This window comes from Nostoc sp. CALU 1950, from assembly GCF_051172895.1.
Taxonomy (GTDB): Bacteria; Cyanobacteriota; Cyanobacteriia; order Cyanobacteriales; family Nostocaceae; genus Nostoc; species Nostoc edaphicum_A.
Genome location: NZ_JBDNJQ010000055.1, coordinates 1 through 46,098 on the forward strand (window position 1 = coordinate 1; position 46,098 = coordinate 46,098).

Annotated in this window: 39 protein-coding genes and 3 pseudogenes; 18 read left to right on the top strand and 24 right to left on the bottom strand. The window is 40.9% G+C overall.

What is annotated here, in order from left to right; genetic code table 11:
- Positions 1 to 47: 47 nt before the first annotated feature.
- From ABF638_RS16435 to ABF638_RS16445, 3 genes are all read right to left on the bottom strand, one after another.
- Positions 48 to 341 (bottom strand): type II toxin-antitoxin system VapC family toxin, encoded by a 294-nt coding sequence (locus tag ABF638_RS16435; protein ID WP_435023896.1) that lies wholly within the window; start codon positions 339 to 341, stop codon positions 48 to 50.
- On the bottom strand, positions 338 to 712 hold the full coding sequence (locus ABF638_RS16440; RefSeq protein ID WP_435023898.1) for a hypothetical protein: 375 nt from the start codon (positions 710 to 712) through the stop codon (positions 338 to 340). The genes ABF638_RS16435 and ABF638_RS16440 overlap by 4 nt, the downstream gene beginning before the upstream one ends.
- Positions 713 to 1,104: 392 nt before the next feature.
- The gene (locus tag ABF638_RS16445; RefSeq protein ID WP_435023900.1) at positions 1,105 to 1,635 is read right to left on the bottom strand and encodes a hypothetical protein; all 531 of its coding nucleotides are present in this window, start codon (positions 1,633 to 1,635) and stop codon (positions 1,105 to 1,107) included.
- A gap of 533 nt (positions 1,636 to 2,168) precedes the next feature.
- On the opposite strand from ABF638_RS16445, the pseudogene ABF638_RS16450 reads away from it, so the two are divergent.
- The 4 genes and pseudogenes from ABF638_RS16450 to ABF638_RS16465 all read left to right on the top strand — a co-directional run.
- Positions 2,169 to 5,462, top strand: a pseudogene (locus ABF638_RS16450) (phycobilisome rod-core linker polypeptide); the annotation flags it as partial.
- A 382-nt stretch (positions 5,463 to 5,844) separates the two neighbouring features.
- Entirely contained in the window at positions 5,845 to 6,333 is a 489-nt protein-coding gene (gene apcA, locus ABF638_RS16455) for an allophycocyanin subunit alpha (protein WP_181927499.1), read from the top strand.
- A 65-nt stretch (positions 6,334 to 6,398) separates the two neighbouring features.
- On the top strand, positions 6,399 to 6,887 hold the full coding sequence (gene apcB / locus ABF638_RS16460) for an allophycocyanin subunit beta (RefSeq protein ID WP_069068902.1): 489 nt from the start codon (positions 6,399 to 6,401) through the stop codon (positions 6,885 to 6,887).
- Positions 6,888 to 7,110: 223 nt separating this feature from the next.
- On the top strand, positions 7,111 to 7,317 hold the full coding sequence (locus ABF638_RS16465) for a phycobilisome linker polypeptide (protein WP_094349821.1): 207 nt from the start codon (positions 7,111 to 7,113) through the stop codon (positions 7,315 to 7,317).
- Positions 7,318 to 7,397: 80 nt separating this feature from the next.
- Here ABF638_RS16465 and ABF638_RS16470 read toward each other — a convergent pair whose 3' ends face one another.
- Complete coding sequence (locus tag ABF638_RS16470) at positions 7,398 to 8,402, bottom strand: hypothetical protein (protein ID WP_435023903.1); 1,005 nt, start codon at positions 8,400 to 8,402, stop codon at positions 7,398 to 7,400.
- 635 nt (positions 8,403 to 9,037) lie between these two features.
- On the opposite strand from ABF638_RS16470, the gene ABF638_RS16475 reads away from it, so the two are divergent.
- The 5 genes from ABF638_RS16475 (at position 9,038) to ABF638_RS16495 (ending at position 14,403) form a co-directional block, all read left to right on the top strand.
- On the top strand, positions 9,038 to 9,808 hold the full coding sequence (locus ABF638_RS16475) for a methyltransferase domain-containing protein (RefSeq protein WP_435023905.1): 771 nt from the start codon (positions 9,038 to 9,040) through the stop codon (positions 9,806 to 9,808).
- The gene (locus ABF638_RS16480; RefSeq protein WP_069068899.1) at positions 9,805 to 10,539 is read left to right on the top strand and encodes a TenA family transcriptional regulator; all 735 of its coding nucleotides are present in this window, start codon (positions 9,805 to 9,807) and stop codon (positions 10,537 to 10,539) included. Before ABF638_RS16475 ends, ABF638_RS16480 begins: the two co-directional genes overlap by 4 nt.
- Before the next feature lie 322 nt (positions 10,540 to 10,861).
- On the top strand, positions 10,862 to 11,413 hold the full coding sequence (locus ABF638_RS16485) for a heme NO-binding domain-containing protein (RefSeq protein ID WP_435023907.1): 552 nt from the start codon (positions 10,862 to 10,864) through the stop codon (positions 11,411 to 11,413).
- Between the two features lie 10 nt (positions 11,414 to 11,423).
- Complete coding sequence (locus ABF638_RS16490; RefSeq protein ID WP_435023908.1) at positions 11,424 to 12,944, top strand: sensor histidine kinase; 1,521 nt, start codon at positions 11,424 to 11,426, stop codon at positions 12,942 to 12,944.
- Positions 12,945 to 13,200: 256 nt separating this feature from the next.
- Positions 13,201 to 14,403: an FtsW/RodA/SpoVE family cell cycle protein gene (locus ABF638_RS16495; protein ID WP_435023910.1), complete on the top strand. Its 1,203-nt coding sequence runs from the start codon at positions 13,201 to 13,203 to the stop codon at positions 14,401 to 14,403.
- A gap of 201 nt (positions 14,404 to 14,604) precedes the next feature.
- Here ABF638_RS16495 and ABF638_RS16500 read toward each other — a convergent pair whose 3' ends face one another.
- From ABF638_RS16500 to ABF638_RS16510, 3 genes are all read right to left on the bottom strand, one after another.
- Complete coding sequence (locus ABF638_RS16500; RefSeq protein WP_435023911.1) at positions 14,605 to 16,914, bottom strand: COG1470 family protein; 2,310 nt, start codon at positions 16,912 to 16,914, stop codon at positions 14,605 to 14,607.
- 13 nt (positions 16,915 to 16,927) lie between these two features.
- Entirely contained in the window at positions 16,928 to 19,162 is a 2,235-nt protein-coding gene (locus ABF638_RS16505; protein WP_435023913.1) for a hypothetical protein, read from the bottom strand.
- A 389-nt stretch (positions 19,163 to 19,551) separates the two neighbouring features.
- On the bottom strand, positions 19,552 to 21,627 hold the full coding sequence (locus tag ABF638_RS16510; protein ID WP_435023914.1) for a BamA/TamA family outer membrane protein: 2,076 nt from the start codon (positions 21,625 to 21,627) through the stop codon (positions 19,552 to 19,554).
- Positions 21,628 to 21,766: 139 nt separating this feature from the next.
- Here ABF638_RS16510 and ABF638_RS16515 point away from each other — a divergent pair, with 139 nt between their 5' ends.
- Positions 21,767 to 23,125 (top strand): lipid-A-disaccharide synthase-related protein, encoded by a 1,359-nt coding sequence (locus tag ABF638_RS16515; RefSeq protein WP_435023915.1) that lies wholly within the window; start codon positions 21,767 to 21,769, stop codon positions 23,123 to 23,125.
- Between the two features lie 118 nt (positions 23,126 to 23,243).
- Here ABF638_RS16515 and ABF638_RS16520 read toward each other — a convergent pair whose 3' ends face one another.
- The gene (locus ABF638_RS16520) at positions 23,244 to 23,966 is read right to left on the bottom strand and encodes a response regulator transcription factor (RefSeq protein WP_069068737.1); all 723 of its coding nucleotides are present in this window, start codon (positions 23,964 to 23,966) and stop codon (positions 23,244 to 23,246) included.
- A gap of 1,370 nt (positions 23,967 to 25,336) precedes the next feature.
- Between ABF638_RS16520 and ABF638_RS16525 the strand changes: the two genes are divergently transcribed.
- Together ABF638_RS16525 and ABF638_RS16530 are read left to right on the top strand one after the other, a co-directional pair.
- On the top strand, positions 25,337 to 26,671 hold the full coding sequence (locus ABF638_RS16525; protein ID WP_435023916.1) for an ATP-binding response regulator: 1,335 nt from the start codon (positions 25,337 to 25,339) through the stop codon (positions 26,669 to 26,671).
- Positions 26,672 to 26,708: 37 nt separating this feature from the next.
- Positions 26,709 to 27,833 (top strand): hybrid sensor histidine kinase/response regulator, encoded by a 1,125-nt coding sequence (locus tag ABF638_RS16530; RefSeq protein ID WP_435023917.1) that lies wholly within the window; start codon positions 26,709 to 26,711, stop codon positions 27,831 to 27,833.
- A gap of 38 nt (positions 27,834 to 27,871) precedes the next feature.
- On the opposite strand, the gene ABF638_RS16535 is transcribed toward ABF638_RS16530, so the two are convergent.
- Positions 27,872 to 28,327, bottom strand: a complete 456-nt coding sequence (locus ABF638_RS16535) for a response regulator (protein WP_181927481.1) — start codon at positions 28,325 to 28,327, stop codon at positions 27,872 to 27,874.
- Between the two features lie 682 nt (positions 28,328 to 29,009).
- Between ABF638_RS16535 and ABF638_RS16540 the strand changes: the two genes are divergently transcribed.
- Positions 29,010 to 29,732, top strand: a complete 723-nt coding sequence (locus tag ABF638_RS16540) for a class I SAM-dependent methyltransferase (RefSeq protein ID WP_435023919.1) — start codon at positions 29,010 to 29,012, stop codon at positions 29,730 to 29,732.
- 109 nt (positions 29,733 to 29,841) lie between these two features.
- Here ABF638_RS16540 and ABF638_RS16545 read toward each other — a convergent pair whose 3' ends face one another.
- The 3 genes from ABF638_RS16545 to ABF638_RS16555 all read right to left on the bottom strand — a co-directional run bounded on the left by ABF638_RS16545 (position 29,842) and on the right by ABF638_RS16555 (position 32,073).
- The gene (locus ABF638_RS16545; protein ID WP_435023921.1) at positions 29,842 to 30,399 is read right to left on the bottom strand and encodes a YidH family protein; all 558 of its coding nucleotides are present in this window, start codon (positions 30,397 to 30,399) and stop codon (positions 29,842 to 29,844) included.
- A gap of 227 nt (positions 30,400 to 30,626) precedes the next feature.
- The gene (locus tag ABF638_RS16550; RefSeq protein ID WP_435023923.1) at positions 30,627 to 31,283 is read right to left on the bottom strand and encodes a hypothetical protein; all 657 of its coding nucleotides are present in this window, start codon (positions 31,281 to 31,283) and stop codon (positions 30,627 to 30,629) included.
- 79 nt (positions 31,284 to 31,362) lie between these two features.
- A complete protein-coding gene (locus tag ABF638_RS16555; protein WP_435023924.1) occupies positions 31,363 to 32,073 on the bottom strand; it encodes a cadmium resistance transporter in 711 nt (236 codons plus the stop codon).
- Between the two features lie 422 nt (positions 32,074 to 32,495).
- Here ABF638_RS16555 and ABF638_RS16560 point away from each other — a divergent pair, with 422 nt between their 5' ends.
- Positions 32,496 to 33,482, top strand: a complete 987-nt coding sequence (locus tag ABF638_RS16560) for a LysR substrate-binding domain-containing protein (RefSeq protein ID WP_435023925.1) — start codon at positions 32,496 to 32,498, stop codon at positions 33,480 to 33,482.
- A 94-nt stretch (positions 33,483 to 33,576) separates the two neighbouring features.
- On the opposite strand, the gene ABF638_RS16565 is transcribed toward ABF638_RS16560, so the two are convergent.
- The 4 genes from ABF638_RS16565 to ABF638_RS16580 all read right to left on the bottom strand — a co-directional run bounded on the left by ABF638_RS16565 (position 33,577) and on the right by ABF638_RS16580 (position 35,321).
- A complete protein-coding gene (locus ABF638_RS16565) occupies positions 33,577 to 33,945 on the bottom strand; it encodes a pentapeptide repeat-containing protein (RefSeq protein WP_435023944.1) in 369 nt (122 codons plus the stop codon).
- Positions 33,935 to 34,249 (bottom strand): hypothetical protein, encoded by a 315-nt coding sequence (locus ABF638_RS16570; protein WP_435023927.1) that lies wholly within the window; start codon positions 34,247 to 34,249, stop codon positions 33,935 to 33,937. Before ABF638_RS16570 ends, ABF638_RS16565 begins: the two co-directional genes overlap by 11 nt.
- 133 nt (positions 34,250 to 34,382) lie before the next feature.
- The gene (locus ABF638_RS16575) at positions 34,383 to 34,913 is read right to left on the bottom strand and encodes a hypothetical protein (protein ID WP_435023928.1); all 531 of its coding nucleotides are present in this window, start codon (positions 34,911 to 34,913) and stop codon (positions 34,383 to 34,385) included.
- 234 nt (positions 34,914 to 35,147) lie between these two features.
- Positions 35,148 to 35,321, bottom strand: a complete 174-nt coding sequence (locus tag ABF638_RS16580) for a hypothetical protein (protein ID WP_435023930.1) — start codon at positions 35,319 to 35,321, stop codon at positions 35,148 to 35,150.
- 216 nt (positions 35,322 to 35,537) lie between these two features.
- Here ABF638_RS16580 and ABF638_RS16585 point away from each other — a divergent pair, with 216 nt between their 5' ends.
- Positions 35,538 to 39,116, top strand: coding sequence for an AAA-like domain-containing protein (locus ABF638_RS16585; protein WP_435023932.1), 3,579 nt, complete (start codon positions 35,538 to 35,540; stop codon positions 39,114 to 39,116).
- Between the two features lie 127 nt (positions 39,117 to 39,243).
- On the opposite strand, the gene ABF638_RS16590 is transcribed toward ABF638_RS16585, so the two are convergent.
- From ABF638_RS16590 to ABF638_RS16615, 6 genes and pseudogenes are all read right to left on the bottom strand, one after another.
- A complete protein-coding gene (locus ABF638_RS16590; RefSeq protein ID WP_435023933.1) occupies positions 39,244 to 39,567 on the bottom strand; it encodes a response regulator in 324 nt (107 codons plus the stop codon).
- Between the two features lie 58 nt (positions 39,568 to 39,625).
- On the bottom strand, positions 39,626 to 40,729 hold the full coding sequence (locus ABF638_RS16595) for a response regulator (protein WP_435023934.1): 1,104 nt from the start codon (positions 40,727 to 40,729) through the stop codon (positions 39,626 to 39,628).
- Positions 40,730 to 42,316: 1,587 nt separating this feature from the next.
- Positions 42,317 to 42,808, bottom strand: coding sequence for a hypothetical protein (locus tag ABF638_RS16600; RefSeq protein ID WP_435023935.1), 492 nt, complete (start codon positions 42,806 to 42,808; stop codon positions 42,317 to 42,319).
- Between the two features lie 562 nt (positions 42,809 to 43,370).
- Complete coding sequence (locus ABF638_RS16605; protein ID WP_199346326.1) at positions 43,371 to 43,706, bottom strand: type II toxin-antitoxin system HicB family antitoxin; 336 nt, start codon at positions 43,704 to 43,706, stop codon at positions 43,371 to 43,373.
- Positions 43,706 to 43,966, bottom strand: a pseudogene (locus ABF638_RS16610) (type II toxin-antitoxin system HicA family toxin). The gene ABF638_RS16605 and the pseudogene ABF638_RS16610 overlap by 1 nt, the downstream one beginning before the upstream one ends.
- Before the next feature lie 177 nt (positions 43,967 to 44,143).
- On the bottom strand, positions 44,144 to 44,347 hold the full coding sequence (locus tag ABF638_RS16615; protein WP_435023936.1) for a hypothetical protein: 204 nt from the start codon (positions 44,345 to 44,347) through the stop codon (positions 44,144 to 44,146).
- A gap of 216 nt (positions 44,348 to 44,563) precedes the next feature.
- Between ABF638_RS16615 and ABF638_RS16620 the strand changes: the two genes are divergently transcribed.
- Genes ABF638_RS16620 through ABF638_RS16630 form a run of 3 tightly spaced genes read left to right on the top strand, consistent with a single transcriptional unit; the run spans position 44,564 to position 45,366 of the window.
- Positions 44,564 to 44,779 (top strand): hypothetical protein, encoded by a 216-nt coding sequence (locus ABF638_RS16620; protein WP_435023938.1) that lies wholly within the window; start codon positions 44,564 to 44,566, stop codon positions 44,777 to 44,779.
- Positions 44,772 to 45,200 (top strand): aspartyl protease family protein, encoded by a 429-nt coding sequence (locus ABF638_RS16625; protein WP_435023939.1) that lies wholly within the window; start codon positions 44,772 to 44,774, stop codon positions 45,198 to 45,200. Before ABF638_RS16620 ends, ABF638_RS16625 begins: the two co-directional genes overlap by 8 nt.
- 25 nt (positions 45,201 to 45,225) lie before the next feature.
- A complete protein-coding gene (locus ABF638_RS16630) occupies positions 45,226 to 45,366 on the top strand; it encodes a hypothetical protein (protein WP_435023941.1) in 141 nt (46 codons plus the stop codon).
- Between the two features lie 111 nt (positions 45,367 to 45,477).
- Here the strand turns inward: ABF638_RS16630 and ABF638_RS16635 are convergent, their stop codons facing one another.
- Together ABF638_RS16635 and ABF638_RS16640 are read right to left on the bottom strand one after the other, a co-directional pair.
- Positions 45,478 to 45,891, bottom strand: coding sequence for a hypothetical protein (locus ABF638_RS16635; RefSeq protein WP_435023942.1), 414 nt, complete (start codon positions 45,889 to 45,891; stop codon positions 45,478 to 45,480).
- Positions 45,892 to 45,921: 30 nt separating this feature from the next.
- Positions 45,922 to 46,098: pseudogene (locus tag ABF638_RS16640) on the bottom strand (ISKra4 family transposase); the annotation flags it as partial.

The following is a 46,098-nucleotide window of genomic DNA, read 5'->3' on the forward strand; positions in this document are numbered from 1 at the left end:
TTCGTCTCATGGTCAGGCGATTAGCTATTTAACATTTACTTTACGAATCAGCTCTGACGAATCAAGTCTTCATAACAATTAATAGCATACTCGTCAAATCCTAGCGATCGCACATTTTTGAAAAACTCTAAAGTATCCTGTAGCTTTGCATAAGCTAATAGCAATGCATCAGATGATGAAGCCTTTCTGATTACATTAAACCTACCACGCAGTTGTTCTTCAACTGTAATTATCGTTATGGCAATGTCTTCAGAATTTACTGCATTAATACGCTGTGTAACAACTGGATGTCGCTGTTGAAAAAGTGAGACATGATCCGTATCAAGTATCCATAAAGTCACTTAGTTTCATTCTCCGCATCAAGTTGCTGATAATATTCCTCCATTTGTGCGTCAAGTTCACGACGATCAGCTTCTATATATGCCAGCATCTCGTCAAATTGCGGATCATCCTTGAACATACCCGCAAATTTCATCCAAGGATGTTCGGCTTGGGGAGGTTCAATTTCCAAAGTCACTATTTCTGGTTTTCGCTCTTGCAAAAGTTGAATTACTTTTTCTAGCGCTTCTTCTTTAGTCACACCAGAGCCTTTAAAATCTGGCAAGCCTAGCACTGTCGCACTAACTCCACCATCTGGTTGATTTTCAATCAGCACATCATAATTTAACTTGGGTACAGTATTGTTAGGATAAGTTTTTACAGTTAAATTCATAATATTTTGAACCTTGAAGTTTATATTGTTGATTATAACTGCTGACCTACTTACTGCTAACCTTTAGTTTGTACGTGTTAGCGTAGCATTTCGTAGATGACTACAAACCTTTAAGAATTTACACTGCCTTACTTATCTATGGTTTGATTTTTATCATATTGTCTTTTGCGATCGCTCCAATGATTTACAACCAATCAGAGTTTGATTTGCGCTGTGAGTTGGGGCTACAAGATTAATTAAAATAATTCATAATTCGTAATTAAAGATTGTTAAATCAGTAAATTTAGACCCCGACTAAAAAAACGCCAGGTATAGACGTACCCCTTTGGAGAAGCAAGCTACACGTAGCGTCTCGTAGAGAAGAAAAATTAAACTCAAAAATTACGAATTAATTAAAGGTCACACTGATTGGTTTGGCAATACTTGGCATTATCTATAAACTCTTGCAACTTATTCAAGGAAATTATCTGCAATGCAGACCCACCTTGTACCTCAGCAGCAATGTAAGCAAACTTTTGCCCGCGATAATACTGATCACGTCCAACTTTGCTAACATACCGAGACTTCTGGAAGTCATTGGCAATATTAGAATTATAAATATTTTGTAACAGTTTCACAGCATTGGCATTTTTTGTGGTGAATTTGAGGCGTTTATCACCACTAACAGTTATACCTTCTTTATTCACTGTCCCATTTTGAGAAGTGACATCAGCATAAAAGTATAAATTTCCCTTTGTACCATCGTAGCCTTGGGCTTCGCTATTATATCTCAGAGGTGGTAGTTGAGGTCTGGTCTTTGCCCACTTGACAACGGTGCTGATATTTTGCCCTGGAAGCGCATTTGCTGGAGTGACAGCCAAAATAACTGCGATCGCAGTTAGGCTAACATGGAATAGATAGTTAAATTTAAAACCTTCGTACATAGTATTTACCCTGGATTTAAAGACTGAGTATTTGCAGATGTAACTACCATAAATTAAGAATTACTTCCAGTTCGGTGTCAGTTGTGAACATGATTGATTGGTAGCTAAAACAACTTAGCATCGCATAATAACTACTGTCCACTGACTAAGTACAATATTTCATTAATTCGTGGTGAATCCTCTGTGTTCCTACCCTGTGGGAAGGCGAGGCACATCTGCGTTTCAATAAAAAAGAAATCGGTAAACAGTTCCTAACCTACTACTTAGTTACAAAACTTAGACTTAATCTCAGGCAAATTGGGGTATGCACTTTTAAGACTAGAGGCATTTAAGATACAGGTTGTACACACTTCTTAATAAACCCGCCTTGAGAACGCAAAACGTTCTAATCTAAAAGCTAATTGGGTTAATTTACTGGCAGTTTTGTAGGCAATACTCTCAAGCTCATAAAGCATAGACACACCGATGTGTCAAGCCTCAAAACAATCCAGACTTAACACATAAACGCTTATGATGGGAGTTTTACAAATCCGATGAGTGTTAAGGCGAGTGGTGGAAGCTCAGTTGCGCGTCCGCAACTATATCAAACCCTAGCAGTAGCTACAATTACCCAAGCGGAGCAGCAAGACCGTTTCTTGGGAAATGGTGAATTAAATGAATTGGCAAGCTATTTTGCATCTGGTGCAAAGCGTCTAGAAATTTCCCAGACGCTGACGGAAAATGCTGAGATTATCGTATCTCGGGCTGCCAACCGGATTTTTGTCGGTGGTTCGCCAATGGCTTTTTTAGAAAAGCCCAGAGAAGCAGAACTAGTAACTGCTGGTGGTGGTGCTAATGTTCAACAAGGGATGCAACTAGGAACTGTAACCTACGTTGAAAGTCGTGGTGGGTTCTTAGAAAATTTACGCTCAATCTTTAACTCATCCCCTAGCGGCCCAACACCGGCAGGTTTCAGACCAATTAATATTGCTCGTTATGGCCCAAGCAACATGGCCAAGAGCTTGCGGGATTTATCCTGGTTCTTGCGCTACGCTACTTATGCGATCGTTGCTGGCGACCCCAACATCATAGCGGTGAATACACGGGGTTTACGGGAAATAATTGAAAATGCCTGCTCTGGTGAAGCAACGCTAGTAGCTTTGCAGGAAATCAAAGCCGGATCACTTTCGTTTTTCCGCAACGATGCTGAGGCTACAGCAATTGTGTCTCAGTACATGGATGTTTTGTTAACAGAATTCAAAGCAGCCACACCTTCAAATAAAGTCCGTCAACGCCCCTCTAGCGACCAGCAAGGGTTGCAACTGCCGCAAATTTACTTTAATGCAGCAGAACGGCGTCCCAAGTTTGTGATGAAAACTGGGTTATCAAGTAGCGAAAAAAATGAGGTAATCAAGGCCGCATATCGGCAAATCTTTGAGCGCGACATTACCCGTGCTTATAGCTTGTCCATATCTGACCTAGAATCCAAGGTGAAGAATGGCGACATCTCCGTGAAAGAGTTTGTCCGTCGTTTAGCTAAATCTCCTCTTTACCAAAAACAGTTTTACCAACCTTTTATTAACAGCCGAGTCATCGAACTAGCTTTCCGTCACATTCTAGGACGGGGGCCAAGTAGCCGTGAAGAAGTACAAAAATACTTCTCGATTATTTCTAACGGTGGTCTACCAGCCATAGTAGATGCCTTAGTAGATTCTGCTGAATACAGCGACTATTTTGGTGAAGAAACAGTACCCTACCTCCGGGGTCTGGGTCAAGAAGCACAAGAATGTCGCAACTGGGGGCCGCAGCAAGACCTGTTTAACTACAGTGCGCCTTTCCGCAAGATACCTCAGTTCATCACTACATTTGCAGCTTACGAGCAACCGCTACCAGATCAACATCCCTACGGTTCTGGTAATGATCCCTTGGAAATTCAGTTTGGGGCGATTTTCCCGAAAGAAACTCGCAACCCCAGTACCAGTCCGGCTCCTTTTAGCAAGGATACCAAACGCATCCTGATTCACCAAGGAGCAGGGATTAATAACCAAAATAGTAATCCCAGAGCGCGGGGTGAAGCTCCTGGTACTCTTGGACCTAAGGTGTTCAAGTTAGATCAGCTGCCTGGTACTAGAGGTAAAAAGGCTGCCAAAAATTCTAGCGTCAGATTCTCCGAAAGCTCCACGCAAGCAGTGATAAAAGCTGCTTACCTGCAAGTTTTCGGTCGTGATCTCTACGAAGGTCAGCGCCCGAAGGTATTGGAAATCAAGCTAGAAAACGGCGACATCTCTGTGCGGGAGTTTATCCGTGGTTTAGCTAAGTCGGATGTATTCCGCAATCTGTACTGGTCATCGCTCTATGTTTGTAAAGCGATCGAGTATATTCACCGCCGCTTGTTGGGTCGTCCGACCTATGGTCGTCAAGAAATCAACAAGTACTTTGACATCGCTGCCAAACAGGGCTTTTACGCGGTGGTTGACGCCATCATTAACAGCGTAGAATACAGCGAAGCATTTGGTGAAGATACAATTCCTTACGAACGGTATCTGACTCCTGGTGGTGTATCAGGACGACAATTACGCGTTGGTAGCATTCGTGATGATATTGCCGCCAAAGTTCAGAAGGAAGTAACACCAAGCTTTGTGACATTGGGTACAGTCACAGAACAACGGTCAGAACCAGATATTCAGTTCCGCATTAACCAAGGTGTCAGCAAGCAACGCGAACAAACCAAAATCTTCAAGCTGGTAGCGAATACCAGTGACAAAGTTGCAGTAAAAACTTTGATTAGTGCTGCCTATCGTCAGATTTTTGAGCGGGATATTGCGCCCTACATCGCCAAAAATGAATTTACAAAATGGGAAAGCAAGCTGGGGAACGGCGAAATTAGTGTGAAGGAATTTATTGAAGGTTTGGGTTACTCTAACCTCTACCTGAAAGAATTCTATACACCCTACCCCAACACCAAAGTGATTGAGTTGGGAACCAAACACTTCTTGGGGCGTGCGCCACTAGATCAAGCAGAAATCCGCAAGTATAACCAGATTTTGGCTACTCAAGGTATTCGTGCCTTTATTGGTGCTTTGGTAGATAGTGTGGAATATAACCAGGTGTTTGGTGAAGATACGGTGCCTTACCGTCGCTTCCCGACCCTCCCAGCGGCAAACTTCCCGAATACGGAGAAGCTTTACAACCAGCTTACCAAGCAAAACGATGACGTGGTTGTACCTAGCTTTAAGCCAGTGCAAGCCCGCGTCGGAGTTAGTAACAATACACCGCTGTTGACACAGGCGATCGCAGATATAGCAGCGCAAACAAATGGTAAGCCCTCGTTTGCTGAACTAGGTCGTTCTTACAACGATGGTAGTGGACAATCCGTGGAACAGGGAGTGCGTAAACATGCACGCATTTACCGTCTAACGGAAAGCACTAACCAAGCCGAAAAACAACAGGCAATCAACGCTATTTACTGTCAGGTGTTGGATATATTTAGCGGTGAAGTGCTTGATAATTTCCGCTGTACTGACCTAGACAGAAAACTCCAGAATGGTGAAATTTCCGTCCGCGAGTTTGTGCGTGAACTAGCCAGTTCCCAAATCTATCGCCAGCGGTTCTTGTCACCTTATCCTCATGCCAAGGTGGTTGAGTTCCTCTTCCGTCATCTGTTGGGGCGCACACCCGCAACTCAGGAAGAAATTCGCCAGTACAACAACCTGCTAGCCGATAGCGGTTTGTCAGCTGTTGTAGAAGCAATAGTCGAAAGTCCAGAATATAGCCGCTACTTTGGTGAAGATGTTGTGCCTTACAACCGCTTCCCGTCTCTGCCAGCAGGTAACTACCTTGGTAGTGTAGCGGTTGATTAGGAAGTAGGGAATAGGGAATAGGGTACAGATTATTTCCTGTTCCCTGTAACCTGTCCCCTGTAACCTTCGTAATCTTCCGTAATAATGCTCTCAGATTGCGCCTAAAACAGTAAATTCTGAAAAGCAATATTACAAAGTATTAAGAGCAGTCATAAATGCTCAACAGAATGCCGGAAAATGTTTTGCGGAAGGTAACTGAGTTTAAAAGCTTGTGTACTTATGTTGACTCAAGCAAATTCGTAATTTATTAGCCGTAGCAGTTGTAAAACTGTTGTGTCTGAAAGAACGAAAAAATAAACTCAGTAAACCAACTCAAAGTCGCACCAGTTTAATCAAATCCTGGTTTCATTCGTATTGGAGGAATCCATTAATGAGTATCGTCACGAAAGCTATCGTGAATGCTGATGCAGAAGCTCGCTACCTCAGCCCTGGTGAGTTAGATCGGATCAAGTCTTTTGTTGCAAGTGGTGAGCGCCGTGTGCGGATTGCTCAAGTTTTGACAGAAAATCGCGAACGTCTTGTTAAGCAAGCTGGCGATCAACTGTTCCAAAAGCGTCCTGATGTTGTGTCTCCTGGTGGTAACGCTTACGGTCAAGAATTGACTGCTACTTGTCTGCGTGACCTAGATTATTACCTCCGCCTCATTACCTACGGTATTGTTGCTGGTGATGTTACCCCCATCGAAGAAATTGGTGTTATCGGTGCCCGTGAACTGTACAAGTCCTTGGGAACTCCTATCGATGGTGTTGCTGAAGGTATCCGTGGGCTGAAAAGTGGAGCTTCTACATTGCTCTCTGGTGATGACGCTAGTGAAGCTGGTGGCTACTTCGACTACCTAGTTGGCGCCCTTCTCGGATAGGGTAAAACTGTTTACCTACTTAAACAGAAGTATTGCAATACGGTTGGAAATAAGGAATTAACAACATGGCTCAAGACGCAATTACCGCTGTCATTAACTCCGCAGACGTTCAAGGTAAATACCTAGACTCTTCTGCTTTAGAGAAGCTAAAAGGCTACTTCGCCACTGGCGAACTGCGTGTACGTGCTGCTAGCACCATCAGTGCTAACGCTGCTGCGATCGTCAAAGAAGCTGTAGCAAAATCTTTGCTATACTCTGACATCACCCGTCCAGGCGGCAATATGTACACCACCCGCCGCTATGCTGCTTGCATCCGTGATTTGGACTATTACCTCCGCTATGCCACCTACGCTATGTTGGCTGGCGATCCTTCCATCCTAGATGAGCGTGTGCTCAATGGCTTGAAGGAAACCTACAACTCCTTGGGCGTTCCCGTCGGTGCTACCGTGCAAGCTATCCAAGCAATCAAGGAAGTAACCGCCAGTTTGGTAGGTTCTGACGCTGGTAAGGAAATGGGCGTTTACTTAGACTATATCTCCTCTGGCTTAAGCTAAGAGCTAGTTTGCGCTTAAGAATTTAGGTGCGGCTTTATTAAGGTCTGGAAATCAACCGTGAGTGCTAGAACGTTATATTGCTTATCTTGGTAAATTATCAGTGATGAGTGTTGGTGGTCTAGTATTGATGTTTGATTTCCAGCCTTTGAATGATTAAAAGATTTGCACTCAAGATTTTGAGATAAAAAAAGTTTTCACAAGGTATACAGGAGATTTTCAAAATATGTCCCGTTTGTTTAAAATTACTGCTCTAGTTCCCAGCCAAACCCGAATTCGTACCCAACGCGAACTGCAAAATACTTACTTCACTAAGCTAGTTCCTTATGAAAACTGGTTCCGCGAACAGCAACGCATTCAAAAAGCAGGTGGCACAATCATCAAAGTGGAACTGGCAACTGGTAAGCAAGGCGCTAATACTGGCTTGTCGTAATTCTGTAAATAGAACATTATTTTAGGGAATTGGTAAGAGGTCGAGAAAGACCTCTTTTTTATGGCTCGGATTTTTGCAAATCAAAAGTTAAACATATTTAAAAGGCGATACCCACGAGTATAAAGTGGAACTGGAGCGTCCGCATTCTGTCTGTTCTTAGCCTGTTCAACAGTTTCATCAAACACAATTAGTGTTTCTTTACCAACCTTTAGCCAGTCTTGATATGGCACGCTCATATCTTCTTCAATACCACCAATATTAGGTGTGACCATTGCCCGGTAAGCTTCATTGAATTTCCTGCGGAACCGGAAATCTACTGAAATTCTTAGACCTTCAGTTTTCCTTCTTACTGTTTGGTGCAATCCACGAGCATCATTAAAGTACATTGTGCCATGTTGTAGTTGTGCTTCTGTGTAGGAGACAACCATCGGAATATCCCGACCTTCATCGAAGTCTGACATCACCTGCATAGACTGTAGTTCCATTTCGCGGGGCATTTCACCTGCTTCGATGGTGATATTATCGATGTCGCCAAATAATGGCAAAACCACTACAGTTGCATCAGCTGCAACACCTGCCCAGACATCGCTATGGCACTTCGAGCTAGCAAAAGGCAAACCCAACTTCTTGGCGTCAGTCTTGCCATACACCATGCGGAGATTGACTGGTAAATCCACTGCATCAATCAGGTCATTCGCTCCTAGTTGGTAAAAAGCGTCTGCGACGCTCTTTTGAAAGAGGTTAAATGCCAGAGTATGTTCTCGCTTGGGCATCAAAAGACCAGTGCCGGTATAGTTCGGCAAAGTACTTCTTGCTTCCAGCAGTCGTTCAAGCATTTCAGCTTCCGAAAGAATGATGGGACTATTCAGACACGCTGAAATATAACCAGCAGCAGCAATGCGGATCTGCTGGAATAACTCAGGCTTTAATGTGTGTTCAAACAGTAGTCGGTACTGTCGCTTTGTAGCAATTTTATCAGCAAGCTCATCAAAGAGGCGATCGCCAAGCTCAGAAAATGCGATTGCACGCTCATATTGTAGGCGATCGCGCAGTGGTGATTCTGCTAACAGTTCTTCTAACATCATTTCTTCCAACGTTATTCTAAATTGGTTAAATCACTCATCTATCCAAAGCAATTTCGTTTTTAAAACGAATCTGGCTATTACAAAATTAGCAAGATTATTCTCTTTATACTTCGTAAAATATACTGTTTTATTTGTCTTACTTGTCTTGATTAAAAGAGTTATTTGTAACTTTATTAGTAAAGTATAGATAAAGTTGGGGCTTAAAAATCTAACTATCTATATAGCAATCCGATTTGATTTCTGAATCACTCGTAGAGGTAAGGGACTGGGGATTGGGAATTGGGGACTAGGGACTGGGAAGAAGGAATAAAGGTGTACTGAGTTTTGTTCAAAAATCAAATATGATTCCTATATATGAAGTTGCTGTCAACTAAGTAACAATGCAAGTTCATGAAGTTAAATATAAGTTAGCTATTTATATTTGAAGTAACTAACAAGATGAGAATTTTCTAGGTAGCAATTTAGTTGGAAAATATAGTTTTTAATCGCAAAACTAACAAGCAAAATAAAATCGGTAAAATCAACATTATCAACACAATATATTAATTGTTAAAACATATACATCCATTATTTCAGTCTTGTCAGACTAAATTGATTAAGACAAGTATAAAACAAGTATAAACAAACACTTAAAAATGTCAAATGTGAATCACAAAAACTCAACTAAAAACTTATATAATCGCACAGCATCAGAGTGGATTAGAGGAGAACCTACTTCCTTATCAGACTTTACAGCACGCCCTTTTGTACTAGAGCTTTGTGAGCCTGTTTTTGGGTTGCGAGTACTTGATATAGGTTGTGGAGAAGGTTATTGCAGTCGAGAACTACGCCGACGCGGTGCTGAACGAGTGCATGGAATAGACCTTTCCCAGGGCATGATTGCAGCAGCAAACTTACAAGAAAGAGAAGATGCCTTGAGTATTAGCTATGAAGTAGGATGTGCTACTAATCTCAAGCAGTTTGATGATGGCGAAATTGACTTAGTTGTTGCAGTGTTTCTATTTAACTATCTCACAATTGCTCAAACCCAGGAATGTATGGCAGAAGTTGCACGCATTCTTCGTCCTGGTGGTCGATTCGTATTCAGCGTTCCCCATCCATCTTTTCCATATATGCGGGAGGCAGCATATCCGTTTTATTTTCAAGTTGAGGGTGCAGGCTACTTCAGTAAGCGAGATCAGCAGTTTCCTGGTCGTATTTGGAAACGAGATGGCTCCTGGCTAAATGTCCAATTGATTCACAAAACTCTTGAGGATTACTTTAATGCTCTTAAAATTGCTGGCTTCAATACGATGCCAATTTTACAAGAATTGCGTGTGACTCCAGAACATATCGCAATAGATGAATCATTTTTTAGCCCCTTACTTGATCAACCCCTCCATCTAGCCTTACAAATATCACGATGACACAGACATCTTCTTTAGTAAGAAATTCCTTCCGTGAAATAGCGGCTAATCATCCTCTATGGAATCATGAGTTCTTAACTCGCTGTCGGACTGGAAATTTATTTTTACCAGACATACAGGTACTAGCTGTTCAGATGTACAAATTCTCCAAAGAATTTAATCGTATCTTGGCTAGCATTTTGTCTTGCTGCGAAGATGAAAGTAGTCAGTTAGTCATCTTGGAAAACCTATTTGACGAAATGGGACAGGGAGATATAACTCAGTCTCACCCAGAATTATTTCGTCAATTTACCCGCGCTCTTGGTATCCACGATGAAAGTCTGACAGCACTACCCACTGCACCTGAAACTCGCGCCCTTATTGAAACCTACTTGCAGATGCCACATAAGTACGGCTATTTAGCTGCATTGGGTGCTGTCTGTTATGCTTCCGAAGGAATTGTTAGCTCGCTGTACACGCAACTATACAAAGGAATTGTTGGCGCTGCTCCTTTACCGAAAGAATCCTTGATCTTTTTTGAAGTCCATATTGATGTGGATGATAGTCATGCAGCGAAGCTAGCAGCAGTGATTGAACCTCGAATCACTATGAATGAAGAGGATATCAAGGTAAAGCTGGCTATTGCCGAAGCGATGGATGCCCGTGTCCAATTTTTTAACGGAATTCAGCGTCAAATCTCTAAATATAGCTTGTATCCTGATTCATGGTTGCCTTTGGATGAATCGCTGTAGTTAGTCAACCTTAAATTGATGGGTGAGCAAGTTTGTAGTGAGAACTTTAGTAATTATTTTTTAAGCACTAAAGTGCTTACTACAAATCCTCAAAACTCACTGAATAAAAGGAGTAAGTGAAAATACGGTTGTTGCAACGAGGATTTGTAGCACTATAATACAAATAGTTTTCCCTATTTTTTCGGTTTTTAAAGCCGTCATAAGACATTTCAAGGTTTGAATACAGAAAATTTTGTTATTTAAATAACCCTTTTAAGGAGTTAGTTGTCGAGTCTTGGGCAAATTCATAAAGCAAAATTAGGTGCAGCAAGAGGAGGCTTCCATGTACGGATTAGTGAACAAGGCGATTCAAGACATGGTGTGCAGTCGCTTTGGCGAAGAGACTTGGAAAGAAATTAAGCACAAGGCAGAAGTGGATGTAGATGTTTTCCTCAGTATGGAAGGCTATCCCGATGACATCACCCACAAACTGGTAAAAGCTGCTAGTGTCGTTCTGAGTTTATCTCCCAAACAAATTATGCAAGCTTTTGGAGAGTTCTGGGTTCAGTACACAGCTCAAGAAGGCTATGGCGAAATGATGGATATGAGTGGAGATACACTGCCTGAGTTTTTAGAAAACCTTGACAATCTTCATGCTCGTGTAGGAGTTAGCTTTCCTAAACTCCAGCCTCCATCATTTGAATGTACTGACATGGAAGAAAATTCTCTGAGCTTACATTACCGCTCTGATAGAGAAGGGCTAACGCCCATGATTCTTGGACTAGTCAAGGGATTAGGAACCAGGTTTGATACAGAAGTTCATATTACCCAAACCCAGAGTCGGGATGAAGGTGCTGAACATGATGAATTTTTAGTGATTTATAAACCAAATTGAGTGCAGTAGCATGGCTCCTCCTCACCTTACGCTTTCACCAGAGTTACTGGCGAAAGCTTTTCCTTTCCATTTTGCCTTTAGCCGCAATCGGGAAATTGTACAGGCTGGTGATGTTTTTGGGCGCATTTGTCCGGAACCATTGGTTGGTAAATTGATTGAGCAGCATTTCCAGATTAATCGTCCAAAAATTTTGGTTGATTTTGATGCTATTAGTAAACAGTCTCGTGCCCTGTTCATATTAGAGTTTCTCCATAATGGAATGCAGCTCAAGGGTCAGATGATGTATCAACCAGAGCAGGAGGTGATATTTTTTTTAGGTTCTCCTTGGATTACAGATACAACTAGCCTGGCCCCTCTGGGTATCAAACTCAAAGACTTTGCGATTCACGACCCAATAGTTGATTTCCTGTTTCTACTGCAAGCTCAGAATACTGCTTTGGTTGATGCCAAAAAGTTAACAGTTGAACTGAAACAGCAAAGAGCACAACTACGGAGTGCGCTACAAATCAAGGAGAATCTAGCAGAAATTGCTGAGGCTCAGTCTAAAAAATTGGAAAAATCCCTCCGGGAGCTACAACAAACTCAAGCCCAATTAGTCCAAGCTGAGAAAATGTCCAGTCTGGGACAGTTAGTTGCAGGAGTCGCTCACGAAATTAACAATCCTGTTAACTTTATTTATGGTAATTTGAAATATGCAAAAGATTATACACAGTGTTTGCTGAAGCTTGTGCATCTTTACCAGCAATTTTATGACAATCCTGTGTCAGATATTCAAAAATACATCAAGGAAATTGAGTTAGATTTTTTAGTAGATGATTTTCCCAAAATCCTAAATTCTATGGAGGTAGGATCTGAACGAATTTCAGAAATTGTGTTGTCTCTCCGAAACTTCTCTCGTCTTGATGAAGCTGAGATGAAAAAGGTTGATATTCATCAAGGACTGGATAGTACTTTGCTGATTTTACAGAATCGGTTTAAAAATAGCCTTGATCATCCTGGTATCAAAGTAGTTAAAATTTATGGAAATTTGCCTTTAATATATTGTTACGCCGGACAACTCAATCAAGTATTTATGAATATTATCAGTAATGCAATCGATGCGCTTGAAAGCTATAATACTCAACGATCGATCGCAGATATTCATGCTAATCCCAATACAATTACAATTACTACAGAAGTCATCGAAACTAACTGTGTGATCCGAATTGCTGATAATGGTTCAGGAATGACAGAAGCAGTCAAAGAACAACTGTTTAATCCATTTTTCACAACTAAGCCTGTAGGTAAGGGTACAGGATTAGGTTTATCAATTAGTTATCAGATTGTAGTTGAAAAACATGGGGGAACATTAAAATGTTTATCAGAACCTGGACAAGGAACTGAGTTCTGGATTGAAATTCCCTTGTCTGTGGATAAACATGCAGTTAATTGTATTAAATCGTTGAACTTTATGAATTGTCAGAATTCAGAAATGGTTGCAGTGGGGGATTGGGACTCAACACTTTCTTATTCTGACTCTCCTAATTTCTGATTTCAGTAGGACTTAGATCAGATTCCTCTCTGAATTATTCTTCAATCTACTAATCTGTTGTATAAAAAACTACTAAAACATATATTAATACTAACCGTGGGCATAGCCAAGCAAGTTGTAAGAAATATTAACTAACGGTGTATTGAAGTTGACATCTCTAAGATTTATGGTTGTAAGGCCTACTTATGAGTTATAAGTTATGATTTATGAGTTTTATTTCTAACTCCTAATTTCTAACTTTTTACCTGTACTGATCGTGAATCTACGCCACCTGATTCCAATTTTTGATAGTTCAGTCTCCAACTGGGCATTAGAAGCGCGGTTGTTGCGCTGGTTAACGTTGATTTGGCTGTTTGTCGGTTTGGTCATGCTATTTTCAGCATCCTATCCCGTTGCTGACGGTCGTCATGATGATGGGTTGTACTACTTTAAGCGTCAAGTGCTTTGGGTATTTGTTTCCTTAATTGGATTCAATATTATTGTTAATTTACCATTGCAGAAAATTTTGGGGCTAGCCCATTGGTTTTTGTTGCTGTTTTTGGCGTTAATTTTCGTCACACTGATCCCAGGATTAGGAAAAAAGGCTTTTGATGCAGCGCGTTGGATTGCGATCGGGCCAATTCCGATTCAACCTTCAGAATTAATTAAACCCTTTTTGGTGCTGCAAAGTGCGCGGCTTTTTGGTCAGTGGGAACGAATCAGTTGGCGGGTTCGCTTGGCTTGGCTGGGTATTTTTGGTCTGGTACTTTTAGGAATTATTGCCCAGCCTAACTTGAGTACAACAGCACTTTGCGGTATGACTATCTGGCTAATTGCTCTAGCGGCTGGCTTACCTTACAAGTATCTGGGAGGGACAGCAATTGGTGGAGTGATGTTGGCATTACTCAGTATTAGTATTAAAGAGTATCAGCGTAGACGGGTAATGTCATTCCTTAATCCGTGGGCGGATGCTACAGGAGATGGCTACCAGTTGGTGCAAAGTCTACTAGCTGTGGGTTCTGGTAGAACTTGGGGTTCTGGATTTGGGCTTTCTCAACAAAAGTTATTTTATTTACCAATTCAGGATACCGATTTTATTTTTGCGGTGTTCGCCGAAGAGTTTGGCTTTGTTGGCAGTATGGTGCTGTTAGCACTTTTAGCTACATTTGCCACTCTCGGATTAATTGTGGCGCTGAAGGCTAAAAATACAGTACATCGATTGGTAGCGATCGGTGTGACGGTTTTGATGGTGGGACAATCATTGCTCCACATCGGTGTTGCTACAGGTTCTCTACCAACTACTGGCTTGCCCTTACCCATGTTTAGTTATGGTGGGAATTCCATGATTGCTAGCTTAATAGCTGCTGGGTTGCTGATTCGGGTAGCACGCGAGAGTAGTGAAGCTGAGGTAGTACCATTGCGAAAACCCCTCTTTGAAAATGGGCGCAGACGCCGAGCTTTTCATAAAAATAGGAATTGAGCATCAAGAGGCAGAACCACAACATTTTACAACTTCTTCATACTATTCCTCGAAAGCACTTACAGAACTTACGGATTGACAAATTACACAACAAGTTTTTGAGACGCGATAAATCGCCGTCTCTACAAGTCTTTTGGTCTTATCTGAACTGTATTGGAGTGCCGCACCTCTCTGTATTTTCAAAATAGCTTTCGATAAGCCCTACCTCAGAGGTAAGGGAGTCTTAAATGGACTACTGTTGGGTGGAAGACCAGGCGCAAGTGGGTTAATGCTAGGTATAGGAGTAGGCTCTACTTTTTTGAGAACTGTGATTGCAAATCCTCTTTGCTGGGGTTGCTGCTTACCAGATATATCATTCACTAGCAGTCCGATTTGAGGCGGGAAGGCTTGATTGACTGGAAGCTTTATTGAATCAACTGGTTTAACGTCATTGCCGTATGGCAGAAGTTTAACCTGAATATTTTCTCCCTCTACTCTCCAACTCAGAGTAGCAGATTCCCCTTCGTTGAGAACAACATTTGGTTGCTCACTACCGTTGATTCTAAAAGAGACAATCTTAAATGGTTTAGGTAATATTCCAATTTTTGATTCAGTCTTTTTAGAACTAATTTTATCACTCCCATTGTTGGGAAAAGCTTTGATTTCAAAGGCAAAGTTTCCGGCTTTATTTGCTGAAAGAGGAATATTTATACATCGCAGTTGTTGATTTTGTTGTGTACATAGTTTTTGAAGTTTAGGGTCTGCAAGATTACCTTGATTAAATTTATAAGTAGTTGGTTCACTATATAATGTACCGTCATCTGCACTGCCGACAATTTGAACTTGTGCCAACAATAATGGCCGGGCAATTGTCCAGTTTAAAAGAATATTTTGACCTTTTGTATACTGTGGCTTATCTGCTTGGAAACTAAGTACTTCAGCAATTTGTTTTTCAGCTATTTCTACTTGAGTTGTTTGACTGGCTACTTTGTTATTGGGAGAAAATAACTGTATACCACTACGATAAAAGGCTTGTAACTCAAATGTGTAGTTTCCTTTTGTTTTCACTCCAGTTTTAACATTGCTACAAATTAGCTCTTGTTTCTCTTGCACCTGACAAGGAGGTATTTGATTAGCGCTTCCCTTACCCAGTGTTTCAGGAATGCCATTGCTAAAGTCATAAGTAATAGGCTGAATAGGTTGCGAACCTTTGGCTGTCAGAACCAACTTTTGCAACTGTTGGTAATTGTGAATGTCCCATTTCAAAGCTACTTCATCCTCTTCCTCAGTAATTCGAGGATTATTAGCACTAAAGTTTTCTAATCTTAAAGGATCGGGATTTAAAATTCGCCAAATGATAAATCCTATTCCTCCTAATAACCCCAATACTGCTAAAATTAACAGAACAAATTGCCACCAGGGACGGGGCTTCCATACCAAAGTTCCTTGAGGCAATGTGTTAGGTAAGGGTAAATTTTGTGGGTCTTTGATGTCGAGTTGAAAGTTGACCACTAGCCCTGCACCAAACCACGGTCGTCGCCACCAAGGTCTGGGTTTAACCGTCAAATTGGCCACTGCGCTTCTATTGGGTAATAATCTTACTTCAGTAGGATCAAATTTATAAGTATATAGTTCTTCTTCATCCCGACTTTTTAAGCTTAATATCAGTTCGCGGACAATATTACCCCGGTTAGCTAGTGATAATTCGTACTTGCCAAGACTACGGCTAACTTGTCCCAAGATGGTATGAAGTTCTATATCTAGACGATAATTTGTCGGAATTTGGATGTATACCAAATCCAACAGCACTAAGTCTGGAGAGTTTTCTGAATACAAGCGGATTGTTGGAGAATAGCTTCCCGCAAGAGTATCCCCAGGTGGGTGAAATTTCAACAATATTTGACCTTGAGTACCAGGGTTGAGTTCTAGTGCAGTGACATCAGATACTAATCCTGTCCCCTCGTATCCAGTTGTCGGATAATTGATTGTGTACCAGTCCTCATCTAAATCTGGGCAACTCAAGCGGAACCTATCTACGAGATGAGAGCGATTGTCTACTATTACCTCCACTTGCAGAGGCTCACCAGGATTAAAAATTAGCGGTTTGTTGGGGTTGGTGTTCGGTCTAATGGAAAATGTCGGGTCATTCACCCGAATTGCAGTCTGTTCTGCTAGCAGAACTTTAATTTGATTTGGGAAGGTTATGGGAGTATCTTGGGGATAATGTAGAGGAGAATCTACGACTAGTGTATAGTCATAGGTTCCGGGGAAAGCATTTGCGGTAATTTGAAACTCAAATTTGACTTCGTCGCTATTCTGTTGAGGAGCTAATGCTAAACTTTCTCTAGGAGAACTAGACCAACCGGTTAAATTTTGAAATACTTCGTCAAAAACAAAATATAAGTCAATAACCGCACTCTGATCTCCCTGATTGATCACAACAACATAGAGTTCAATGGTATCTCCTGGCATTCCAAATTGAATTCCAGGTGGGTTGATAATAACTTGTAGTGGATTGAATTTAGCTTGCATCTTATCAACTCCCTTATTTGATGCGGTGTAGTTTGACTTGAAAATCTTCACTTCCACTCACAATCATGGTTCCTTGATTAGTTTTCAAGTCGATACTATTGATTTTTTTAGAGCTTTGGTAAATTGTTTTACCTTCTGCTGCCTTTGTTTTGTCGAGTTTATGTTCGGGGGTTAAGTACCAAACCATGACTCGTCCATCATCGCCACCACTGACCAGCAGACTACCATCATCACTAAATGCCAGACTACGCACAGATGTTTTTGATGCTGACCAACGGTCTAGTGGTGAGCAATTGAGTTCTTTTATTTGTTCGAGTGGATTTGGATTTTTGACAGTTTGGCACTGATTTAAATTCCAAATCGTAATGAATCCCGCAGAATCGGAGGTTGCGAGGATTTTTTCTGCCGAGTTAGGAACAAAAGCCAATGCCCAAATATAGTCTTCACGTCCAACTAATGGGTCTAGTTTTTCTAGATTTTGCACTGATAAACCTGGAAATTGTTTATCAGACTGAGTTGGATTCCATTGCCATAAAATGAAACGCTTGAAGTTTCCGGCAATTACTAGAGTTTTTGCATCTGGACTGAGATTTAATGCCCGGACTTGGAAACCTGATAGTTTCAAGGTACTTTGGACATCGATAACTTGCGGTTCTGGCAGAAAATCGCTGTTAGGCGCTGGTCTTGACCACAATCTAACTTTACCACTGCCATAACCACTGAATAAGTTAAGTGAGTTTGAGGTGAAAGCTAGGTCAAAAACGCGATCGCCTTTTGCTTTAGAATCTTTAAGGTCTTGAAGTTGGCTAATCTTTGCACCTGATGGGATATCTCTGAGTTCAATTACACCATTATCTAGACCAACAGCAGCACGATCGTTTTGTAACGGCATGAAGCGTAAGACTTGTACTGCATCATCGGTAATCGCCATCAAACCCTTTGGCTGTTGTGGTTTATCACAGGCAACAGGCTGCCCAGGATATCTTACTGTATCGTCGGGGTCTAAGCTATCAGTGCCAATTCTCCAAAGTCTTAAGGTGCAATCATCTGAGCCACTGACCACAGATAAACCAATGCCACTAAAACGGACTGAGTTGACAGAACGTGTATGCATTACATTTCTTGGTTGCAATATTAATGCTAGGAGTGCGGCTAAAAGTGCGATCGCAGCCAGTTGTAGCCATAAAGGTATAATTGGCAGAGTCTCTACTTCTAATGTCTGCGTGGCGGGGTCTGTACTCCCTAAACGTTGGTCGGATAATTCCGATTTAGCCTCCAGCAACAAAGTTTTACCTATTCCTACCCAAGGACGTTTTGTTTTAACATCAAGGATAACTTTACTTGTCTCTCCTAAATGGAGATTGGCAATTTCGGGAAGTTTTTTGAAACTACATTTTCGCCAGTCTCTACCTTGAACCTGGACATTAATTTGCTGAGTTAGATTGCTAGCATTCTTAAATAGTAATTGAAAGGAAGCTGTATCAGATTTCCAGTCAGGTAACCATGCCGATTTACTAGGAATTTTGAGGTGTTTTTCTGTGGTAGTAAAGTCTATAAAACCCACAGGTAAAACTTCAATCTTACCTTCAGCATTAGTTGGATAACCATTATTGCTGACAGCCTCAATAGTAAAAGGGTAATTTTGACTGGGTGCTTGCACTACAGAAGGAGGCTGACATTGAAATGTCGCTTCTACTAAACCACCTGGATCTAAGGATAATCGGCGTTCTGCACTGCCAGCTATCCAAGATGGGTCAACACCTGTAAAACGTAGGACTACATCAGTCGGTTGTTGCCCCAAATTCCGCACTCGTATTGGTATATCTACAGAATTGCGGGGATAAACTTGGAACTCTCGCACAGGCAATTCTACACTTAAATGCGTTGGTCTGTTGTCTCGCTCAATTTTCAGACGCAGCACCAGTCTGGATTGTTGTGCTAACTGTGGTGAGAAAATATTCACCATCAGGTTGACAGTACCGACAAATCCCGGAATAGGTGTATTGAATACGAAGACTTGGAAGATGGTACTACTGCCCGGTGGCTTGGCTGCTGCTACCTCTGGTTCGAGTCGATACCAGCGATATCCTGTGTTCCGGGTTTCTCCGGCGGCGGTAATTTCTATCTGAAAATTGACAAAGCGATCGCTATCATTATTGACAGTTACCTCAAATGAGACTGGGGTATCACCTGGACGAAAGGTTAGATTCTGAGTAGAAAGGCTGGCATTAATAACACTTTTTTCCATACTATTACTTATAATATTTTTTTATATTTTGGATGATTATCACTCAATACGGTTCAGTTAAGGGTTATTGGTGTAGGTAATTGGTCTTTGAAGACGCGATAAATCGCCGTCTCTACAAGTGTTTTGATTTTATCTGAACTGTATTGGATTATCACTATGAAAAAATTAATGTCTGTCAAAACTTGACAATAGTTTTTTTCCTTTGATTATTGAAATGTATATATTATTAAATATTGTGTAATACATTTGTCAATTTATAAAAGTTATTTTTAGAAGCGATCGCTAATGAGAGATATAAGTGAAAAAGAATGTAGAGACATAGCACTGCTACATCTCTACAAGGTTTTTGGATAATGTATATTTAACTTTCCGCAACGCCTGAACTCAGATTAAAATCGCTGACCAATACCTAGATGGACTTTGCTTTCACCTTGGTCATTAATGCCATAGTCAGCCCGAATTAAGCCTAGTGGTGAATTTAATCGCACTCCAGCCCCATAACCAAAACCATAACCTTGTTTATCCCGCACACCCGCAGGATCTCCCAATACAGTATCACCAGAACCTAAGTCTGAGGCGAAGTCGGCAAATAATACGCCACCAACGATTGGTAAGACAGGGAAGCGATATTCTGCGGAGGCTAACACATAACTGCGACCACTTCCAACTTCTCCAGAATCGTAACCGCGCACTGAGTTGGAACCACCCAAGTTAAAGCTTTCGTAAGGTGGTAAATTACCAATGACAGTACCAGCTTGGACGTTCACCGCAAACACTTGTGGCTGTTGGCTGTTAAATAATTGGACTGGTAAATACTGGCTGTAATTAGCTTTGAGGCGATTTAGGGAAATATTACCTTCACCGATGGGTACAGATTGTTCTGTACTCAAACTCAGAATGGAACCTTGAGTTGGATTGAGAGGATTATTCCGTTGGTCTTTGGTGGCGGTGAAGGATACGGTAGTTAGGTCATCAACACCAGTTCCACTGGCAGAAAGGGGATTGCCTTGAGCGTCATTTGGGGTAATATTACCTTGGCGATCGCGAATACTAGTTCGGGTATAGTTTAATCCTAATGAGGTGTTCCAGTCGTCAAGTGGTCGCTGTAAGCTGATACCACCACCAATTTGACCTTCTCGCACTTTGTCGCCGTTAGCTAGGGTAATCTTGTCATCAAAGGTTTCCGAAAGTTCCTGATTCCGAAAACCATTCACAGTGTAACCTAAGCGATCGGGGTTAGTTGTCCGATAGGGACTGATAAATTTGCTATTAAACTGCAAGTCTCGGCTACTGACAGCCAGATTCACACCTAAAGTGTCATTAATTCCGCCGACATTCTGATCTTGATAGCTAATTGTGCCTACTAATCCCTGATCGGCATTGTAACTACCACCCAAGTTAACACCACGCGCCCCAGTTTCTTTGAGTTGGTAAACTAAATCAAGTTTGGTCGCATCTCCTTCTAAGGCAACATTCACGCTCTCAAATAAACCAGTACGATATAGCTGCTGGATGTCTTGTTTAACGACATTTTCTTGGAAGATTTGACCAGATTTTAACTTGAGTTGCTGTTGCAGGAAATCTGGTTTAGTACGTCCGGCGACGGGATTACCCTTGCTATCAACGGTTTTACCCTCCTCGTTGATAAAGCGAAACTTGATATCACTCACTAAGCCTTCAGCAACATTCACAGTGAGAATACCTTGGGAATTGGGTTTAATTGATAGCACCCGCGCTAAGTTATAACCATTGTCGGCGTACCACTTGTTAATTTGTGCGACTGCTTGCTGGAGTCCAGCCGGACTGATGGTGGTTCCAATCTGAGATTGCAACTGTTGTTGGGCTACTTGGTAGGTGAGGACTTTCGCACCAGATAATTGCAGCGATCGCACAATCACCGGCTGCACTTGATAAACTACATTCAATCCAGCCTGTGTGCTAAAGCTATTTACACTGACATTGCTAAATAAACCTGTATCTAAAATTGCTGTTACATCTTTTTGTAGCTGGCTTTGACTAGTTTCTCCACCAGCCTGGGTTTTAATTACTTTCCGAATAATATCTTGCAATTCTTGATTGGCTCCCACTACCTGTACTTCTGTAGCTGTGACTACTAAGTTACTTTCAGTAGTAGTGGTTTTGGGGGATGAAGGGAGAGGAGGAGATGAGGGAGAGGAGGAGATGAGGGGGAGTGTTACTGATGAATTACCCTTTTCTGCTGAGTTTAAGACTACTGCACCTGTTTTTACAGCGATGGGATTTTGGGAAAATTGTTGTGCAACTATAGTTTCTGGGGAAGCAATTGTCTCTACCCGTGCGGGAGTATCTTCAATTATTGGCACTACTAAGTTACCCGCTTTTTCAGTTGGAGTAACGGTTTTAGCAGGTGCAGCCGTTGCTTGCTGAGTCACATTGGCAGCAGCTAAAGTAGCTAAAGTAAAAATAGCAGTAGCAGAAACTCGCATAATATTTAACCTAATTAACTGGGAGTTAGTTGTAGTGAGGCTGACGAATAGGGATAATACTAACTTCCAGCTTCTTCGCCGATTTCCCTATTTATACCTCTTACCCAAACAGACAGTTAATTTTGATATTTTGTTTCTTATGAGTAATACTCGGTCATCCTTAGCTTCTAACTCTCAATCTGCAACTTCTCCTTTGCGGTTACTTGTATTAAGTAATGGTCATGGGGAAGATGTCATTGCAGTTCGGATTTTGCAAGAACTCCAACGACAACCAAACCCACCAGAGATATTTGCTTTACCTCTGGTGGGTGAAGGACGGGCTTACCAACAGTTGGATATCCCCCTCATTGGTTCAGTCCGTACTATGCCTTCTGGGGGCTTTATTTATATGGATGGACGCCAATTAGCGCGGGATGTACGCGGTGGTTTATTGCAACTTACCCTCAGCCAGATTAAAGCTGTGCGCCGTTGGGTGAGTTCTCAAAAAAAATTAGGCAATAAAAGGGCGATTTTAGCAGTGGGAGATATTCTCCCCCTGTTGTTTGCAACTTTCAGTGGTGCTAATTATGCTTTTGTGGGTACGGCGAAATCTGAATATCACGTGCGCGATGAAGCTGGATTATTACCACAGAAATCCAAGCAGGGGCGTTGGGAAAACTTTTCTGGTTCAATTTACCATCCTTGGGAACGTTGGTTAATGAGTCGTCGCCGTTGTAAGGCGGTGTTCCCCAGAGATGCGCTGACGACGGAAACATTAAAACAATGGCCAATTCCAGCTTTTAATTTGGGCAATCCGATGATGGATAGTCTGGAACCGACGTTTTCACGCCAACAATTTTATAGTCAGGATAGCCAACAGCGAGAGACTATTCGACCTTTAATGGTAACTCTGCTTCCTGGTTCCCGTCCGCCAGAGGCATACAACAACTGGGAAGTAATTATGATTGCCGTATCTGCGTTGATGGCAAGTTTCCAGGAGCGAGATTCAGTATTTTACACTTCTGGCACAGTGGTGTTTTTAGGTGCGATCGCTCCGGGCTTAGACTCTAATATTTTATCCCAAAGTGTCCAATCCCAAGGCTGGCGACCTGAATCAGCATCTCCTATCCAAATTGCTGATCCAAATATCTTGACATTTAAACAAAGAAATGCATATCTACTTCTGACCCAACAAGCCTATAATGATTGCTTGCATTTGGGAGATATAGCGATCGCAATGGCAGGTACAGCTACAGAACAGTTTATCGGTTTAGGCAAACCTGCGATCGCGATTCCCGGTAATGGGCCTCAATATAACCCTGCTTTTGCTGAATCTCAAAGTCGTCTTTTAGGCTCATCTTTGATTTTAGTGGAGCAGCCAGCAGAAGTTGCCCAAATCGTACAGTCTCTCTTCAAAAATCCTGATATTTTGCAAATTATTGCCGAAAATGGTTTGCGGCGCATGGGTAAACCGGGAGCCGCACTACGTATTGCAGAATGTTTACAGGAACGATTTTGAATGGGAATTGGGAATTGGGAATTGGGCATTGGGAATTGGGCATGGGAGGCAGAGTGGAAATAAAATTCCTAACTCCTAACTCTTAACTCCTAACTCTTAACTCTTAACTCAGCACTCCTCAGGCCACCAAACCAGAGCGTAAGGCCCTCACAGCTGCTTGGGTACGGTCATCAGCACACAGTTTATTTAGAATATTGCGAACATGGGTCTTCACAGTACCAACTGTAATGTAGAGTTTCTCGGCAATTTGTCCATTGCTACACCCAGCTACAATCAACTCTAAGATTTCCAGTTCCCGTTGAGTCAGGGGGTATGTTTCTAAAACTTGCTCATATTCTGACGCCAGCGCCTCAATTTTTACAGTCTTTGGCTTATCAGAGCTTTGGCTTTCTCCAGGAATACCTTGGCGCATCTTCCGCAATACCACATTGGCTATTGCCGGATCAATCCAAGAGTTTCCAGCGTAAGTTGCTTGGATCGCCTCCGTTAATTTACTGATGCTTGTTTCTTTCATGTAATAAGAATCAGCACCCGCCGCAAAAGCTGCAAGTACAGCATCTTCTGTATGATCCATTGTCAGGATCAGAATCTTCGTTGTTGTTTGCCCAGTTTCAGCCTGGTGACGTTTGAATTTTCGGGTGAGTTCAATGCCATCCATATCAGGCAAGCCGATATCTACCACAGCTACATCTGGCTTTGCCGTTTCTAAAAGTTTTAATCCTTGGGTAGCATTTGCTGCTTCGCCAATTACTTTCAATGCACTGTGAGACTGTAATGCCGCTCGTAGCCCCATTCGCGTTAAGTCATGATCTTCAATTAAAATAATACTAATTTCATTCATCGCTACATTCACTCTTACGCTGTTTGCATCTTTCAAAGTATTACCTTTTGTGAGCACTATCTCTTAATTTTCCCAAACTAAAGATAGATGATATTTCAACCAGTCTGCATCCACCGATAGAAATAATAAATACCCGATTTTTTTATATTTCGATAGAGGACAAATCTAGCTGGAGATATATGGATAGTTGCACAAAAAGTATGAAATATTGAGACGAATGCCAAATTGCTCTCTCTTGCTTACAATTCAGCTTTGAGTTGCCATGTTCCATTCGTTAATTACTATTATTTTGTATGAAGCTTTGAAAAAAGCTTACGAAAATGGACAAATTACAAAGGTCGAAGTTGCTTTACGAGAAAGTGAAGGATGGTTTAGAGCTATTTTTAATCAAAAGAGGCAGAGGGCAGGAGGCAGAAGCCAGGAGGAAATACTGACTCAAGCGCTGAAGCCCTTGATCGTAAAGAACTTGGGTCTAAAAACCCGCCGTCTACACGGCGCTTACAATTGGGTGGGGTTCTCGCCCAATTTTTGTAGGGAAGCTTGCTCAGGGATTAGGTCTTTTGTTGATTTTTCCACATAACTTAAAAAGTCAGGCTCGATGGTGGACAATCCCAAAAGGAATTCAAGCACAACTAGGAAGAGTAATCAGGCGTGCGTCAACCTCGTAGAGGTTTGGACGCAGGTGGTATTTTTACTAGAATTCACAGTAAGTCTTAGTATTTTTCCAAACACTGAAAGTTTGCGATCGCTAAAAAAATACTGGCACATATCTGGCGATGTTAAGAAAATTGTCAAAGTTCTTAGGAGGTAGGATTACTTAAGATTCACAAATAGATATAGGTAGTACTTTCTTATTTACCTAATCTAATCAATCTAATGGGTAAAACTGTTCAAGCTTATGGTACACGATAATTGTATGCAACTCTCACCAATGGCTGACGACGGTCGCTTGTTCACTCATTTACAATTGTTTTAAGCTTAGTAAAGTATTTTATTTTACTTTATATCAGCTCTGTCTGCTGTTTTCAGATCAATCGTTTTCAGTTTGTTAATTGCTAATTTTTTGAGAACCATTGGTCATTTGCTAGGAGTTTAATTCCCAGACTCTGGTAAATTAATCAGATTGAGGATACAACAGACTGAATTTGACCCAAGTAAATGCCCAAAGTGCATCTATCTGAAGCCTTTTACCTTTCAATACCTTTGTTGAGATAATGGCAAGGCTTAACAGATACTGGATATTATGCAAAATGTCTTAGTCAATTAAGTTACAGATTTTAGATGTCCGAAATCTTATATTCTTTAGTTGGATAATCTGAAAAGAGAAATGTTATACATCAACCTATGTTTGGCGGCAAAAATAAAAACCGATGGAAGAGACGCTGAAAATTTTGGTTGTAGACGATGACGAAGTAGACCGGATGACAGTTCGTTGTGCCCTGACTAAAGCAGGTGTTCAGATGGAACTGTCTGAAGTAGGCGATGGTAATGATGCGTTCTCCGCTTTAAGCACTACTGCCTATGATTGTGTTTTTCTCGACTATCGCTTACCAGACCAGGATGGACTAACCTTGATCCAACAGCTACGGTCTTCGGAAATTCAAGTTCCTTTAGTAGTCTTAACTGGTCAAGGAGATGAACAAATTGCTGTTCAATTAATCGAAGCTGGTGCTACAGACTATCTCTCTAAGTCTAGGATATCTCCAGAAGCCTTGGCACAGGTTTTGCGGAGTGCGATTCGGATTTATCGGGCTGAAATGCAGGCAGCTTTAGCAAACCAGCAACTCAGAGAAAGTCATGAACAACTCACTCGTAAGAATCAAGAGTTGGAGAGACAAAAGCAACAGATTCAAATGCAAAACTTCAAGCTATCGGAGGCATCACTGCTAAAATCACATTTTTTGGCAACTATGTCCCACGAACTCAGAACGCCAATGAATGCGATTATTGGTTTTTCGCAAATACTATTGCGTCCTAAGTTTGGTCAACTAACGCACCAGCAAGCAGATATGGTTGAGCGCATTTTGAATAATGGCAAGAATTTGCTGATGTTACTCAATGAAGTTCTCGACTTTTCTAAGCTGGAGGTAGGACGATTAGATTTAAAGGCGGAAATATTTGACATATCAAAGGTAATAAATCTCGCTGTCAGTGAAATGCGCTCTCTATCTGATGCCAAAAATATATCATTGTTAGTTCAAATAGATTCGCAAAATCCTTTAGTATTTAATGATCCAGTTCGTGTCAAACAGATTTTAATTAACCTGCTCTCCAACGCCATTAAATTCACAGATTCTGGTGAGATTTGGGTTGAGGTTAAAGAACTGCCTGCAAATCGAGTATCAATTATTGTTCGAGATACAGGTATTGGCATAGCACCCAGGGATTTTAAACGTATTTTTGAAGCATTTCGGCAAGTCGATCAAACTATCACTCGCAAATATCCAGGCACAGGTCTGGGTTTAGCAATTGTAGATTCGCTGGTGCGAATGATGGGTGGGAAAATATTTCTTGAGAGCAAGTTGGGGATCGGCTCAACGTTTAAAATTGAATTGCCGCGTCAAATCACATTACCGACTGTAGGAGCCGATACTCCAACTTCACAATTAGATGGCGATGGGGTTTTTTGCTCTGCTAACAATCCGCATCAATCATCTTCTCAAACCAGGAAAGCACCAATAGGATATCCTAAATTTAAACTATAAATTACTTACCAAAAAAACTGATAAAAGTTGATAAATCATGTCTGTAGTTGAAAATAATAAAATTTATCGTATCCTCGCAGTTGACGACACTCGAGATAATCTTATTTTAGTTCAAACAATTTTAGAAAGTGAGGGATATGAAATTGATTTGGCTTCAGATGGAATAAAGGCTTTGCGGCAAATTGACCAATCTCCACCCGATCTGATTCTGTTAGATGTGATGATGCCGGGAATGGATGGTTATGAAGTCACCCGTAGAATTCGGAAGAACCCTGCAATCTCTTATATTCCAATTCTGTTAATTACTGCTTTTCACGAATCCAGCGTTGTCGAAGGTTTGGATGCTGGTGCTGACGATTTTATTCGGAAACCATTTGATACTGATGAACTACTGGCACGGGTGCGATCGCTATTGCGTCTCAAGCAAAGTCTAGACGAACAACAAAAAATGGCCCGCCAACGGGAAGACTTTGTTTCCCGTCTGACTCATGATTTGCGAACTCCTTTAGTAGCCGCCGATCGGATGTTGAGTTTGTTTGAAATGGAAACATTCTGCAAAATTTCGCCAGAAATGAAACAGGCGATCGCAGTTATGATTCGCAGCAACCAAAATTTAATGGAAATGGTGAACACCCTGTTAGAAGTCTATCGCTTTGAGGCAGGTAAAAAAACGTTGAATTGGGAGGTCTGCGATTTACGTGAGATATCTCAAGAAGTAGTGAGCGAACTAATTCCTTTAACTAGTGAAAAAGGTTTGACTCTGAAAATAGATACCAGTAAATTAGATCCACAGAGTAAAAACGCTGGTCTTATTATGGGCGATCGCTTGGAACTACGGCGAGTGCTAAACAACTTGATCGCAAATGCTATCAAATTTACAGATACAGGAGGCATAACAATCCGCATTTTTGAAAAATTACCTCATCCAGGAAATCCAGATTCAGTGACAATTGAGATACAAGATACAGGATATGGGATTGCGCCTGAAGATCAGGCAACAATTTTCGAGCGATTTCGCCAAGGCAGAAATAAACGCTCAGGTAGTGGCTTAGGACTACATCTATCTCACCGAATTGTAGAAGGGCACGCAGGAACTATCCAGGTTACCTCTGAATTAGGTAAAGGTAGTTTATTTACTGTACAACTACCTAAGAACACTTAAGTTCTTGTCCTTGACCTTTATATTTCTTTGCTGGACTGTTAATCCTGACAAAGCTCAAAAGCAGAGTGAATACCCAATCTTTTCCCCAGCCCGCGGCTAATTATAGCCTCCAAATCCTCGATCATATAGGGTTTGCTGATGTAATCATTAAACCCCGCTTTCAGGATACGTTCTTGATCCTCCCTGCTAGCTAAAGCTGTGACTGCTACAACTGGAATTGTGCAAGTTAGGGGTTCTTGCTTCAAATGACGTACAACATCGATACCGCTAAGTCCTGGTAACAAAATATCCAATAAAATTAAGTCTGGTTGATACTCTTTAGCTACCAGAACTGTTGCAGAACAATCTGTTTGACAAATAAATCTACAACCCATTGACTCAAGGGCATAACTAATTAGGAGGAGACTATCATCATGGTCTTCCACTGCCAAAATCAAAGGCTGGTGAGAGTTTTGCTTCTTTTCATCACTCATGAATGAATTTGCCAAATACATCTCTTCTCCAGAAGATTTTATTAGGATTCATCGTCATTATTGGGAGATAAAGACGATACTTCCTGCGAACAAAAGAATAGTGTTCAGTCGGGATTGGTGTGTGTTTTGCTTTTGTCTAGTTAATAATTCTTACCCACACAAAGGTTGCTGAGGTAAGAAAACCTCAAGCTGAGAGGTTTAGCAGGTACTTTTCGATTATACGCAAAATTACAGAATATTTTCTTAATTAGTTCATCATAAGTTTATATAGAAATATCAGAAAATTATTTATAACAGTATCGCTTGACTTATGTATACTTTTAGATTTGAAATATACTGAAGAAATAAGTAATCTCAGTTATTAACTGTTAAATTCCCTACTGTAATTTGCGTACTGGATAGAATTTCAACATAATCTTGATTGGTTATACAGAAGTAATTGCAATTGCTTGCATTGGTTTTTACAAGTAAGCAAATTAACAGATTAATTTTGATAGGTTCCTGAAAGGAATTGGCTAATTATTAGATACTGCTTTCTTGTTGACAATCATTATTTATCCAATACTGACTACTACTTTATCATAATGCGATGTCTACGATGGGCTATGCCTATGGACAAATTTATTGCTAGATTATTGATATTTATTTAGCGATCGCAAAGCGAATTTGACTACAATCCTTAGAAAGAGTAGCAAAAACCTAAATGTCTAAAAAGTCCGATTCTCAGTTCCAAAATCTCTTTAGTTCACCCAAATCAACTCAATGGGACGAAAGATTAGCCCAAATAGCCTATCGCTTTAACCGAGAGTATCAAGGTGAAACATTTGAACTCCCAACAGAAGTCCAGGCGATGCCGATATTCCGTGAGTGGATTGCTGGGAGTTTCTCAGGGAGAATTGCTTCCCCTTTTTGGGAAATTGCTAAACCTCAAAAAAACCAGCACTGTATAGATATTGGCTGTGGTATGAGCTTCTTAATTTATCCTTGGCGGGATTGGCAAGCATTTTTTCATGGGCAAGAAATCAGTAATATGGCACGCGATACCCTTAATTCCCGTGGGCCGCAGTTGAATTCTAAGCTGTTCAAAGGTGTTGAGTTGGGGGCAGCCCATCAGCTAAACTATCCATCAGAGCAATTTGACTTAGCGATCGCCACCGGATTCAGCTGCTATTTTCCCCTCGAATACTGGAATGCTGTATTGGCAGAAGTCAAGCGGGTGTTAAAACCAGGTGGACATTTTGTGTTCGACATCCTCAATCCAGAACAGCCTTTAGCAGAAGATTGGGCAGTTCTGGAAACCTATTTAGGGGCCGAGGTGTTTTTAGAGCCTTTGGCTAAGTGGGAAAAAACAATGAAAGCTTCTGGTACTAAAGTAGTAGCGCAAAAATCAGGGGAATTATTCGAGTTGTATAAAATACGATTCTGAACTACCTACTGTGTAAGCGAAGCGTCACTGTAGGCTTCTTGTCTAACAGAAAGCGTAATAGGCGTAGCCCATTCTGAGTTCTGAATTCTGAATTCTGAATTCTGCTGTATTACTCAGGAATAAGTGGACTCATTGGATCTAAAGAAGTTGTAAAAACAAAATAGATTACCCCAGCGCCGAGAATCATCACAGCCAAACTGAACAACAACACCCAGCGGTCTGTTGGTTCATAAGTATCTTCTTCGATATCACGACGGACTGCAAAATAGTGTGACGTTGAGAGCCACACTGTGATTAAACCCACCAGCGAGAAGACTAAACCTAATTTCCAGCCGTTGCCAGGACGGGGTATCAAAGGTACTTGGAAAGCACGCAAACGCACGATAACGACACCAAAACCTAAAAGAGCGATCCCTGTCCGCATCCAAGCGAGGTAGGTACGCTCATTTGCCAAGTGATCTCGGATTCGGGACGGATTCAGTCGTCCTGCCTTTTTTTTCTCTTTATCTTCTTCTGTAGGTTTCAATTTTAACTGCATCAATAACACCCTTATCCCCAAAGCGGCTCTGATCAAAAAAATGCGAAAGTGGTAGGAAATCTCTTTCCAGATGACTTGCACCCAGCCCAATAATTGCCCTACTGAAATATATCTATTGTGATTGTACATTTTTTCAGAATTTATTTTAATGCAGATATCTAAATAAAACAAGTCTGATCGAATAATTCGTAATTCGTAATTGATGGTATAGAGTAACTGCAAGTAATAAAAAAACAGCCGAGATCAGAGAGATTTTTCACCAGTACTTTTCCTGTTTTTGTCTCTGATTTTGGCTGTTACCCTATTTAAATTTAGAACAATCATTCAAAAAAAGAATATGCAGTTCTAGTTCAAGACTAATTGCTAGGCGCATTAGGAACTCGTGTATTTATGATATCCTGCGATATATCTGGGATAAACCAGTTAGCTTCTTTGCTGTTCAGAACTTTCACAGTCGGAACATTCAATTCAATCGCAGCAGTATCTGGATTCGTCTTAATAACTAACTGAGTTCCATCAAGTATCTTGAGAGCAGCCGCTCCTGTCAATTCTTGACCTTGCCCATTAGGACTAGAAGTAAAATTTGCTACTTTGACATCATTTGGTAGATAAATTCCATCACAATCCCAGTTATTCTTGGTGGACTGACCATCAGCTAGAAAATACAGACCATTGTCGTATACGGCATCTTCATCGTCTTCATCATTTGGTCTTTTGCCGTATATGGCTATGGTATTACCTGTTTGGTTGTTGCATTGACCCCAGTTGATTCCCGTCTCTAAAGCATACTTTTGTAGGGTTAATTCTTCGGTTCTCTTTTGAATTTCTTCTGGTGTCAGACCTTCAACTTGAGTTTGGGCATCTTTTGTCTGAGTCAGTTCGTTAAGGGCTTTAGTAACTTCGATGTAATCAGGGTTTTTGCTAAATTTTGGTCTATCAGCAAAAGAAGGTTGAGCAAAGGCGAAATTGGCGACAATCATTAAGACAATGAGTAGAGATTTCCAGATTTTCATGTTTTGATTCCTGTTGATAGATAAGATATTTTGCAGTTGGAAATTCATTTTTGTGAGTAAGTTCATGATGTACCTCTTTTTAGACAGTTAATTTTTCTTGTTCTTCACTCGACGGCTGAGTATTGGAACCTAAAATCAATGAGAATATATAACTAGAAACTACAGATAAAAGAGTCCAATTAACATTTTCTGTGACAATAAACACGCCCAAACCAATCAAGATACAAGGCACAAAAGTATTGCCGTTTTCAGTTAAAAAGTTTGCGATCGCAGGCAAGTAGGTTAACTTGTAAGCGGTATAACACCATACACCAACTAGCGTAAAAAATACACTTAGTATCACGAGCAGACTATCTAATTCCGAGTTGGCAAACAGAGGCACGTAGATGCTGATGTTGTCACTACCATTGGCAAAGGCGATCGCAGCGACATTGCAAGTTTGTGGAGAGATAAAACTGGCAAGTACAGAGGGACAAGATGGCTCAGTTTCTGCTTCGGCTTCCTCTAGTGAATCCTCTTCGCGTTTTAGTAAACTACTGACACCAATGATTATTGGCATTAAACCAAGTAGTCTAATCCAGTCCTGGGGTATGATGAGTCCACCGAAAAAACCGGGAAGGCTAGCAATGATCAATGCAGCAAAACCGAGATACTGACCAGCAAGGATGTGACGACTGCGAAACGTTTTACTTATTTGTGAAAAAAGCAACGTCAAAATGACAATATCATCGATGTTGGTGGCAGTGAACGCCGTGATCCCTGTGGTAATTGCAGTTACTAAACCACTCATTTGTGGAAATCCTTATTTTGATGCTTGGTAATTGAGCGTGGGGCATTGGTCACTACAAAGGACAAATGACCAATGACCAGTTTTAATTAAAAATTAAAAATTAAAGATTAAAAATTGAAAGAAATAATAATTTTTAATTAATTAATTCTGGGTACAAGCCCCCACTAAATCAAAGATTTTAGTGTTCTACAATCAGTAGCGGGTTCAAACTCCTACTGATAGCGCAGCGTTAGCGAGTCCGCGAGCGTCTTGCAATTTTTAATTTTACATTTTTAATTTTTAATTGGTTTGACCAATGACTAAGTAGAAAGCCTTGATTTATACTTTAGTCAAACTAACTGATAGAATCAAATGCTTTTATTTGTCAAAATGATAAATGAAAGTGATTAAAATTTTGACACCAAGTTTTAGGGATACGATAAATGGCAGGAATGACGCTTGAGCAGCTAAAAATCTTTCTAGCTGTGGCGCACAACTTACACTTTACTCGCGCAGCAGAGGAGCTTTATATTACACAACCTGCCGTCAGTGCAGCGATCCACAACTTAGAGCAAGAATACGGAGTGAAACTGTTTCATCGGATTGGTCGCCATATCGAGATTGCTGAAGCGGGTAAATTACTGCAAGTGGAAGCGCAGAAAATTCTTGATCAAGTTTCCTTAACTGAAAGGGGATTGCGAGAATTGAACAATCTACAACGGGGTGAATTGAAATTAGGATCAAGCCTGACAATTGGTAACTACTGGCTACCAAGTAAGATTAGTGAGTTTAAGAACCAATATCCTGGTATCCAGATTGACTGTACCCTTGCCAATGCAGAAACGATTTGTGTCGGTACAGCGATGGGACAGTTTGATTTAGGTTTGGTGGAGGGAGATGTAAAGCCAGCGCTTCAGAATACTTTAGAGTACGAAATAGTGGGGAGCGATCGCTTGCAAATTGTGGTCGGTCAAAACCACCCTTGGTTTGAGTGGGGAGAAGTTGATTTAAGCCAACTAACTCAAACACCTTGGGTAATGCGGGTGCGGGAATCTGGAACCCAGCAAAGGTTTGAGGAAGCGTTGCAAAATTGGGGAATCAATCTCAGTGAACTGAATGTAATTTTAGTGTTTACCAGTGGTGAAATGGCAAAAGCAGCCATTGAAAATGGCGTAGGTGCAACTGGAATTTCTGAGTTGATGGTAAAAAAAGAAATCCAGTTGGGGACTCTGCGGGCAATTCGAGTTATTGATAATAGAGAAAGCAACAGTGCGATGCCTAGGTTGGGCTACACCTACGCAGAAATAGTTCGACCTTTTTTCAAACTCAAGCATCGTCAGCGTTTTCAAACTGCTCTTTCCAAAGTCTTTGAACAAATGTTGGTATCGTCTATGTTAGATGGCTCAGATAAACATATATCAGTTATTTAAAGGTTACTGGGGACTGGGGATTAGGGACTAGGGATTGGGTATTGAGAAAACTTTTCCCCATTCCCCATTCCCCATTCCCCATTCCCCATTCCCTTCACACCTTCCGCATATTTCTACTGATGGGGTCAAAACCTCTAGAAAACCGCGTACTTTCATCGTAGTAAGCGCCAGTTAGATTCGCTCCATACAACTTAGCATAGTTGAGTTTAGCTCCCCGGAGATTTGCTTCAGTCAGTTTGACACCGCTCAAATTAGCTCTGGTCAAGTTTGCTTTGGCTAAATTAGTTCCACTCAAATCTGCTCCCCAGAGTTTAGCTTTTGCTAGGTTAGCTCCACTCAAATCTGCTCCCCATAAATTAATTCCAGGCAAATAGGCTCCAATCAGCTTGTTACTACTCAAGTTGACAGCTGGAAAATATCTTTCCCCTGCGGCAAAACGCCTTTTTAATTCTTCAGCATTCATGCGTCGCATTCACCTTCTTTAGCAATACAGAAGTTATTTGTTCCCATTCTTGGCTTAGTTCTCCTGGAAATTCTGGCTGACCACTGCGTAGATACCAGAAATGGGCATTGTTTAAATCGCCTTCTTTGCGGTGCAGGTAAGCATGAACCCAGGCACTATCGGCATCGCTGGCACTTGCAACTATTTCATGAGCTTTACTCCAATCACCTTTCTTGTCATACCACATTGCTTGCAGCCCTTTTGGCAATGTCTGAGGACATAGGCGCTGCTTTTCGATCAATCGCAGGAATTCCTCTGTATTCACGATCGCCACCCAACAAGAATCAAACTTCTATCTCTAAGATACTCCTCAGTTTTAGGGGAATGGGAAATGGGGAATGGGGAAAAGTTTTCTTAATACCCAATACCCAATACCCAATTCTCAATACCTTTCACATCTACTTAACTGGGATCATTTCAAACTCGAAAGTGCTGATCAAACGGTCATCAATATAGACTTCTATTCTATGCTTACCAACTGGATCGCCAGGAGTAATCGTCCAAAAATTCTCAATCACACCCTCTGGAGCCGACTGTGTGCGTCGCGTCACAGATGTCTTTCCGTCTACTGACATTGAGAAATCTTCACCACTATCTGTACCCCAAGTTTCTGGAGGTTTTGGTAAACGCAAGACTTCGCGCCATTTCACTTCACCTTGGTAGTCTTTGAGTTTAATCCGCCATCCATAGGCATTTCCTTCTTGAAGTGGCACTCTTTTTGTCTGGAAAATGGTAACGTTTCCTTTAGAGTCAACTCTCTTCAGCCCAAACTCGATGTTACTGACAGTAATCTGTTTAGCATTCGTTGGTGTCGGAGACGATATAGCATTTTGTACCAAAACAGCAGTAGCGTTGATTGGCTCAGAACTTATGACTCCAGATATTAGCCAAAAAGAAGCTAGCACAGCAGTAGTAGTCCAAATTCTCATTAGTATGGTTTTCCTGTCAGACTTTTGGTACTTATTCAAGGAATCTGCCATGTTTTCCGGGTCAAGGTTAGCTATGGTTAGACAAAGACAAAATTGCTTTTAGGGAGGATTTAACCAACTCACTGACTTTGGGCAACATCCAATCTAAAATCAGTAAATCATAGTCTTTAGCAAAGGCAAGTCATTGCGCCGTCGTTTCTCTATCTGCGTAGGCGTAGCCCCAATACCCTTCAGTTAAGGTTTTTTAATGAAAATTCTAGATCCAAAGACGCGATAAATCGCCGTCTCTACAAGGATTAATCTTTCATCTTCATGGCGATTTATCGCGTCTCTTGCCTTAACCGAACCGTATTGGGCATAGCCCAACCTAGGCATCGCATCACCATATATATACCCATTAGTCTCCATTTTTCTCTACAAGACCCTTTGCGAAGGAGACGGTGTGCCATATAGCAATCCGATTTGATTTCTGAATCACTCGTAGAGGTAAGGGACTGGGGACTGGGAAGAAGGAATAAAGGTGTACTGAGTTTTGTTCAAAAATCAAATATGAGTCCTATAGATATAGTATTCTGAATCCTGACTCCTGACTCCTGACTCCTCCTTTTCCAATCACAATTTTGCATGAGATACCAAGTTGGCGGTAGCCTCCACAGTGATGATCCCACTTATGTTGTGCGTCAGGCAGACGAAAAACTTTATACCAGTCTCAAAGGTGGTGATTTTTGCTATGTCTTCAACTCTCGCCAAATGGGTAAATCATCTCTACTACAGCGAATAAGTCGTCGTCTCAAGTCAGAAGGCTATAAATGTGTTTACTTAGACGTAACTCAATTGGGTAGTGAGGATACGACATCAGCACAATGGTATAAAGGAATCATTGTCAGCATGTTCTACGGGTTAAATCTGGTGGAACATGTCAACTTTAAGCAATGGTGGGATATGCAAGCAGGTCTTTCTCCTGTACAAAAGCTACACCAGTTTGTTGAAGAAATTTTGCTGCCAAATGTCAAGAGCGATTGTGAAGGAGATGTCAAAGCTAAAGGCATTTTCATCTTCATTGATGAGATTGATAGTTTACTGAGTTTAAATTTTCCGGTCAATGACTTTTTTGCCTGGATTCGTCATTGCTACAATCAGCAGGCACACGATCCGAATTTTCGACGCCTAGGCTTTGCATTGTTTGGAGTAGCCAGTCCATCTGACTTAATTGCTGACAAACGCCGGACACCTTTTAATATCGGAACGGCCATAGAGTTATACGGTTTTCGCTTGCATGAAGCTAACCCATTACTAGATGGGTTAAAGGGAGCAATCAGCCAACCAGAAATAGTGCTGCAAGAGGTAATCTACTGGACAGGGGGACAACCGTTTCTAACTCAAAAACTCTGCCAGTTAGTTCTTCAAGCTGCCTTAAAGACATCAGATCGAAAAATTATCCTATCCCCCAAAACTGAAGCGTATTGGGTGGAAGAATTGGTGCGATCGCACATTATCCAACACTGGGAATCACAAGATGAACCCGAACACCTCCGTACTATTCGCGATCGCCTACTTTTCAACCAACAACAAGCAGGACGCTTGTTAGGTCTTTATCAGCAGGTATTGCAAGCGGAGGAAATAGAGGACGTAAAGAATGAAGACACTAGCGACTCTTGGCATCCTCTATTTCCACTATCTCCCGTGCCTACAGATGATAGTCGAGAACAGACAGAGCTTTTACTATCGGGATTAGTCGAAAGGTACAACAGCTATCTCAGAATTAAAAATCCGATCTACCGCAGTATTTTCAATGCTGAATGGGTGTTAAAGCAGTTAGACAATCTGCGCCCTTATTCACAGCCATTCAATGCTTGGGTAGCATCGGACTTTCAAGATGAGTCACGCCTGTTGCGGGGGAATGCCTTACAAGAGGTCTTGGACTGGACTCAGCGAAAAAGTCTCAGCGATTTGGACTATCGATTTTTAGCAGCTAGCCAAGAATTGGAACGTCGGGAAGTTCAGCAAAAACTGGAAGTAGAACAGCTTAAAGAAACTGAAGCGCGATTGGCAAGTGAACAAAAGAACGCCCGTCTTCAGCAACGACTACTGTTAGGGGTAAGTGTGGCTCTAGTGGCAGCGATTATCTTGGGAATCATAACACTTTATGCCGATCGACAGGCATCGCTGAGTGAGGTAAGAGCGATCGCAGCAGCTTCCAATGGTAGTTTTAATTCCAATCAACGCTTAGATGCACTGGTACAAGCAATCCAAGCCAGACGGAAATTTCAACGGCTCGATCTGCAAAATTTGGCAGATGCACATACGCTGGATCTCCAAACCCGCAAAGTATTAGAACAAGCTGTCTACGGTGCTGATGAATTCAATCACCTTTCAGGGCATCAAGGAATTGTCTTAGGTGTTGACTTCAGCCCCGATGGCCAGTGGATTGTCTCATCTAGCATTGATCGCACAGTCAAACTGTGGAAGCGGGATGGAACACTGGTCAAAACCCTACCACATACCGCAACTATAAACAGTGTTCGCTTCAGCCCGGATAGCCGCCAGATAGTCGCTGCTGGCATTGATGGCACTATCCGTCTTTGGACGATCGATGGTAAATTGTTAACCATCCTCAAAGGGCATAAATCTGCGGTGTGGCGAGTTGCCTTTAGCCCAGATGGAAGAACGATCGCTTCTGCCAGTGGCGATTTTAGCGTTAAGCTTTGGCAACTAGATGGCACTTTAATCAGAACTCTTAAACATGAGCGTGGTGTCTGGGGAATTGCCTTCAGTCCCGATGGTCAAATCATCGCTTCTAGCATGGTAGGCGGCACTAATAAGCTTTGGCGATTGGATGGAACACTAATCAAAACATTCACAGCCGGAAAGGCAACTATTTGGAGTGTTGCTTTTAGCCCAGATGGACAAACTTTCGTCTCTGGCGGTGCAGATAACATGGTGCGACTGTGGAATCCAGAAGGTACTTTACTGAGAACTTTTAAAGGGCACACCGCTGAAGTATTTGGTGTAGCCTTTAGCTCTGATGGGCAGACCATTGCCTCCGGTGGTTCTGATAAAACTGTTAAACTCTGGCGGGCAGATGGTACTTTATTAAGAACTTTGCAGGGGCATACCTCAAATATTCAAACCATCGCCTTCAGTCCTGATGGAGAAACCCTCGCCTCAGCCGCCCATGACAACACCATCAAACTCTGGAGAGTCAACTCACCCTTAGTAAAGTTACTCAATGGCCATCAAGAAATGGTCTGGAAGGTGGCATTTAGCCCTGATGGGCAACGTCTAGCTTCCGTTGCTGGCAAAGAAGTCAAACTTTGGAAACGCGATGGTTCTCTAGCCAGAACTATTGTTGAAGACGATTCTAGAATGATTAGTCTCGATTTTAGCCCCGATGGTCAAACTTTAGCGATCGTTGGTTCTAAGGGTGTTGTGAGACTATGGCAACTAGACCGCAATCAGCGAACTATTCTGGAAGGCCCAGGTATCGGCCTTTTGGGTGTTAGCTACAGTCCTGATGGCAATCGGCTGGTGACTGTGGGTTTTGATTACAAGCTGAGACTCTGGCAACGCAATGCTAATGGACAGTTCCAACTCCAGCAAATGATCCAGGCGCATACAGGGCGAATTTGGGACATTGTTTATAGTCCAGATGGGCAATTTATCGCCTCTGCCAGTGCTGATGGTACCATCAAACTTTGGACTTCAGAAAATAGCGAACGCCTGTTGGAGAAACCAGATCGAATCTTAGAAGGGCATAATAGTGAAGTTTTTGGAGTTGCCATTAGCCCGAATAGTCAATTTATTGCCTCTACAGGCGGAGATGGTCGTCTCCGACTTTGGAAACGTGATGCTACTCTAGTGAGAATATTAGATGGTAAAAGTATTGGTTTAACAAGAGTCGCATTCAGTCCAGATGGTCAAATGTTGGCAGCCGCAGGTTTTGACAATACGATCAAAGTCTGGAAGACCGATGGCACTTTGCTCGTCACCTTAAATGGACATACGTCAAATGTGAGCAGTGTTGCCTTTAGTCCCGATGGCAAAACCCTCGCCTCTGGCGGAGATGACCAACTTGTGATTGTGTGGGATATAGAAAAAATTCTCCATCTCAACCTGCTGAAATATAGCTGTGATTGGGTGCAGGATTACTTAAAGACTAATGTAACAGTGGAAAATAGCGATCGCTCTCTTTGTAATCACTGACAAAATTTACACAACAATTTTAACTAATTCATGAATCACCCCTACTTAATTTTTATCTAACTCCCGTTAGTTTAGACAAAGCGTAGCTTTGGATTTTTGGGGGTATCCGATTTTAATACAATACAGTTCAAATAAGACCAAAACACTTGTAGAGACGGCGATTTATCGCGTCTTCTAGAGATGGCGATTTATCGCGTCTCAAAAACCCACGATTTTGATTAATCGGATTTGTTTTGATGAAGCGACACAATTCAAATCCACTCATTTCCGGCATCACGACATCAGTAACGATCGCATCTGGCTTTTCTTCTAAGATTATTTCTAGAGCTTCTTTTGCACTAGTTGCCTTAATGAAATTGTAACCCCTATCTGTGAGATAATTACTTATTAATTTCAATTCACTCAGACAATCTTCTATAACTAGAATAGTAGCGATCCAGGTAATACTCAACCTTCAATCTCCAAAAAAATATATTGGTTAAGTGAAGTTATTTTTTTATATTAAGAAATTAAACAATGTGTTGAAATATTACCTTTAGTAAATCTCCTTGTGTAAAAGGCTTAGTTAAATAGCCTGATGCTCTGACCATCTTAGCTTTAGCCCTCTCTATAAATCCTACTTTTTCTGACACCATAATCACAGGCGTATTTTTAAAACTTGAGTGTTTACGCAACAAAGAACAGAGTTCATATCCGTCTAAATTAGGCATCGAAATATCCAACAAAATTATGTCGGGTTTTGTGTAAACAATCTGCATTAAAGCTTTCAAAGAATCAGTGACTCCGACAACACAAAAAGTTTGCTCATCTAAATAACTTTGAATAGTATTCAATACTGTAGGACTATCATCAATACAAAAGATTGTGTAGATTTTCTTGTCAACAGGCGGTTGGATGATTTGCTGATCCCTATTATTATTAGTATTAATAGAGTAGGCTGGTGGTTTATAGGCGTTTGTTCTAGAAGAATTTGGTGTACTTTTGCTTTTAAGTTTTAGCTCATTTATTTTGAACAATTCTGAGGGGTGCGATTGAGAAGCTGGTGATGTCTGACAATAAGCCGCTTCTCTACGAGAGGCTTCGCCAACGCTTCTAGGTGTTTGACATCGTTCAACTAGTAAGCGGAGATTTAGATGACAAAACTTTGGCATATCATCCAGAAAGCTTTCAGGAATAAATTCATAACTCCCCTCTTGTAAGTTCAGAAATGACTCCAAAACTTCTAGCGCCAATTGCTCTATCAGTATCGCTGCTTGAGAGGGACTAATATATTTCTGATTGACTAACCAGCAAATAGCCAGATAATCTGGATTTGGTATTGCCTGATTTTCAATACCAGTTTCAAATATCGCTCGCAACTGTTCTTTGATTCCGCCAGGGAGAGTAGAAATTTGCTGACTCAAGCTTTGCAAATTTCTGTAAAGTGGCTCAAACATTTTCTCTGAGTAGCAGGCATAAATTAGCTTACCCTCGTCCATATATATTGACCAAGAGCCTGACGTGCTAAACACTTGCAAACAACCAGTAACCGACTTACCAGTGATTTTTTTCAACAAAGATAGGGGCTGGAGCTTTTGGAAAAACCTGTATCTACTAATCGGAAGTGTCTTCATTGGGATGGCTCTGGAATAAAATTAACATTTGCAGGCGAAATTAGTGAATTACCTTTTCGGAATTCACCGCGAATTTGTTGGGAGCACTGTCAGATAAATATAGCGGTCACATTTGAGTTAGTACAGAGATTTCACACCCCCCAACTCCTAATTCACCAATCTCTGTTAAGCTATAATGCACAAGTTACAACTAAACCAATTCATGCTATTTGCCAATAGCAAAATGGCCCGACTAGTTGCCAGGATATAGTATTTCAAAAATTAGATTGGTTTTCTGTATCTTTCGCTAATCTAGCCAATCTAACAGTAACTCAAGTGTCACGCCCAGACCATTGGCTCTCGCCCATCAGTCACAAAAGTATCATTGTTATCCGTATTTTGCAGCCTAAAATCGTAGATACTTGAATTCTCTTACAAAGGTTTTTTGATCCCTAATACTAAAGTCTAGAGCGACCAAAATCTACTGTAATGTAGATGTAAATAGCTCTCAAGCAAGGCTTTTAGACCTTAAATCCGCGCTGACGAACTATGTTTTTATAGCCGTGACAAAAGTCGTCGGGTACTTTTCCAAGAAGTTTATTCTTGAGGGTAACTTCATCAAGAGAAAAAGTATGATTAAAAACTAAGCACTCAAAAAAATCAATGTCATACTGAGGTTTGTGATTGTAGAGCTAATACGGTTCGGTTAAGCAGTGTGGCTTTGGGGATTTCTCCCATAAACAACTGCGTTAGCCAGGAACAAGGTTCACCCGAAGGTTCTTGAGGGTTCCCCCCATGACTGACTGGCGTGGGTTGGAGGGATCTTCAAAAGATTAAAACGTTAACTGAACAGTATTGGAGCAACTCTTAGTGTTAGATTGGGCAAAATTATCACTTGCACAACAATAATGTTAAACCTCCGACCAAGGATGAGTTAGCTGATAATTACCGCCATGATGGTGTGTGGTGAGATGCACAGGCGGCTAAATCAGCAGAAGGGAATCTCTTCATAAGTACTGGAAACGGGTTCTAATGTTGTGTGGGTCTAAATAGTCACCCTGCACAGTTTGGAGTGACAAATTCAAGAACTTAAAGCCAAATTCTTGATTGGTAGTACATACCTGTAAAATAGCTCTTTTCAGCTAGATGGTAGATAAAAAGTAACGTACTCACTAAAACTCAGGTTACTATAATTTTCAAAAAAAGTTAGCAGCAATATATAAACTTCATGATAAATCAGTAAAGTAAACATGAAAACTAATTAATAGCATCTTCCAGATAATTGTTATTAATCTTTATTTGTTTGGATGTCCGGAAAGGCTGAAAATGTACAGCAAAAGATAATTTTATATGCTTATTTAATTACACTTATAAATGAGTGAATTATTTTATGGTAGCAATTTTCCTGAAAAATTTTAAGTTTTAAAAGTCACAAATATAAATACAGAATTGCATGAGTAGCCTGTCCTCCTAGCTTCTGTCTTCTACGTAGATATGGCATTTATTAACCTATAAGGTATATCTAGCAAAAAGACGCAAAGAAATTCTTTGCGTCTTTGGCGTGAGATTTATAAGTGGACATTCTCACCGTTATACTTCTCCATCTATTTAAAATTGCTCCCGCCAGCACCAACTTAAAAGTGTGCCACCAGCTACCAGCTTAACTACTTCCAGTACCCAATAACTGCCGTGTAGTAAATTCATTGTCGATGGAATAGCGGCAGCGGCTTCAAATAGGTTCAGTTGAACACCGATGGCGCACATCTGCGGAGTTAAAAAATAGGTATCAAGCATAGCTATAGTTAGCAGTAGCGCAGATAAAGCAACACTGCGAATACGCCAGTGATATTGGGTTTTGCCCAAAGCTAATGCCCCAGTCAGCACTACAGCAGCAGATAATAATTCCATCCGATTGAAGTTCCAAAAAATGGTATAGCCTGCTGTCGTAAAACCAGCTTGGCTCATCATCCCGGAAAGATAAAGGCTAGGCATAATTACCCAGTCTAAAACGACGCTAGAACTGAGCCAAAAGCCCAAAGTCAATACGATCGCGGTTTGCCAAATTGGCCGTTTGAATTCAAGGTTAGAAATAGCAGTCATAAAATAATTGCGTGTGTTGTATTTCTCTAGTTTCATACTTCACTAGCAGTTTGACAACTAATATCAATTAACCTTTACAAAGCGATCGCTCTTAAATTCTGAACTTAATCCCAAGTTTTTTTAAACTTAGTTGAGAAATATTAAGTTTTTATAAAAAGTAATTTAAATAGATTTTGTTTGTTAAAAATACTCATGTCTACGACAGGCGTAGCTGCATCACTCTGCAAATTCACAAATCCTATTCGCTACACTTTCAATAAAGCGTAGACGCGTAGCGGCTTGTCGTTAGACATCGCCAGTTGTGTAAGAGTGAGTGCGATGTCTACGACGGGCTACGCCTACGTATTATTAGCTGTTTGAATGTCTCATCTGTAAGTTGGAGACGTGATTTTTCTAGTTGTAGCTTGGTGACATAACTGGAAAAATTGCTCATCTGTTATTTGAAAAACAGGAGCAAAGTTGATAGTTAACGCATCCATAGAAAAATTTAAATTTGAATACTCCCATAAAAAGGCCAAAAGCGAATGTACTTTAGCGAAAAAAATATTTAAAATGATTGACTTTAAGTATTGATTACTTTATCCGCAGCACCAGTTAATATTTCATCCATCCAAGCATTTATGCTTTTACCAGCCTTTTTAGCAGCAATAAATATTTTGCGGTGGTGTTCTGGAGTTGTGCGGAATGGAAGTTTACCAGAGAATGGTTTATCAGGCTCCTCTCCTAGTTCTTCACAGAAAGCAAGATAATCATCAACAGAAATTTGAAATTCTTGACGCGCTTCGTCTACAGTTTTTGCCTTAAAGGTAATTACGTCATTAATATCTAGGACTTGGCCAAAAAGTATTCCCGCTTCTACATCTACTTCTATACTAGCTGTGTATCCTTTATAAGTCATCATATTTCTATTCCTGCCTTAATTAAAAATTCTCTAACAGATTTGACTGCTCCTTTATCTGTCTCATTTTGAGGATGCGGTTCGTGAAAAACAGCTTTCACATCATTTAATTTCACACGAACCCGCGAACCTTTACCTTGAGTAATATCAGCACCGAGAGCTATAAATAAACTTTCAATATCTTTTCAAAGAATATTAGATGGTACAGGATTTGTAAAAATTAACTCTAAAATCTGACGTTGTTTGTTATTGAGATCCATTTAATCAATACAATTACAGCCATTTTACAGTTAAGTTGAATATAGCCACAGATATAATGATATCATATTATGATATCGTTGAAAATATAGAAGCGATCGCTGATTGTATGATGGCATTGTAGGCGATCGCCTTGCAGAAAACCTCAAAACAAAGCGTAGACGCATAGCGGCTTGTCGTTAGACATCATCCTCAGCGTTATCCCAAACTGATGAGAGTGATGTTTGACTGGTTTGAAGCCAAAATTCAGTTTCATCATCAGGAAGCAGCGTCACTAGCACTCTTGTCCCTTCCGGTAATTCCTCTGACTCTAGCAATTCGATTTTTCCTTCCCGAACAGTAGCCCAAAGCGTTTTTAGCATATCTGTTTTATGAATAGTCATGCTTTAATTTTATGCTTTGATAGTTTATGAGTAGCGATGTCTACGACGGGCTACGCCTACGCATTATCTAGGTATTCAATTCTCAATAGTTGCTTGAATTGTCTCACTTGTAAGTCGTAGACGTGATTGTTGTAGTTGTAGCTTGGGCTAAACGCAGTGAAACCCAACGAATAATCTATGATCGAGAAGCAGACTTGATTTACTAGAGTGCTTTGCATGGTTTCAGCAGAATTAATCTCTACTTTGCGAGAACTTAGTCGAGCAGATAAGCTTTACATTATGCAGGTTTTAATCTCAGAGTTAGCCCAACAGGAAACCGAGCTGATTAAGCCCGATCAGTCTTATCCTGTGTGGTCGCCTTATGATGCAGTTGAAGCAGCAGATACTATGTTAAAAGTGCTAGAAGCTGCTAAAACTCAAGACCATGCGTAACGCACAACGGTATTCCTTTATCCCGATTGATGTTGCATTGGGTGAAGCTAGTTTCCGCCCCTATCTACCGCTTACTTTGATCTACCAGCAAAATTCTGTGATCGCATCCGGTCTGTTGGATACTGGAGCAAGCGTGAATGTGCTTCCTTATTCAGTAGGAGTTGAGCTTGGGTATCTGTGGGAACAGCAGACAACTGCATTGAGTTTGACAGGTAATTTAGCTCAATACGAGGCGCGTGTCGTGGTTTTTCAGGCAGTAGTTGGGCAATTTGAACCTGTACAACTTGTATTTGCATGGACACAGGCTACAAACGTACCTCTGATTTTGGGGCAAGTTAACTTCTTTATGGAATTTGATGTTTGTTTCTACCGTTCCCATTTACAGTTTGAGATTAGCCCTAAATCGTTAGCCTCAGAGTAGATTTATTGTAGTTGTCAGCTACCTAATGCATCAATGTAGAGGACGCAAGCTATTGGTGAAGATAATTATAAAGAACGATCGCCTTGCAGAAAACCTCAAAAATAATGCGATCGCCTGTTGTAGAAGAGTAAGTGCGATCGCCTTGCAGAAAACCTCAAAAACATAGCGATCACTTTATACTTATCCTTGATATAGGAATCCTACTTGAGTCTTGCTCAGTATACGGAGAAGTCGAGCTTTGGATGTCAAGCTTCTAGGCAGCTTGATTGTTCATAAATCAAATAGGAGTCCTATAATTAAAAACTAGTTCTAAAATTTTCTTGAGTTCAATAATAGGTAAAGGTTGTTGTCTTGAGCCTCCAAATAATTGGTGTGTCACGCCATAAAATACGTTAGTTGTAATGTCTTTTTCTGTCAGAATATCACCTTTTTCTCTTTGCAGCTTTTCTTTATCTTTAAAATTGACATCCCAAACAACTAAAATATCAATATGACTGATATCTTTTTTATTTGAACTAATGTCTTTATATATACCACTTAATTCTATTCTGAATTCTATTAAGATTTCTTTTTTTAAACTTTTCCCATTAGCATTAAAAATGTTTTTATGAATTCCTAAATTATTATTTTCTGAATACTCGACTTCCTCCGTTTGGTCTAATCGGTATTCATATAATCGGGAGCATGTCAACTTTGTTAGAACAAAAGAACTAAGCAGGCTCTAAAGCTTGGCGTTGAGATAAGCACACCGATGCTTGAGGACTTGAGAGACATTCGATTCATCCCATTGTGCGCCAGAGATTTTTAATCGCCGATCTATCTGTTTGATAGTAGACTCGACTACACCAGAACCAATAGAACAAATACCTTCGGATTGATAATAATCATAATTGACAAT

Excerpts from the sequence above, each read along its gene's own strand:
- apcB (WP_069068902.1), top strand. The coding sequence starts at position 6,399 with ATGGCTCAAGACGCAATTACCGCTGTCATTAACTCCGCAGACGTTCAA.
- ABF638_RS16545 (WP_435023921.1), bottom strand. The coding sequence starts at position 30,399 with ATGTACAATCACAATAGATATATTTCAGTAGGGCAATTATTGGGCTGG.
- ABF638_RS16595 (WP_435023934.1), bottom strand. The coding sequence starts at position 40,729 with ATGAAGACACTTCCGATTAGTAGATACAGGTTTTTCCAAAAGCTCCAG.
- ABF638_RS16620 (WP_435023938.1), top strand. The coding sequence starts at position 44,564 with ATGGTTTCAGCAGAATTAATCTCTACTTTGCGAGAACTTAGTCGAGCA.
- ABF638_RS16520 (WP_069068737.1), bottom strand. The coding sequence starts at position 23,966 with ATGAATGAAATTAGTATTATTTTAATTGAAGATCATGACTTAACGCGA.
- ABF638_RS16500 (WP_435023911.1), bottom strand. The coding sequence starts at position 16,914 with ATGCAAGCTAAATTCAATCCACTACAAGTTATTATCAACCCACCTGGA.
- ABF638_RS16630 (WP_435023941.1), top strand. The coding sequence starts at position 45,226 with ATGCATCAATGTAGAGGACGCAAGCTATTGGTGAAGATAATTATAAAG.
- ABF638_RS16510 (WP_435023914.1), bottom strand. The coding sequence starts at position 21,627 with ATGCGAGTTTCTGCTACTGCTATTTTTACTTTAGCTACTTTAGCTGCT.
- ABF638_RS16600 (WP_435023935.1), bottom strand. The coding sequence starts at position 42,808 with ATGACTGCTATTTCTAACCTTGAATTCAAACGGCCAATTTGGCAAACC.
- ABF638_RS16535 (WP_181927481.1), bottom strand. The coding sequence starts at position 28,327 with ATGTATTTGGCAAATTCATTCATGAGTGATGAAAAGAAGCAAAACTCT.
- ABF638_RS16475 (WP_435023905.1), top strand. The coding sequence starts at position 9,038 with ATGTCAAATGTGAATCACAAAAACTCAACTAAAAACTTATATAATCGC.
- ABF638_RS16440 (WP_435023898.1), bottom strand. The coding sequence starts at position 712 with ATGAATTTAACTGTAAAAACTTATCCTAACAATACTGTACCCAAGTTA.
- ABF638_RS16470 (WP_435023903.1), bottom strand. The coding sequence starts at position 8,402 with ATGATGTTAGAAGAACTGTTAGCAGAATCACCACTGCGCGATCGCCTA.
- ABF638_RS16565 (WP_435023944.1), bottom strand. The coding sequence starts at position 33,945 with ATGAATGCTGAAGAATTAAAAAGGCGTTTTGCCGCAGGGGAAAGATAT.
- ABF638_RS16515 (WP_435023915.1), top strand. The coding sequence starts at position 21,767 with ATGAGTAATACTCGGTCATCCTTAGCTTCTAACTCTCAATCTGCAACT.
- ABF638_RS16490 (WP_435023908.1), top strand. The coding sequence starts at position 11,424 with ATGGCTCCTCCTCACCTTACGCTTTCACCAGAGTTACTGGCGAAAGCT.
- ABF638_RS16525 (WP_435023916.1), top strand. The coding sequence starts at position 25,337 with ATGGAAGAGACGCTGAAAATTTTGGTTGTAGACGATGACGAAGTAGAC.
- ABF638_RS16445 (WP_435023900.1), bottom strand. The coding sequence starts at position 1,635 with ATGTACGAAGGTTTTAAATTTAACTATCTATTCCATGTTAGCCTAACT.
- ABF638_RS16465 (WP_094349821.1), top strand. The coding sequence starts at position 7,111 with ATGTCCCGTTTGTTTAAAATTACTGCTCTAGTTCCCAGCCAAACCCGA.
- ABF638_RS16480 (WP_069068899.1), top strand. The coding sequence starts at position 9,805 with ATGACACAGACATCTTCTTTAGTAAGAAATTCCTTCCGTGAAATAGCG.
- ABF638_RS16485 (WP_435023907.1), top strand. The coding sequence starts at position 10,862 with ATGTACGGATTAGTGAACAAGGCGATTCAAGACATGGTGTGCAGTCGC.
- ABF638_RS16550 (WP_435023923.1), bottom strand. The coding sequence starts at position 31,283 with ATGAAAATCTGGAAATCTCTACTCATTGTCTTAATGATTGTCGCCAAT.
- ABF638_RS16580 (WP_435023930.1), bottom strand. The coding sequence starts at position 35,321 with ATGGAGACTAATGGGTATATATATGGTGATGCGATGCCTAGGTTGGGC.
- ABF638_RS16585 (WP_435023932.1), top strand. The coding sequence starts at position 35,538 with ATGAGATACCAAGTTGGCGGTAGCCTCCACAGTGATGATCCCACTTAT.
- ABF638_RS16560 (WP_435023925.1), top strand. The coding sequence starts at position 32,496 with ATGGCAGGAATGACGCTTGAGCAGCTAAAAATCTTTCTAGCTGTGGCG.
- ABF638_RS16625 (WP_435023939.1), top strand. The coding sequence starts at position 44,772 with ATGCGTAACGCACAACGGTATTCCTTTATCCCGATTGATGTTGCATTG.
- ABF638_RS16555 (WP_435023924.1), bottom strand. The coding sequence starts at position 32,073 with ATGAGTGGTTTAGTAACTGCAATTACCACAGGGATCACGGCGTTCACT.
- ABF638_RS16615 (WP_435023936.1), bottom strand. The coding sequence starts at position 44,347 with ATGACTATTCATAAAACAGATATGCTAAAAACGCTTTGGGCTACTGTT.
- apcA (WP_181927499.1), top strand. The coding sequence starts at position 5,845 with ATGAGTATCGTCACGAAAGCTATCGTGAATGCTGATGCAGAAGCTCGC.
- ABF638_RS16605 (WP_199346326.1), bottom strand. The coding sequence starts at position 43,706 with ATGACTTATAAAGGATACACAGCTAGTATAGAAGTAGATGTAGAAGCG.
- ABF638_RS16540 (WP_435023919.1), top strand. The coding sequence starts at position 29,010 with ATGTCTAAAAAGTCCGATTCTCAGTTCCAAAATCTCTTTAGTTCACCC.
- ABF638_RS16530 (WP_435023917.1), top strand. The coding sequence starts at position 26,709 with ATGTCTGTAGTTGAAAATAATAAAATTTATCGTATCCTCGCAGTTGAC.
- ABF638_RS16505 (WP_435023913.1), bottom strand. The coding sequence starts at position 19,162 with ATGGAAAAAAGTGTTATTAATGCCAGCCTTTCTACTCAGAATCTAACC.
- ABF638_RS16575 (WP_435023928.1), bottom strand. The coding sequence starts at position 34,913 with ATGAGAATTTGGACTACTACTGCTGTGCTAGCTTCTTTTTGGCTAATA.